Source organism: Gulosibacter sediminis (genome assembly GCF_014904065.1).
In the GTDB taxonomy this organism is placed as follows: Bacteria; Actinomycetota; Actinomycetes; order Actinomycetales; family Microbacteriaceae; genus Gulosibacter; species Gulosibacter sediminis.
This window is the reverse complement of sequence record NZ_JACXJG010000001.1, coordinates 93402-139065: the sequence shown is the minus strand read 5'-3', so window position 1 is coordinate 139065 and position 45664 is coordinate 93402. Positions and strand designations below refer to the sequence as shown.

Genomic DNA, 45664 nt, shown 5'->3' with positions numbered 1-45664 from the left:
CGGCTTCGGCGTCGCCGTGGCACTCGGCTTGGGCGTCGCACTNCGGCTTCGGGGTCGCCGTCGCCGTCGGCTTCGGCGTCGCCGCCGCGGGCTCCTTCACCGTCACGGTCTTCGTCGCGAAGGCGATGTTCTTACCGCCGCCGGCATTCATCGCGTAAACGGTGATCTTGTGTTCGCCCGCCGAGAGCGGCTCCGTCGTGTAGCTAAACCCGACGTTGTCGATGCTCAGTGTCGAGTACGCGTTGTTCACGTCGGGGCGAGCCTTGTCGGCCGCGATCGACGCGTACGGCTTGCCGTCGACGTGGATGTGCACGCGAATCGACGCCTTCGGGGTGTCCGCATCGAACGCCCAGCCGCGCACGAAGACGGTCATGTCCGAGTTCACCTTGATCTCGTCAAGGTTGCCCTGCGGGTTGTTCGAGGCGGGCTTCGGCGTCGCGCTCGGCTCGGTGGCCGGCTTGTCGTTCGACACCGACGCGGTCGGCGAACCGAACCAGTCGGTCCACAGGCGCCAGAAGTTGCGGTTGCCGTACGCCGAGCAACCGTCACCACTGCCGTAGAGGTTGTTCAGCGCCGCCTTGTTGGGCTGGTACGGCGTGTAGATGTACAGCGCCGCGGTGGCCTGGTTCTGGATGTAGACCGGGCCGTAGCCGCACGAGGCGTTCGGGTTGTAATAGATGTTGTTCGTCCGGCCCGCGATGTAGTTCCACGAGTTCGGCGACTGGGCGTAGCGCTGGTACTGCGCCGCCGAGTTGTAGACCTGATTAAAGAACCCACCGTATTCGGGGGCACACCAGCCGGGGCGCGACGGGTCGTCCGGGCAGTAGTAGCCCATGGCGCGGTCATAGCGCCAGCTCGCCGGGTTCGAGATCGTGACGAGCGACGTCTCCTTCTCCAGCAGCACGAGCAGCGTCTTCTGCGAGATGTTGCAGGCCTTCGCGACGTTGTAGATGATCTCCGCCGCGCTCTGGTTCGCCGTGCCCTGGTACGCGTCGCAGCGAGCGTTACCGCTCATCGACGGCGTCGTAACGCGGTAGTCCTTGAGGCAGTTCGTGCTGCAGTTCGCGCCCTTCTGCGTGAGGAACGACTGCACCTGCGCGGCCGTCATCGCGTCATCGTTGTAGAACTGTGCGTCCGACACGATGTAGCCGGGGTTGAAGTCCGCGGCGTTCGCCGCTTCGGCCTGCTGCGCACTGCCGACGCCGAGTTCGAGACCCGTCACCGCGAGCGCGGCGGCCGCCACGGCCGAAAGGATCTTGGTGATGCGCTTCACTAGCCAACCTCCGCGGCCAGCGGCTCAGACTCGCCCCACACGCCGTCACCCGCGAACGACAGCGTGACCTGCCAGTCCGACCCGGTGACCCCAGAGATCGTGATGGGCGCGCAGATCGTGCTCTGCGCATCCGGCGTTGCCGCCGNCGTCGGCGGTGAGCTCGGTGCCGTCGGCAGCGACCGCGGTCACGGTGCACGTGCCGTCGCCGATGTACTCGGCGATCGTGCCCCGCACCTCGATGGTGCCGGCTGCGGTGTCGAGGAAGGCGCTGTTGATCATGACCGGCACCTCGGTGCCCTCGCGGGTCTCAGCCGGCTCGGTCGCATCGGTCGTCGACCTCGGCTCCGCGGTCTCGGCCGGCGTGGTCGCCAGGGCCGTCTCGCTCGGCTCCGGTGCCGCGGTCTCCGCGGCCACGTTACCGGCCGTCGTGCCCGTCGAACATCCCACTAGGAGCAGGCCCGCGGCGACCAGCGCTACGGAACCGGTGACCAGCGGAGCGTGGCGTCGGGGATGCAGCTTCCCATTCAACATTTTGCCCTCCTCGGCGTGTCGTCACGTAAGTTAACGAATTTCACAGTATTCACACCGGTCACGATTGTCACGTGAAACTGGGAGATAAGGCAAAGATTTCACCCGATAGTCGGCGTGTCGCACGCCGTTCAAAAGTTTCGGGGGTAAAATAACGCGGGTCGAGGAGCATCGATGCTCCCCGACCCGCTTCGGTCGCCTCGGCTAGCGCCGCAGCTTGGCTTTGACGGCCCGCAGCCCGCGGAAGGCCCGGCTCAACACCCGCCCAACGCCCGGAACCTTCGCTTCGGCACGCGCCCAAACCAACCGCCGCAGTACCTGGCGAATCGGCCAGGTCTGCCCTCGACCCCGCAGCGTCTGCACCTGCTCGAAGCCATAGGCAGGCAGGTACTCCCCGATCGACGAGAGCTTGTACTCAAGGATCGGCTCACTCACCGACGCGACGCTCGGGCTCGTCACAGTCTTCGCGTAGTAACCGCTGCTGAACACGACGTAGCTGATGAGGCGCTCGAGCACGTGCGCGAGCGAACCGTCGCGGTACGCGCGCGCATCCGGGAACTCAGTGATGCCGAAGTTCGCTTCGAGCAGCGGCGCCAGCGCCTCCCGACGCGCGATGAACATCGAGCCGTACGGCGAGAGCGGGGTATTCGCGTCGAACGGCGTCGTGAGCCCGAGCCGGGGCGCGAGTGCCTCGGCCGGCGCACGGTTGAGTGACCAGGCGTGGCCGAGGGTCGGTAGGCCCATGTGAATCGTGGGCGGAAACACCATTCCGAGCTGCGGCTCGGTCTCGAAGAGCTCGTAGACGTTGCGCAGGTACTGCTCGCTCGCGAACAGGCTCTCGAACAGGTGGCGGCGAAACCAGCCGCTCACCGACGGCGGATCCTGCACCGAGCGCTTCGAGTGCAGCTTCACCACCACGTCGATTTCCGGGTCGCGCAGCACGTCCTCGCAGTCGATGAGGAAGGCGGTGATGTCGCGGCCGAGGTTGCTCGTCACCGCGCGCACCTCGACGGAGGCGAAGCGCGGGTCATCACCGATCTTCGCCTCGAGCGCCGCGCGGCGCGGCTCGTCGGCGGCGGTCGCATACAGCCGCACCTCGCCGGGGATGCGCGCCGCCAGCTCGAGCAGTTCGTCCGCCATGTCGAGGTAGTAGATGTGCGCGATCACCGCCGTCGTGAGCGAGACCGGCGACTCGGGCGCGACGTTCGTCGGCAGCACCTCGGCCATCGAGAGGTTGGTGTACCAGGTGCGCGGCGGCACGGCGGTGAGCAGCTTCGACCAGATGAGCTCGGTCGGGAACCCTCGCGCCGCGATGCGGTCGAAGCTCTCGCGCGGCACGATGCCCCACCGATCGTTGAGCATCGGGTCGATCGTGAAGGTGCGCCAGGGCACAAACTCGAGCCCCTCATCCAGCAGCCGAACGATCGAGTCGCGCAGGAAGTAGTGCTCGTTGTCGGCCACCCGCGGATGCACGGCGCTGAGGTTGAACCCGGCCTCGCGCAGGCCCGTGGTGAAGGCCGCGAACTCGCCCCCGGTCGCGGCGACGACCTGCCAGAAGCGTGCCTCGACGAACACCCGGCCGCGCAGCGCGAGGTACGGCACGTCCGTCGCTTCGATGCCGTCGCCGCGCTCCGGCTCGACGAGCGTCGAGCCGTCCTGATCCTCACCCCGCACCCGGGGGAACCCGGAAGGCGGCCGGATCGGGCCGAACAGCGAGTCGTCGAGCACGAGCACCTCGTCGAACTCCTGCAGCGCCGCCTTGCCGAGGCGCTGCTCCAGGATGCGGAACACCGCGCCGAACGCGTCCGTGTCATCCAGCTGCCACAGCGAGCGGGTCAGGCCCTCGATCTGCTGGCGCTCGGGCGCCGGGGGCCGCTTGCCCTTGCCGTAGAGCACGACGAGCTGGTCGCTCGCGGCCGACGCGGCGCGCAGCAGGTGCAGCGTGGCCGCGCTCGGACGCGCGTCAGGCCCCAGCAACACGACCGCGATGAGGCGTTGCGACACGGTTAGCGCCCCTTCTTCTTCACGACGCGCGTCACCGCGCGCTTCGCGGCGCCAAGTTTCTTCCGCGCCGACTCCTCGCCCTGCAGCACGACCTTGGCGGTCGACGGCGCCTTCGTGCGCAGCCAGTCCCCCACGAGCGGGCGTATGAACGAGTTCGGGTGCTCGAGCGGGCCGAGGAACGGCGCGCGCTGTTCGGGCCCGAAGCGCGCGCTCGCGTCGGCAAACTTGTACTGCAACACCTGTGACGAGCGCACGAAGTCACCGCGGCGCGCGGCCTCGGAGGCCACGAAGCCGTTGGTCTTCGCCACGTCGGCGGCGAGCAGGTCGAGGACGAGNTCGAGCTCGGCCTCGTCGACCTCCGCGAGGCGCACGAGCGAGTCCCAGCCGCCGACCGCCTCGACGCGCGCCGGCAGGTCGGCGAGCGCGGCGGCCCGGTAGGCGGCGACGCCGACGAACGGCGCCAGCGGGGCGTACCGCTCGAGCGGTCCGATGAGCCGCAGCGCCGTCGAGACCCGCTTCGCGGCGGCCTCGAGCCCCCGCCAGCCGTGGCCAAGGCGGGTGCCCGCCCGGTGCTCGGCCAGCGGCACGAGCACGCCGAGGCGCGCATCCTGGTCAAACGCGGCAAGGGTGTCACCGAGGCGGTCGACGATGCCACCGCGAGCGCGGGCGAGCTGGTTGTCGTCGAGGTTCGTGTTCGTGTACTCGGCGGCCGGGCCGTCCCGAAGTTCGTCCTCGGTCACGCCGTCAACGACGAGCACCTCCGCTTCGCCGAAGGGGTCGTGGGCGTCGCGGAGCCAGTCGCGCCAGATGCGGCCGGTGCGGAGCGCGAGGCGAGGCGACTCGGGAGCCGCCGCCGGTGCATCCGCAACGAGGTGGAGCAGGCCGAGCCCGGTCGAAAGCGCGCGCGCCGGGGTGCGGCGGATCACGCCGTCAATGAGCACGTCGCGGGGGAAGCCGAGCGCCAGAGCCTTGGCCGTGACTTCACTCGCCGCGACGTCGCGCGTATCGAGGTCGACGAGGTCGTGAAAGTAGAGGCGCCGCTTGAACATCGGGCAGCCGTCCTCCAGCAGCAGCAGGGGCTGCTCCATCGAGACGTTGTTGACGGAGTAGTTCTCGGCGGGGTAGGCGCTCTCCCACGCGTACCCGAGGTCGCCGAAGTGCCGGGTGAGCGCCGCCTCGAACACCGTGATGACGTCGTGGTACGACATGCCGTTCGGCAGGCTCGACCAGTAGTCCCGGAAGTCCGCGGTGTTGACGAGGCTCTTGCGGAAGGCGATCCAGTAGGACTGCAGGTGCTCGGGCATGATGCCCTTACCGAGCATCGGATGCGGTGAGACGGCCACGTGGTCGGTCAGGCCCCAGAAGTCGATCGGCTTCGGGTCCATGCGAGCGAAGAGCTCGTCGAACGTCGTGATCGGCCCGAAGAAGGTGTAGTTGATGAGGAGCACCTCGTCGTACTCGGCGAGCTTGGCGTAGCCGACGCGGCCGATCGCGCTGCGGTACGCGCCCGAGTCGAAGCCGACGTTCTCGCGCTCGAAGACCTCGTCGATCACCGCATCCAGGCGCTCGCGGGACTCCTGCTGCAGAAACCCGTTTGAGACGACCATGATGTGCTCGACGTGGGGGCGCAGCCCGTTCAGCGTGTGCAGCACCGCGCTGTCAACGTACCCGTCGGGGTCGTAGAGCAGGAAAAACACAAACCGTCGCACGCACATCTCCTTGGTTGACTGCAGCTAAGACTAGCGAGCGGGCCCGCTGCGCTCCCTGAGGTGGCGGGCCCACGACCGAAATCGAGGCCGTATCAGCCGACCGACACTAGACTTTCAGCAGCGTGACCGGCGATCCCCAGGCAACTCCGTCTGTTTCTACCGCAACCCCCGTCGGCTCGCGAACACCTCTATGACGTACTTCAATGAAATGCAGCAGGTTGCCGACGAACGCATGCGCCGGCTGGCCTCGCTTGAGCTCACCACGCGCGAGAAGCCCAAGAATGCCGTTTCGGGCTTCATCACAGCGATCAAGGAGCTGCGCGAGCACCGGGATCTGCTCGGTCTGCTCGTGCGCCGCGAGGTTGTCGGCAGGTATAAGGACTCGGTGCTCGGCTTCGCGTGGAGCCTGATCCGCCCGCTCACCCAGCTGCTGATCTACTACCTCGTCATGGGTCAGTTCCTCGGCGCGGCCCGCTCGATTGAGAACTTCGCGGTCTACATCTTCACCGGCCTCACGCTCTACAGCCTGTTCTCGGAGACGCTGACGGCGATGACCGGGTCGATCATCGCGAACGCGGGGCTCGTGAAGAAGGTGTACCTCCCCCGCGAGATCTTCCCGCTCGCGACGCTCGGCTCGTCGCTGTTCAACTTCGTGCTGCAGATGGTGATCCTCATCGCGGCCGCGGCCTTCACCGGCTCGCTCACCTTCGGTTGGCACCTCATGTACGGCCTCGTCGCCGTCGTCATCATCCTGCTCTATGGGACGGGCCTCGGGCTCATCCTGGCCTCGACGAACGTGTACTTCCGCGACGTCCAGTACCTCGTCGAGGTGCTGATGATGCTGCTGATGTGGTTCAGCCCCATCGTCTACTCCTGGACGTTTGTGCACGACGCCTTCGTCAGCTTCGGAGTGCCCTGGCTCACGGAGGTCTACATCAACAACCCCGTGACCCTCGCGGTGCTCGGGTTCCAGATGGCGTTCTGGTCGCCGAGCTCCCCCACCGCGGAGTTCCCGCCCGAGCTGATGACCCGGATGGGCGTCTCAATCATTTTCGGGCTGCTGCTCGTGTGGATCGGCCAGCGCATCTTTGCGCGGCTGCAGGGCAACTTTGCGCAGGAGCTGTAACGGATGACTACCCAAGACTTTATTGCCGAGGATGCGCGCCCCAACGTCGTGGAAATTCGCGACGTCTCCAAGCGGTTCGTGCTGCACAAGGACAAGTCGCTCAAGGAGCGCGTGCTGCACCCGCGGCGCTCCCGCGAGCACCGCGACGACTTCTGGGCGCTGAAGGACGTCAATCTAGAGATCGAGGCCGGCAGCACGATCGGTCTGATCGGACCGAACGGCTCCGGCAAGTCGACGCTCCTCAAGACGATCGGCGGCATCATCGAACCGACCTCGGGTGCGGTCTATTCGCGCGGCCGCCTCGCGGCGCTACTCGAGCTCGGCGCCGGCTTCCACCCCGACCTCACGGGCCGCGAGAATGTCTACCTCAACGCCGCGATCCTCGGCATGGACCGCGAGGAGACCGAATCGCGCTTCGAGGAGATTGTCGATTTCTCGGGCATCCGCCCCTTCATCGACACCCAGGTGAAGTTCTATTCCTCTGGCATGTACGTGCGCCTCGCGTTCGCGGTGGCGATCAACGTCAACCCCGACGTCCTGCTGGTCGATGAGGTGCTCGCGGTCGGTGACGAGGCCTTCCAGAAGAAGTGCCTCGACAAGATCAAGCAGTTTCAGGAGGAGGGCCGCACGATCGTCATCGTGTCGCACTCCCTCCCCCAGATCGTCGAGCTCTGCACCCGAGCCGTCGTCATGGGGCACGGCCATGTCATCTTCGACGGCCACCCCGAGGATGCGGTGAGCATTTTGCGCGCCGGGTTCGACTCCGCCGACCAGGCCGAGTCCGAGCAGGGCCGGCTTGAGCGCGACCGCGCGCGGATCGAAGAGATCGCCCGCCGTCGCCAGCTGGTGCAGATCACCAACGTCACTTCGACGCCCAGCGAAGGCGAGGACCTGCTCCCCGGCAGCACGCTCGAGGTGGCGGTGACCTTCGAAACCCAGCTCGACTTGACGGCCTGGGACCTCACGGTCGCGCTCGTGAACCAGCTCGGCACGACCGTGCTCGTCACGTCGACGCATGTCTCCGGCCTGAAGAACGCGCCCCTCGGCATCGGCGAGCACACGATCAACTTCACGCTGCCGAACCTGTCGATGGGCGCGGGCGAATACCTCGTGACGACAACGTTCCTGGACGACCAGCGCCACGAGCTCTCCCGCCGTGAAGACCTCGGCGGTTTCCGCGCCGTGACGGGGCCGGAGAGCATCGGCCCGGTGTACGCCGACGCCTCTTCGACCTTTCTCGACTAGGCCTGACAGACTGAGCCGCGAGCGCGCGACCGCGCGCGGAGACAGGAGGAAGCAGTGATTAGCGCACCCGAGCCCGTGCTCGTGCTGACCCTGATGGTTCGCGACGAGATCGACATCATCCGTACCTGGCTCGACTATCACCTCACTCAGGGGTTCGCGCAGATCATCGTCACCGACAACGGCTCGGTCGACGGCACTCGCGAGGTGCTCGGCGAGTACGCGGAGGCGGGGCGCATCGAGCTCCACGATCACCCGGTGCAGGACAAGCGCCAGTACGAGGTCGTCACCGCCATGGCCCGCCGCGCCGCAAGCCAACACGGCGCCACCTGGGTGTTCAACTCCGACGCCGACGAGTTCTGGGTCACCGGCTCGGGCGAGAAGCTGGCGGCAGCGGCCGCCCGTCTCCCTAACCCCACGGTCTCCTACCCCATCCCCGTCGTGAACATGTTCGGCCCCACGCTGGAGAGCGGCTTCGACATCGCGGCGGCGGTGTGGCGCGACGAGCGCGAACCCGAGGCGCTCCACCGCGTCGGCCTGCACGCGCATCCGACCCACAATCTCATCCACCCGGGCTCGCCCGCGGTCGAGGTCGCCCAGGGCAATCACTTCTCGTCGTTCCCCCAGGCCGACGAGCTCCCCGCCGACGTCGACATCGAGGTGCTGCACTTCCCGATGCGCTCGTGGCAGCAGTACCGGGCGCGCGTCCGGATGGCCGGCGAGATCTACGACGCGAGCCCCGACCTGCAGCCAAGCCCCCGTCACCACATCATGCGCGACTATCGCTGGGACGCGGCGGGCGTGCTGAAAATGTTCTTCGCCGCCCGGCACCCGCAGGGCCGCCGGGCCGAGGGCTTCCGCCGCGACGCGCGCCTCGTGGAGCGGCTCCCTGCAAATAGCACGGGCCACTTCCCCGCGGTGCCCCTCGGCCCGACCGAGGCGCGGGAGCTCGCGCAGCGGTTCTCCCACCTGGGTGCCGTGGTCGTGGCCCTCGAGGACGCCCGGGTGGCCGACCTAGCCCTCGCGGACGCGCGGTTTGTGGAGCTCCAGACACACAATACCGCCCAGCACGAGGCCATTCGGGCCTACGGGGCGAAGCTCGCGGAGCTCTCCGACTGGGCCGAGGAGCGCGAGCTGTTCGTCAGCCGCTACGAGCAGATGAAGGAGCGCATCCGGCGGCTCGACCAGGACCTCACGCGCGCCGAGGGCGAGTTAGAGGACTTCCGCAGCCGTCGCATCGTGCGGGTGGCCGAGGCCCTGACGGCCCCGGCGACCCGACTGAAGCAGCGGCTGCGCTAGGCCTGCTGCTCTTGCGCCTTGAGGATGCGCTTCAGGTAGCGGCCGTACCCCGACTTCTCGAGCGGCGCCGCGAGTTCGCGCAGCTGATCGTCGTCGATCCACCCGGCGCGCCAGGCGATCTCCTCGATGCAGCCGAGCTTGAGCCCCTGGCGGTCTTCGATTACCTTGACGTACTCGGAGGCCTGCATCATCGACTCGAACGTCCCGGTGTCGAGCCAGGCCGTGCCGCGGTCGAGCACGTGCACCTGCAGCTCGCCGCGCTCGAGGTACTCCGCGTTGATCGACGAAACCTCGAGCTCGCCGCGGTCGGACGGCTTCACGTTCTTCGCGATCTCCACGACGCGGTTGTCGTAGAAGTAGAGGCCGGGAACCGCGTAGTTCGACTTCGGCTGCTTCGGCTTCTCCTCAATCGACAGCGCCTTCATGTTCTCGTCGAACTCGACGACGCCGTAGGCCTTCGGGTTCGCCACCTGGTAGGCGAAGATGAGGCCACCCTGGATCTCGCCGTGGGCGCGCAGCGACGAGCCAAGGCCGGTGCCGTGGAAGATGTTGTCGCCGAGCACGAGCGCGACTGAGTCGTCGCCGATGAATTCCTCACCGATGATGAACGCCTGCGCGAGCCCGTCGGGCGAGGGCTGCTCGGCGTACTCGATGCTGATGCCGAGGCGCGAGCCGTCACCGAAGAGCGCGCGGAACTGCGAGTTGTACTCGGGCGTCGTGATGATGAGGATCTCGTTGATACCGGCCATCATCAGCGTCGACAGCGGGTAGTAGATCATGGGCTTGTCGTAGATCGGCATCAGCTGCTTCGAGATGCCTTTCGTGATCGGCCACAGCCGCGTGCCCGATCCGCCCGCGAGAATAATTCCCTTCACTACTTTGCCTCCTTGGGCTCAGCGTTGAGCTGCTCGTAGAACTTCAGACACTCCTCGTAGTCGGGCAGCAGGCCCTGATCCTTCGCCTTCAGCAGGCCTGGTGCCTCGGTGTCCTTCGGCGAGAGCAGCAGCTCCGACGCGTCGATTTCGAACTCGAGCCCGACCGTCTTGCAGAGCGGGTTGATGCCGTGCTCGCGCCCTGGCGCGTAGGTCGCCGAGCAGAGGTAGCTCACCGTTGAGTCGTCCTCGAGGGCAACGAAGCAGTGGCCCAGGCCTTCGGGGATGTAGATCGCGCGGCGGTCGACGGTGTCGAGCCGCACGCTGTCCCACTGGCCAAACGTCGGAGAACCCACGCGAATATCGATGACGTAGTCGATGACCGCACCGCCAGTGCACGTGACGTACTTCGCCTGGCTCGGCGGTATGTCAGCGAAGTGGATGCCCCGGACCGTGCCGCGCTTGGACACCGAGGTGTTGCCCTGTTGCAGGTCGAGCGGGTGCCCGACCACCTCTGCCAGCTGGTCGAAGCGGTAGTACTCGTAGAACACTCCCCGCTCGTCAAAGAACTGCTTCGGCGTGACCTCAAAGGAGCCAGCAATGCTGAGTTCGCGGAATTCCATAGGCCCTAGTCTACGAGGCGACTCGACGATATGCCTGCCCCCGAACCGCTCGCCTCGGCTCGGCGCCGGCGCCCCACGACGGCAATCCCGACCCAGACCGCCACCATGGCCGCGAGTGAGGCACCCGTGACGACCGCGCCGGTGACGAACCCGGGCGAGCTGAACTTGAGCTTCAGCTCGTAGCTGCCGGCGGCCGGGACGTAGACGGCCGCACCGGCGTGCTCGGCCGGGAGCAACTCCGCCGGTTCGCCATTCAGGGTCGCGGTCCAGCCAGACCGTCGCATCGAATCCGCGATCACGACCCAGCCCGGCCCGTCGGCTTCGATCTTGACGTTTGTGATGTCCAGATCGTCCGACTGCTCGACGGTGACCGTGGCGTCGCCGCCGCCCGCCTCCGCCGTCGGCGACTCGAGCACGACCTCGTCGGGCTCGGCGTCGTCCGCGAGGTAGTCAAGCCGGTCCTGTGGGTCCTCCTTCACGACCTCCGAGCTCGCCCACCGGATGCGGTCAAGCGCGGTGTCGCGCTCTAGGATCGTCACGTCGCCGGCCAGCACGACGTTGAGCCCATCATCGATCGGCCGGAGCACATCGACCTCCGGCTCCGCGTCGTCGTCCGCCGCGCTCGTCAGCTCGATCGAAGCATCCGGGGTGTCGGTCGACAGGCGAAGCTCCCATGCCTGGTCGTCGTCGAGTTCATCCGCGTCGAATGCCAGGAAGATGTCCTCGTCGATTTCGCGCAGTTGTTGGGTGTTGCTGGCGAGGACCTCGCCGTTCGGCGCCACGATCTCGGCGAGCAGGGTGACGCCCTGCGGCGGAATGTTTTCGGCGGCAACACTGTGCACCATGACACCCCGCAGGGGGCCGCTGCCGCTGGCGGTGACCTGACCCGCGTCGCTCCCGAGGTCGATCGGTAGCGCGGCGTTTCCGCCCTCGTCCTCGACCTCGCCGGGGAGGGCAACGTTCGACGGTACGAGCGCATACGCGACGCCATACCGGTCGAGGATCTGATCGTGGACCGTCTGGCTGAAGCCGGCCGCGTCGAAGCTCGCGTAGGTCGGCGTCAGCAGCGCCGACGGTTGCACCTCGGTGATGAGGTCGCGCCACTGCGAGGTCATGAACCCGCGGCCACCGAACATGCGAATCTCATACACGCTGGACGTGCCCATGTAGATCGCGTTCCCGTACGAGATCACGCGATTCTCTCCGATCGCGTCCTCGAGGTAGGTCGTGGCCTGGGTGTCCGGGTAGAACGTGTCGGCATCATTCACGGTCCACCAGGTCTTCATGACGTGGGCCGCCGGCACCGCGACAATCACGAGGACGGCCGTGCCCGCCACCACCTTGAGCCAGGCGACCGGGTACATCCGGAGCAACGCGACGAAGAGTGCAATCGCCACGACGCAGATGAACGATGCCACGATCCACCGCTCCGCAAACACCGGGGAGGGCGAGTTCACGACAGCGGCGACGGTGGTTCGGAAGAGCATGTAGGCCACGAAGACCGCCGTTGCCCAGCCGAGCAGGTCAAGAATCCGCGCTCGCCGTGACGTCACTGGCATGACCCGCGCCGGGCGCAGCAGCACCTGCAGCCCGAACGCGGCCATCACGGCGATCAAGAACCCCGAGACGCTGCGCATCCGCCCGAAGAGGCTCGTGCCGAGGGCGGGGAGGTCCTGGATCAGGGCGAGCAGCGGGCCACCCCAGAACATGGCGGCGGTCACGAGAATCGTTACGATCGGGAAGAACCAGAAGATGCCGGCGCGCTGCCCGACGCGACGCCAGAGCAGCAGCGCGAGGCACGCGAGCGCCAGCGCGCCCGCCCCGGCGTAGTTGAAGAGTTCGACGACGTTGACGTCGATCCACACACCCGTGGCATCGGGGAGCCCCATGACATATGGCAGCACGGTGCTCGAGAGGGAGACCGGCTGCAGGATCGCGCCCACCTGGGTCTGCCTGGCGGCAAAATCCACGACGTCGCTCGCGTTCAGCGCAAACGGGAGCAGGTGGATCGCCGCGAGCGCGAGGCTCCCGACCACGCCGGCGCCGTACCGCAGGGCCTGCATGCCGAGGTCGATCACACGCTCCCGGGTGCTGCCGTGCCAGAGCGTGAGCGCGCGCACGACCGCATAAGCCGTCACCACGTACATCGCGTTGACCGTGACGCCGGGGAAACCGCCGAGCCACATGCAGGCGAGCACGACGCTCAAGATCGGCACCGCGGTCCATTTTCGGCTGGCGATGAGCTTCTCCACCGCCCAAAACAGCAGCGGGATGAACGCGGCCACGCGGGTCTGCGGCCAGCCCGTCCACGCCACCATGAACCCCGAGCTCGCATAAATAATCGACGCGAGGGGCCACGCGGCCCGCGTGATGCCGAGCCGGCGCAGGAAGAGCGACGAGCCGAGCGCGATGACCGCGATCTCGAGCAGCTTGACCACTGCCGGGGCCAGCTCCATCGGCAGCACAAAGTACGGCAGGCTCAGGGGCGACAGATACGCGCCATTCGGCAGCCCCGCCAGCTCGCCGCCGCCGAGCTGATACGGATCCCAGAACGCCAGGTCACCGCGAGACATTGCCTCGTGCATCAGGATGGTGCGCGGCAGCACCGAGTCGACGGTGTCGGACACCAACACGTTGCCGGGCACCAGCATGGTGTCGGTGACCGACCAGTACGTCGGCGACTGCGTGAGGATGTTCGTGCTCGCGAACACGTTGCCGGGGAGCAGACCCGGCAGCACCGTCAACACCACGATTAGGGCGAGAGCACACCAGCCCGCAGTGGCCACGAGGTTTTCGACCGTCGCGAACCGCCCTGCTGCCGACCACAGCCGAGCACCTCGTGATGTCGCGGGTTGCTGCACTAACTGCCCTTCGCCGGGGGAACGCGCCGATGGATGTGAACTGAACGAGCATATCGCCACTCCAATGCCCCAATGAAGCGCTGCTCCCCGTCTCCCGCCCGGCGCTTCGCCGCGCCTGGGGTGACCACGGTGGGATAAATTGACGGATGACCTTTGACGCTCACGAGCGCGCAACTACGCCCCGGTCAGCGTCCTTCCCCGAGCCCCGAGAAAAGCGAGTTTTCGTGTCGTCAGTCGTCGTTCCCCCCGCCACCAGCGAGACCGCAGGCGGCGAGCCGGCACCGCCGAGCCACGGCGCACGGCGCACGTTGACGACCGACGCCTGGTATCGCCTCGGGATCGCCGGGATCGGCGTCGTGTTCTTCGTCATGTCGCTGCTCTCGGCACTGAACACCCCCTACTTCGATGGCCCGGATGAGCACGAGCACGTGAACTCGGTGTCGCGGCTCGTCGACGGCGGGGGCTGGCCGCTCCCCTACGAGGCGCCGATGCAGGGAACGATTATCCAGGCCCAGCGGGACAACGGGGTGAAGATCCAACCCGTTGACACGGCCGCGCCGCAGGTGTCGCCCGAGGACCGCGGGAACTTCGCTGGCCCCGCAAGATACGCCAACCGGGGCGTCGACGCGATGGTCCAGCATCCCCCGGCCTATTACCTGGCGGCCGCCGGGGCCGTCTGGCTCGCGGGCGGCGAGGATCTCCGCTGGGACCACGCGTACATGGTGATTCGCGGCACCTCGGCGCTGTTCATGGCCGGCGCGATCCCGTTCATCATCGGCGGCGTGCGGTGGGCCACGGGCCGCCGCACGGCGGGCCTGCTCGGCGGTGCTGCCCTGCTCCTCGTGCCGTTCTTTAGCGTGATCGGCGGGTATGCCTCGAACGACACCCTCCTCACGCTGAGCGCGAGCGCGACCATGTATTTCCTGCTGCGCTACTGGCGCGACCCCGAGCCATCGCGGTGGCTGCTGCCCCTTGCGGGTGTGGCCTACGGCGTGGCCTTGCTCACCAAGGGCTTCGCGCTCTTCCTGGGGCCGACCGTCGTCTTCCTTGCGCTGCTCGGCGTTTGGCGGCACCGCAACGGCCTGCTCCGCGGCATCCTGCGGCTTGCCGTGCCCGCGGTCATCGCCGTCGCGCTGGGCGGCTGGTGGTGGGTTCGTAACTACCTGGTCCTCGGCACGGTACAGCCGAGCCGAGCCGGGCAGCGCGAGCACCTCACGGAGGCGCTCCCCGGTTACGACTTCGGCTTCTTCGTGAGCAACTTCTTCGAACGCCTCAACAACACGTTCTGGGCGCGCGGCGCGCTGCCCGAAGAGATTCCGCAAATTGCCGCGGTCGGGGTGATCATCGCGTTGGTGGTGGCGCTCTGGCTCCGCAGGACTCGCGTGCCGCTGCTCGTGACCGCCCTCTACCTGGTCATCACGATGTCGACGATCTTCGTAAACGCCCACGCGATCTACTTCGACCTCGGCGACCCTGATCGCGGGGTCCAGGGGCGTTACCTGTTTTCGGGCTTGATCACGCTCGCCATTGCGGTCGGTGCCGTCTGGCTCCTGCTGCTACGCATCCGGAAGCCGGTCGCGCGCGCCGTGGTCGCCGTACTCGGCGTCCTCGTGCCGCTCGGGGTGAATTTCGTGACGGTGTTCTGGCTGGCCGACCGTCGGTGGCTGCTGTTCTGGCAGTCGCGCGGCGCGCTCTGGGAGCGCTCCAACTGGCGGGCAGACTCGGAGTGGTATGGGGCTGTGCCGCACTGGCTCGACGTCACGCTCATGGGCGTTGGCGCTGTCGCGTGCGTACTGGCCTGCGTCGCCGTGACGAAACTCGCGCTGGCCGCGCCGCGGGTGGGCGCGGACGCCGAGACTGAAGAACGTTAGCGCTGCGCGCGCAGGATGCGGACGATCTCTTCGACCTGCACGCGCGACTTCGCCTTCACCTCGGGCAGGGACTCGCTGAGCTTCGCGCGCACCTCGTCCTCGTTCGCCGCGAGGCGGTCGAACTCGCCGCGCAGGTGGGCCTGCGAGAACTTGTCCTTGCCGAACGCCCACTCGGCGAGGCCGAACATGTCGAGCACTTCCTGGTACTTGTGGCTCCAGCCGATGACGAGCGTCGGCACCGCCATCGCGAGTGACGACACCATCGCGTGGAAGCGTGACGCGACGAAGAGGTCGCAGAGGCCGATGACGTGGCGCAGGCCCTGTGACGACATCTCGGTGTCGATGAACAGGAGGTCCTCGCTCGCGTCGATGCGCTCGGCGAGGTCGCGCACCATCGGGAGGTCATTGTTATGCGTCTTGTCGGTGCCCGTCCGAACGCTGTGCGGGATGAGCGCGACGCGGTAGCCGCGTTCGGAGATGAGGTACTGGGCGAACGAGGCGAGTTCGCCGACGTAGTCGCCGCCGTCGCCGTCGATCTTCTTCTGCATCACGACACTCGGCGAGATGCCGACGACGGGCTTGCCGCCGAAGAACTCGACGTCGAACTGCGTCTCAGCCTCGCGCTTCTCGTCGTCGGTGAGTTCGAGTAGGAACGCGTAGTCGGCGCCCGGCACGGTGTTGGTCAGGCCGAGTCCGTCAAGGTGCTCCTGGGTGATTGCACCCCGCGAGATGATCTTGGCCATCTTCGGCAGGAACACCTTGGCGGCAGCCTTGTTCGCGGGGTTCTCGAACGGGCCGAGCGCCTGCGCGCACTTGAAGACGGGCACACCCTCGTTGAGCGCGGGCAGGATGCTCGCGACGTTGTAGACGAGGAACTTCTCGCGGCCGTCCACGAAGGTGATCCCGCCCTGGTCGAGCAGGATGTCGGCCTTGGCGAGGGCTCGCGCGGCCGGCGAGTTCGTACGCAGGGTGCGGCGCAGCGGCGGCAGCAGGCGGTACGCGAGCGCCGCAGAGTTGATCTTCACGCCGAGCGTGAGCGGATCGGCGGCCACGATGTCGAGGTTCGGGTAGGTGTTGAGCTTGCGGTCCTCATCCGGGTACATGCTGAGGAGGGTGAAGCGCACGTCGCCGAGCTCCTCGGTCAGGGTCTGCATTGCGCTCTCGAGCATGGCGGCGGCACCCTTGTTCCCCGACAGGGCCGAACCGATGATCACGATGTTGTAGGTCACTGCTGCTTGAGCCTTCCCTTGTTGAGGACGAAGTAGATGAGCGCGACGAGGGCGTCGGAGACGGTGGCGCACAGGCGTGCCACCAACGTTACGACGATCGCCTGCGCGACCGGAATGTAGGCGCTCAACAGTGCGACGGCCACCGCCTCGCGCACGCCAAGCCCGCCCGGCACGAAGATCGCGAGCATGCCGATGATGCTCGCGAGGATGTAGGTCGCGGCCACGCCGAAGACCCACTCCGGGCGCATCCCCACCATCGACTCGACGATGAAGACGAAGCCGATGCCGTTGAGGATGCGCGGGATCAGGTAGCCGAGCTGGAAGCCGACGAGGGGCAGCGGGCGGATCACGTCGCTCGCGGCGAAGGGCTTGCGCTTGACGAGCGCGAGCGCCTTGTTGAGCAGCCAGTAAAACGCCTTCGGGAAGAAGATAATGAGCATCGGCACGACTACGAGCAGCGGCAGGAACAGGCTCGCGTTCGAGGAGAGCTCCTCGCTGAACATGAAGACGACGGGGATCGAGAGCAGCACGCTCGCGATCACCATGAGCACGTTCTCGTAGATGACCGAGTTCGTAACCGTCTTCTTGCTCAGGCCAACCTTGTTGCCCCAGGCAATCTTGTTCAGCACCGAGCCGACCTGGCCCGGGATGTACTTGAGCACCCATGACGCGGCATGGATGCGCACCGCATCCGAGATTGACACCTTGGTGCCCGACATGTAGGCGAGCAGGCGACCCCAGAGCAGCCCCGACACGACGACCGCCAGGGTGAACAGCACGGTGCCGCCGACCAGCCACCAGTCGAGGTGGAGGTCGACGTCGCGCAGTGCCTCGATGTTGTTCGAGAGGGCGCGCCAGAACAGCAGCGCGATCGCGATGATGATGACCCAGGGCAGGATCTTCGACGCGAGCTTGAGCGCCTTCTTCAAGGGCTACTTCTTCGCGTTGATCGACCGGATGGAGTCGATCGACTTCTTCTGCGAGAACGGCACGCCGCCGTCTGGATCGGCGTAGCCGAACGCGATCAACATGATCACGCGCTCGCTCGCATCGAGGCCGAGCGCCTTCTGCATCTGGATCTCGAGCGGCTCGAAGTCGGGCCAGTTGATGATCGTGCTGCTCAGGCCGAGCGTCTCAAGGCCATAGATAAACGACATCGCGGCGAGCGAGGAGTCCACGTAGATCGCGTGGCGGTCGCGCGGGCTGAAGTAATTCTCGAGCTTGCCAACGACGACCGCAATGGCCGGCACCTGCTCGGAGTAGCCACCGGTGCCGAAGGGGATGCCCGCGACCTCGCGCGCCATGGCCGGGTCGGTAAAGACCTTGAACTCGTAGGGCTCGCGGTTGCACGCGGTCGGCGACTGGCGGGCGACGGCGAGGGCCTTGTCGACGAGCTCGGTCGGCACCTCGCGCTGCTCGAACCAGCGCACGCTGCGGCGGTGGGTGGCGAGGTTGAGCATCTGGTCATAGGTTACGCCCGGCTCGGTGCGCTGGCCCGCGAGGAACGGCGAGCGCGAGACGACGTCGGTCACGGCGCGGTCAGTCGGCTGCTCGTCGATGCCCTCGACCGGGTCGAGCGTGCCGATGACGTTCTCGAAGCGTTCCTTCGCCTCGGCGATGACCGGGTTGCTGAGGTCGACCATGCCGAAGTACGCGGTGAGCACATCCTTCGCCCAGGCGATCTCGTTCGGGTCGACGCGCACGGCGCCGCTGCGGCGGCTCAGCGCGCCCTCGAGAAACTCGATGGTCTCGCCGAGGTAGTCGAGCGCGAACACGTCGCGGCGCGGCTGCATCACCATGCCCTTTTCGAGGCGGTGGATGTTGCGGCGCAGGCCCACGTTGTTGCGCTGCGGGCGGTTGATGTCGCGGTAGTAGTGGCTGCGGCCGCGGAGAACGGCGTACTGCTCGCGGTTGAAGGTCGCAAAACCGACCGTCGAGTACAGCGTCGCAGTGAGGCGGTTGGATGCCGCCACGGCCAGCACGGCCCGATTGGTGCCGTTGTAGACGGCACGGACCTGTGGGTTCGCGAGCACGTTCTTGACGGTCGATTTCAGCTTCTTGAGCATTACTTCGAGGCACTCCTTTTTACTCTGTCCTCGAGACAGACGTTCAAGCGTACGTCAGGCCCGTCAGGCGTGACAAGGGAAGGTCGGGGGCTACCGGCCCATGCCGAGGTAGGTGAATCCCGCCGACTCCCAGTTCGTGCGGTCGAGGCAGTTGCGCCCGTCGAGGACGACGCGGCCTGCCGCGAGCTTCGCGACGTCCGCCGCGTCCAGCTCGCGGAACTGCGTCCACTCGGTGAGCACCGCGATCGCATCGACGCCGGTGACGGCCTCGTCGATCGAGTCGATGAAGTTCAGGTCGTCAGCGAAACGCGCGACCGTCGGGCCCGCCTTCGGGTCGGTCACGCGCACATCCGCGCCGGCCGCCGCGAGCTGGCGGGCCACGTCCACGGCCGGCGAGTCGCGAATGTCGTCGCTGTCGGGCTTGAACGCCGCGCCGAGCACCGCGATGGTCTTGCCCTCGACGCTGCCGCCGAGCGCATCCGCGAGCTTCGCCACCACGCGCGAGCGCTGGCGCACGTTCACGGCGTCAATGTCGCCGAGGAAGTCGAGCGTGTCGTCGAGACCGAGCTCGTCGACGCGCGCCTGGAACGCACGGATGTCCTTCGGCAGGCAGCCGCCGCCGAAGCCGACACCGGCGCGGAGGAACTTCTTGCCAATGCGGTCGTCATAGCCGATCGCCTCCGCTAGCGTCGTCACGTTGCCACCGGTCGCGTCGCAGATCTCCGCCATCGAGTTGATGAACGAGATCTTCGTCGCGAGGAAGGAGTTCGCCGCCACCTTCACGAGCTCGGCCGTCGCATAGTCGGTGACGACCTTCGGCGTCTCCGTCCAGTCGCGACCCGCGTAGGTCTCACCCGAGAGGATCTTCGCGTAGGCGCCGTCGAGCAGCGCCTCGGCGCGCTCCGCCTGGGCCGGGTCCACCGGCAGGCCGTAGACGAGGCGGTCGGGGCGCAGCGTGTCGTCGACCGCGAAGCCCTCGCGGAGGAACTCGGGGTTCCACGCGACGATCGCGCCCTTGGCCGCGAACTTTTTCGCGAGCGTGGCCGCGGTGCCCACGGGCACGGTCGACTTGCCCGCAACCAGCGATGGGTTTTCGGGGTGGTCCGGCAANGACCGCGAGCAGCGCATCCGTCGCCGCGTGCACGTACGTGAGGTCGGCGCCCTGGCCGTCCTTGCGCTGCGGGGTGCCGACGCCAATGAAGTGGATCTCGGCATCCGCCGCGTCTGCGAAGTCGGTCGAGAACGTCAGGCGGCCCGCCTCGACGTTTCGACGCAGGAGCTCGTCGAAACCAGGCTCATAGAACGGGGCCTTGCCCGCCGAAAGCAGCGCGACCTTGTCCGCATCCGTGTCGATACCGACTACCTGGTGCCCGACCTCCGCCATGCTGGCGGCATGCACCGCGCCGAGATACCCGCAACCGATTACAGAAAGCTTCGTCATGCCGACAATGTTACCGGCGAGCGGACGCGAGCCCGCTGCAGACAGGCGGCGGCGTTATCGAAGCAGGCCGGTAATGGATGCGCTGTAGAGCAGCGCGAGACCGCCCGCGCTGAACAGGGCGGGCTTGTCCCAGCCCCGCTCCTGCACCACCAACGCCACCACGAGGTAGGCGAGCGGCAAGTACGCAATGCCGTAGCGCGTGGTCATGCTCGGGAAGTACATGCCCTGGTCGGTGAGCGCCTCGAGCTGCACAAAGAACGGGGTGATGATGAGGCCGGCGAGCAAGACGAGGTTCGCGATGCTCGCAGACGAGCGGCGACGGAAGACCACGAGGGCGAGGAAAGGAATCACCACCATGAGGATGCCGAGCACCTTCGCGGAGAACTGCGCGCCCCAGCCGTTGAGCTGCGGGTGGATCCAGTAGCCCTGGCCGATACCGAAGAACGCGAGCGGCGTCGAGACGAGCAACTCGCCGATCGGCAGACCGGTGAATGGCGCCGTCGAAAGCCCCTGCATCGGGGTGATCCAGTTGGGGTCGCCCCGGCCGGAATGAACGAGGTTCCAACCCACGTACACGCAGATCAGGGCGACCGCAGAAACCACCGCGAGGAGCATCTGCTTGGTGCCTCGAGGCCGGTCTGACTTCACGAACTTGATGAGGCCGTTGATGCCGACGTACGCGGCGACGATGACCAACGGCAGCGAGATGATTACCTTCGATCCGGCGGCCAGCAGCATGCTCACGCCCGCGAAGATGATCGGCACCTTGCCCCCGTTCACCACCCGGCCAAGGATGAACACGCTCGCGGCTCCCGTCAGCGTGGCCACCGCATCCGGGTTCACGGTCGCCCCGGAGTGCATCACCATGGGCGTCGCGATGAGCGCGAGGGCAGCGGTTGTCGCCGGGGCGACGCGCACCCGCCAGGTACGGATCGCGAGATAGCTCGCGGCGATGCCCAGTGCGACGATGCCCGCGCTGACGAAACGCGCCGCGGTCACGAAGTTGATGTCGACAACCGAGGAGATTGCATTCGCGGTGACACCGGCAACCGCGTAGTACACGGGCGGGTGGAAGAAGTTGTACTGGTAGGCCGAGTACATGAAGTTGTTAGGGTCTTCGGCCTCTGGGCTGCCGCAGGGCGGCACACCAAATTTCGCGTCGCCGCGGCAGGACCAGTCTTCGAGGATCTCCGGGGACGCCTGGTCGCCGGCCGCCGGAATCTGACCGTGCGAGATCTTGAAGGCATAGTCGGCATGCGTGTACTCGTCGTATCGCGAGTACTCGGGGGCCCGCACGATTGCCACCAGCGAGATCAGGAGCACCGCGAGCGCAAGCAAGGCGGCAATGATCACATCGCGGCGCCCCAGCGGATGCGAGTTCGTCGCGGCCGAGATCGGCTGGGGGTCGTGGCGTTGAGCAGTTGCGGCGGAAGACATTATTCCTGGCTGGCGATGATGCGGTGCAAAATATCGGTGTATCGGCGCCCGATGGCTGCCTTACTGTACACACTCTGGGCGCGCTCGGCAGCCGACGAGCCGAGGCGGGCGCGAAGTTCGGGATCTGCCGCCAGCTCTTTGAGCGCCGCGACGATTGCCTCGGGGCTGCCAGGCTCGACAAGCGCACCCGTTTCGCCCGGAATCACCGCCTCCGAGATGCCGGGGAGGTCGGAGGCGATGATGGCGCAGCCTGCGCCCATGGCCTCAAGCAGCGCCACCGGCAGGCCGTCCTGGTCACCGCTCGAGGACGGCACCGAGGGGAAGACCGCGACGTCCGCCTTGGCGTACTCCTCGCGCAGCGTCTCGCGCCCCTGCTTGCCGAGGAACTCGACGCCGGGCCCGGCCTCGGCCTCGAGCTCGGCACGGAGCGGGCCGTCCCCGATCACCCGCAGGCGCCAGGTGCCCGGCTCGAGCATCCGCACCGCGCGCAGCAGGTGGGTGAGGCCCTTCTTTTCGACCATGCGGCCGACAAACACGATGGAAAGCGCGTCGTCGTCGCGCTCGACTCGGGGGCGCACCGTGTCAAGGTCGGCGCCCATGGGGACGACCTCGACCCGATCGGCGGGCATCCCGAGGGCGCGGACCTGTTCGGCCATCTCCTCGTTCATCACCGTGACGTAGCTCGCGCCGCGGAGCACCCAGCGCTTCAGCGCTCGCAAGGGCGCCGCGTTCAGGGCGTAGAGGTCGCCGCCGAGCGTGGTGATCAGCAGGGGCGTGCCCGGCGCGACGAGGCGCGCGACAACGCCCTGGGGGATGATCCAGTGCGCGTGGATCGCCGCTGGATTGCCGTTGCGCACCGCCCGACGCGCGGCCAGCGCCTCCGAGATCACGAACGGAACAACCTGCAGCCACCGGCTCTTGCGTTCCCGCAGGTTCTCGATGATCGCGCCCTCGGCGAGGTCCTCCCACCGGCGCGGAAAATAGCGGAAGCGGCGGACGCGGAAGCCGTTGCGTTCTTCAGTTGCCTTGGACCCGGGGACTGACGGCACGACGAGCGCGGTGTCGAATTCCTTGGCGACCTCGCCAGCAAGGTCGGAGACAAACTCAGGGGTGCCATCGCCAGCCTCTGCGGGGAACGTTGACGCGAGCACCAGTAGCCGGGTTCGCGCCACGGGCCACTCCCTCCAGTAAACTCAAGAACGATGTCGCAAGTATTCCACACGCAAGGCTCGCCAGAGATCGCCGTTGTCGGCGCGGGTGGCTTCATCGGTTCCCGCACGCGGTGGCTCGCCGAGCAGCAAAATGTACCCACGGCTGCGTTCACGCGCGCCAATCCGCTGGTGCTGGACGGCGAGCTGAATCCGGGCGCCCGAGGCGTCAAGACCGTTGTGTGGTCCGCGTCCATGATCACGCCTTCGGTGGCCGAGTCTTCGCCCGAGGCAGTGCTCGAGGAGCGCGAGCAGTTCAGCGAAGCTGTGCGAGTCTTGAGTCAGCAGGAACAGCGGCCGCGTTTCATCGTGCTGTCCTCGGGCGGCACCGTCTATGGCGGCACGAGCGCCCCCTACTCGGAGGACGACACGCCGCATCCGGTCAACCGCTATGGCGCCGCTCGGCTCGGCCTCGAGCAGGTCGCGTTTGAGTCGGCCCTGAACGCGATCGTGCTTCGCGTGGCAAACGCCTACGGCCCCGGGCAGAAAGCGGTTCGTGGCCAGGGCGTGATCGGCCACTGGTTCAACGCGATCCTCGAGGGGAAGCCGATCACCGTGTACGGCGACGGCACCACGGTGCGCGACTATGTGTATGTCGACGACATCGCACGCGCGATCCTGCTCGCCCACGCGTCAACGACGCTCAACGCGAATCACATTCTCAACATCGGCTCGGGCGAACCGACCACGCTCACGAAGCTCGCGCGCCTGTGCCTGCGCACCGCGGACAGCAACTGCGAGATTCGCTACGAGGAGCACCGCGGCTTTGACGCGCCGACGAACTGGCTCGACGTCAACGCGGCCGCCGCGCAGCTTGGCTGGAGCCCCAGCATCACCCTTCGAGAGGGTCTCAAGCACACCTGGGACTCGATGCAGGCGGGCCGCTAGTTCGCCTCGTCCTTGGCGGGGCGGTCGCGCAGCGCAAAGCTGCCCAAGCCGAGCACGACGTCGGCGACGGTCGAGAGCACGCGGGCGAGGAGCACCACGACGATGAGTTCGCCTGGGCCCAGGAAGCCGGCGAGCATGGCCGCGAGCACCACCTCGCGCACGCCCAGTCCGGCGGGCATGAAGAACACGATGAAGCCGATCGCCCACGAGAGCGAGTAGCCGCCCGCGGCGAGCAGGAACGACGGCACGCTCGCCGGCATGCCGAGCTGCACGGCAATGAGCCACACCACGGTGCCCGAGATCAGCCAGCCAAGCAGTGCGTAGAGGGTCGACTTCAGGATGCCCGCGCCGCTGAGCGGGTGCTCGAGCGGTGGGCGCCGCGCCAGCCGCAGCGCGAACGCGATGACGCGGTTGAGCACCGGCGGGATCAGGAAGACGATGACCACGGGCAGCAGCGCAAACAGCCAGACCGACTGCGAGAGCGGCACATGCCCGGTAAACGCCAGCCCCGGCACGGCGAGGATGCCCGCGCTCACGATCGACACCAAGACCGACACGACCATGGCGGAGAGCGAACGGCGACGGGGAATCTCGCGCTGCGCCCCCATTTCGACCACCGCGAGGTAGTTCCACACGCCGCCGGGCACATACTTACCCAACTGCGAGATGAAGAACAGCTTGCTCGCGTTGCGCACCGAGATGTCGGTGCCGAGGTCCACGAGAATCTCGCGCCAAGAGAGCATGGTCACGAACACGTAGACGATGGCGAGCACCGTGGTGATCGCGAGGATGCCGCCATCGAGGCGCGTGAGCGCGTCGCGAATGTTGTCCCACTGGCTGATGACGGCCCACACCGCGAATGCGAGCGCGATGACGAGGAAGAGGACCTTCACCACCGGCGAGCGCAGCGCTGAGAGCACCTTCGAGAGGGCGCCCTTGGGCGCCTGCTCGGGAGAAGTTTCAGTCACGGTCGGCGGCTAGCGGGCCTGGTGATCGCGGCGATCCTGCTGCGCGCTCTCCCGGTCCAGGTGCTCGCGGTTCAGGTGCGGCTGCACGATCTGCTGGATCGCGTCGGTGCGCGGGAAGCGCTGCACCTCGTCGACACCAGCGATGTCGTCGGGAAGGTCAATAACGGTGTACTGCGTGCCCGCGACGTGCGGTCCGCCGAGCTGCACGCGCTTGACGCGCTCGAGGACGTCCTCGAGGAGCACACGGTTCGTGCGCTGGAGGTCGGCGATCACCAGCAACACGTATGACATGAACGCGGCGAGCAGCATCACGGCGCCGAAGAGCAGCGACTGAATGTGGTCGCCGTGGGTGCCCAAGATGAAGAGGACAAGGAATCGCACGAACGGGATCAGGCCGAGCACGAGCATGATCGTGCCGATCGTGCCGAGCACGACGTGCGGCTTGAACATGAGGAACGAGCGCGTGATCGCGGTGCCCGACTTGAACATGTGCTGCCAGATGTTCTTGAAGAGGCGCGACTCGCGGGTCTTCGCGTTCGTCTCCACCGGCACCGAGGCGATGCGCAGTCGCTTGTTGCCGGCCTGGATGATCGTCTCCATGCAGTAGCTGAACTGCGTCACGACGTTGAGACGGAACAGCGAGTTGCGCGAGTAGGCGCGGAAGCCCGACGCCGCATCCGGCAGCTGCGTGCCCGCGGCCATGTTCACTACGTCCGAGCCGACCTTCTGCATCGTCTTCTTGAACGGCGAGAAGTGCGCGATCTTCGCGGTCTGACGGTCGGCGATGGCGATGTCGGCCTCGCCGGCGATGACCGGCGCGAGGAGGTCGGGGATGCGGTCCTGCGGGTACTGGTTGTCGCCGTCGGTGTTCACGACGATGTCGGCACCGTGCGAGAGCGCGTAGTCGACGCCGTCGCTGAACGAGCGCGCGAGGCCCATGTTGCGGGCGTGGAGCACAAAGTGCTCGACGCCGAGTTCGCGCGCGACTTCGACCGTGCGGTCGGTCGAGCCATCGTCGATGACGAGTATGACGACCTCGTCGACCCCCGGGATCTCGCGCGGGATCGAGTTGATCACGAGCGGGAGGGTCTCTTCCTCATTGAGGCAGGGAATCTGAACAAAGACGCGCATATGAAGGGTTCCTGACACAGGCCAAGCGAACAAGTACCTATAAATGGTAGCGGCCAGGCGGGAAAACGCCCGGTTGCCACAGCGCGGAGTGGACTCTGGGTCCTTCAAGGCCGCTCGCCTACCATCGTCAGCGTTGACCTACTCCCCAAGGCCATCAGAGAGCTACATGACCCATTCGACCCCGCCGCGCATCCTCGTGCTGCTGACGACGCACAACGGTGCGGCGTTTCTCGAGGAGCAGCTCGACTCCGTGCTTTCGCAGCGCGGTGTCGACGTCGACGTGCTGGTCTCGGACGACAACTCGACCGACGGCACCACGGGGTTGCTCGAGCGTTACGTCGCGGACTTTGGCCACCGCATCCGGCTGCTCGAACCGGGCGTGTTCGGCTCGGCCACGGCGAACTTCTTCCGGATCATGCGCGAAGCTGACTCGACGGGCTACGACGCGATCTCGTTCTGCGATCAGGACGACGTGTGGGTGCAGGGCAAGCTCGAGCGGCACTTCAACGTCCTCTCGCTGCCGAACGGCCTCGACGGGCTCGGGCCATACTCGGGCGTGTCTTCCAACGTGACCGCCTTCACCTCAACCGGAGAGCGGCAGCTCGTCGTCAAGAACCAGCTGCAGCGCAGCGCCGACTACATGTTCGAGTCGGCGGGCCCGGGGTCGACGTTTCTGCTGCGGCCCGCGGCGTTCGACCTCGTGCAGCGGCAGCTCCGCTCCCCCGGCAGCGTGGCTGACGCAACGGCGGCGCACGACTGGCTGGCCTACGCGCTCGTGCGGGCATCGAGCGGCCGGTGGTTCATCGATGGCGAGTCCACGGTCGAATATCGGCAGCACGGCAAGAACGCCCTCGGGGCGAACGAGGGCCTGAGCCAGTACGTGCGCCGTTTCCGATCGATCGCCAACGGCAAGTTCCACAGCAATGCGATGCACATGGTCGACGCCTGTCTCGAGGTCGCATCGCCAGACGAGCGACGCCGGCTCGAATGGACCAAGCGTCGCCTCGACCGGCTGTCCTATCTCGACCGGCTACGCCTCGCCCGCCGCGTCTCGGAGTTCCGCCGGCGCCGCCGCGACCAGCTCGCCCTGGCCGGGACCATCGCGTTCGGCCTCTTCTAGCCCAGCCCCGCGGATCCCCCGGGAGGCAGCCCGGCCCCCTACTCGGTAGCCTGGAAGCTTATGGCCGCGAAATGGATACCCGAGGTGCAGGGCGTGCGCACGCTCGCGCTTGCCCTCGTCGCGGCGTACCACGTCTGGTTCGGCAAGGTCTCCGGCGGCGTCGACGTCTTCCTCTTTATCTCGGCGTTTCTGCTCACGAGGTCGATGATCACCTCGGTCGAGCGGGGCGCGACACCGCGGCCCTTCCAGACCATCCTGCGCCGCTTCGCGCGGCTGCTCCCGCTGACGCTGACGGCGNTGCTGCTCATCGTCGCCGCGTCGCTGCTGTGGCTGCCGACCTCCGAGACACCGATGATCCTCACCCAGGGGTTCGCCTCGGCGACGTACTGGGAGAACGTCTATCTCCAGCTGCAGCAGATCGACTACTTCGCGGTTGACCGGAGCACCGCATCCCCCTTCCAGCACTACTGGTCGCTCGCGGTGCAGGGTCAGGTGTTCGTCGCCTGGCCGGTGCTGTTTGCGCTGCTCTACCTGTTCGCGCGGTCGCTGCGGCTCAACGTGCGCAAGGTCGCGCTGTTCGGGTTCGGGGCCGTGCTGGTGCTCGGCTTTGCGTACTCGGTGTACGCGACCGACGTCAACCAGCAGGCGGCCTACTTCAGCGTGTTCGCGCGAGTGTGGGAGTTCGCGGCCGGCTCGGTGCTCGCGCTGGCGCTGCCGTGGCTGCGGGTGCCGGGGCCCGCGAAGGCGGTGTTCGGCTGGGCGGGCGTGCTCGGCATCGTGCTGTGTGGCTGGGTGCTGCCGGTCGAGGCATCGTTCCCGGGGTGGGCGGCGCTGTGGCCGGTGCTGTCGGCGGTGCTCGTCGTGCTCTCGGCCGGCGCGCCGCGGTACGGCGCGGGCGTGCTGCTGAACCACCCGCTCATCCAGCGGGCCGCGAACTACAGCTTCGCGCTGTACTTGACGCACTGGCCGGTGCTCGTGATCTACCTCTTCGTGGCGCGTGTGGATTCGGTGTCGTTCCTCGAGGGCGCGGGGCTGCTCGGCATCTCCGCGGGGCTCGCGTGGCTGCTCACGAAGCTCGTCGAGGAGCCCGTGGCTGAGTTCCTGGCCGGCCGGCAGACGCCGGAGCGGATGCGCGGGCTCGGGTCGCTCGCGCGCGCCGGCATCGTCGTGGTCGCGCTGCCGGCGGTCACGCTCGCGACGCTGGGGGTCGGCCAGGGCATCGCGTCGGCGCGGATGCACGAGGCGCGCGCCGAGGCCGATGCGATGCCGGTCGCCGAGTACGGCGCGAACGCCCTCGACCTCGACTCGGGCCCGCTGTGGCCGAGCGAACTCATCGTGCGCGATGATCTCGCCCCGCTGCCGCCGTGCGATCAGGCGACGCTCGCCAGCATCAATGCGGAGCTCGACAAGTACTGCATGGGCGACGGCAATGCCGACACCTGGGTCGTTGGTAATTCGCAGGCGCAGCAGGCGATTCCGCTCGTGACCGGTCCGGTGCGGGCCTACGTGCTGTTCGAGTGCCAGTTCGGCGGCGAGGGTGTGCGGCCGGAGATCGAGGACGAGTGTGACGCGTTCTGGGGGAACATCACCGAACAGATCCTCGAGGACAAGCCCGCGACCGTGGTGGTGCTCGCGACCCGCTCGTACGAGGACGACTCCGAGGCCGAGCTGCCCGGCATCGTCGACTGGATCGACCGGATTACGGACGCGGGCATTCACGTTGTCGCCCTGCGCGATGCGCCGCGCACGACATTCAACCCGTTCATGTGCACCGAGCAGTGGGGCGTCGACGCCGACCGCTGCGGCTTCACGACGAGCCTGTCGACGCCGAACATCGACCTGCAGGAGCGCATCGAAGCGGCGGGCGGCGAGTACGTCGACCGCAATCCGCTGATCTGCCCCGACGGCGAGTGCACGCCGGTGCGCGGCGGCGTCTACGTCTTCATGGACTCGAGCCACGTCACCGCGACCTACATGCGCACCGTCACCGCCGCCCTTGCCCGCGAGTAGTAACGGCGCGGCTCACTAGACGCATCGCCTCACCGGTCGGGGCTGCCGACGCGATTTCCCGCTGGCACGGGTGTTGCGGCATGGAGCCCGCGGCATGAGCCCGCGGCATAGGGCCTGCGGCAGGGACGCGGGGCGAAGCGTTGGGTGATGGAGGGCCCCGAAGTGCCGAGCGCTAGGCGCGGCGGAGGGCCCCGAGGTGGAGGGCAGCGCAGCGGCGCCACGTGAACGTGGCCGCACGAGCTTCGCCAGCGGCCGCGAGCGCGGCGCGGGCCGGGGCGTCAACGAGGAGGTCGCCAAGGGCGTTCGCGATCGAGTCGGCCCGCGGCTCGCAATACTTCACCGCGTCGCCGCCGACTTCGGGCAGGGCCGAGAGCTTCGTCGTGATCACGGGCGCGCCGGATGCCATCGCCTCGAGCACCGGCAGTCCGAAGCCCTCGGCGATCGACGCATACACGAAGGCGTCCGCACCGCCGAGGAGCGCTCGCAGTTGCTCGAGCGGCAGGTAACCGAGCTCGCGGACGCGCGAATTCGGGTCGGCCCTCGCGGCGNTCGAGCTTCGCGGCGGCGTCGGCGTCCCAGCCGCGCTGCCCGGAGATGAGCAGCGGCGGCGCGTCGGGCAGCGACGCGTGGGCGTCGATGAGTTCGCCGACGCGTTTGCGGGGCTCGATCGTGCCGAGGAACGCGACCCAGCGGTCGACGCTGTACTCGGCGCGGAACTGCGCGAGTTCGGCCTGGCTCGGGCGGTGAAACACCTCGCGGTTGACGCCGTGGTGGGCGACGGCGATCGGGCGCCGCGGCGTGCCAGCATAGCGCTCGACCTCGGCGGCCGTCGCGGCGCTCGGGGCGATGAGCTGCACGTCGGCGGCGACGCCGCGGCGGATCCACGTCGTGAAAAACCGCCGTTTCAGTGGCGAGTGCGCCTCGGGGTCGGAGAAGAAGGTCGCGTCGTGCACCGTGACGAGTCGACGAATGCCACGCGCCTGCAGCGGGAACGAGTAGTGCGGCGACAGCAGCGCGGTGCCGCCGAGCGCGCGGACGGTGCGTGGAAGGTGGGTCTGCTCCCAGACGAACCGGAGGCCGCGCTTGCCGACCCACTCGGGCACGGTCTCGATGCGTGCGGCCGGGTCGAGCACGCCGAAGTGGTCGACGTGCTCGGGCTTGACGAGGTAGGTGCGGGCGATGCCATCGCCGGATGCTGCGAGCTCAGCGAGTCCGGTCGCGAGACCCTCAAGGTAGCGGCCCACTCCCCCGAGCTGCGACGGGAGGGAGGTGAAGTCGAGGACGAGGTGTTCCGCGGTCGCTCCCTGCCCTTCGCCAAGCGGTTCCTGAGCTTGTCGAAGGGGCGAGCCGCGGCGCAGGGCGGACTTCGCCGCGGCGCCCGCGCTGCGCACGAGGGCGCGCACCTTCATGTCGAACGGGCCGTTGCGCAGCGCGCAGCGCAGGCGGTTGCGCCGATTCCAACGCACGAACTGCGCCGACTCCGTGCCCGACGAACCGGCGTGCGCATGCACCGAAACGGCGCCGGCAGCGTAGGCCACGAGCCACCCGGCCTTGCGCAGGCGCCAGGAAAGATCGGTGTCCTCGTAGTACATGAAGTAGCCCTCGTCGAAGCCACCGAGGGGTTCGACCGCCGCCGCCCGCAACATCGCGGCGCCGCCGTGCAGGCCGAACACCGCGGCCGGAAACTCGGTGCCGACCGGCTGCAGCCAGCCACGGTCGAGCCCATTGCCCGACTTCGTCACTTGGTTGCCCGTCGAGTTGAGCAACTCCACGCCCGCCTCGCCGTCGCGGGCATCCCGCCACTGCTCGCCATCGTGGCCGACGAGCACGCGCTCGCCGTCAAGCGCATTCGTCCCTGCGACCCGCACGAACCGCCCCGCGAGCCGCACCTGCGCGGTCGCCGCGCCGACGCGCGGGTCGGCGTCGAGCGCATCCGCGAGCGCCGCGACGAAGCCGGGCTGGTACACCGCATCCTGGTTACAAATCACGTAGGCGTCGGCCGGGTACGCCGCCATCGCGCGGTTCGCCGCCGGCCCGTAGCCGAGGTTGTCGCCGAGCTCGAGCACGGCGGCGCCGGGCACGGCGGCCAGGATGCGCGCGACCGTGTCATCGCTCGAGTGGTTGTCGGCCACGACCACCTGCAGCTGCCGGGCCTCGCCGCTCGGCGTGCGCCCCGCATCCTGGCCCGCGAGCGAGGCGACGGCGCGGGCCGCCTCGTCGCCGCCGTTCCAAGTGACGACGATGGCGACGATGTTGCGCACGTATTCGGCAGAGTTCACGCCTCCACGCTACCGATTCAGCGGGGTTTCCGGGCGCGGTGCCGGTAGGCTATGTGCTGTTTCTGCGCGCTGCGCGGAGTGCGGCGGGCACGCTGCCGCACGCTCACAGGGAGGACTGCATTGAAACTGCTCGTCACCGGCGGTGCCGGATTCATCGGCTCGAACTTCGTTCGTCGCGCGCTCAATGACGAACTGCCCGGCGTCGAGGGCGCCGAGATCGTGGTGCTCGACTCGCTCACCTACTCGGGCGTGCGCGAGAACCTCGACCCGATCGCCGACTCACCGCGCTTCACCTTTATTGAGGGCGACATCCGCGACGCTGCGCTGCTCGACGAGATCTTCCCGACCATCGACGGCGTCGTGCACTTCGCCGCCGAGTCGCACGTCGACCGCTCGGTGCGCGACGCCGCGATCTTCGTCGAGACGAACGTGCTCGGCACGCAGCGCCTGCTCGACGCCGCGCTGAAGCACGGCACGAAGCGCTTCGTACACGTGTCGACCGACGAGGTCTACGGCTCGATCGAAGAGGGCGAGTGGACCGAGGAGTTCCCGCTCGAGCCGAACTCGCCGTACTCGGCATCGAAGGCCGGCAGCGACCTGCTCGTGCGCGCCTACCACCGCACCCACGGCCTCAACGCGTCGATCACCCGCTGCTCGAACAACTACGGCCCGTACCACTTCCCCGAGAAGCTGATCCCGCTTTTCGTCACGAACCTCATGGACGACCAGCACGTGCCGCTCTACGGCACCGGCGAGAACGTACGCGACTGGCTGCACGTCGACGACCACTGCCGCGGCATCGCGCTCGTGTTCGCGAACGGCCGCGCGGGCGAGGTCTACAACATCGGCGGCGGCACGCAGCTGACCAACGTCGAGATCACCGAGAAAATCCTCGAGCTCATGGGCAAGGACGACTCGTACGTCGACCACGTCGAGGACCGCAAGGGGCACGACCTGCGCTACTGCGTCGACATCTCGAAGATTGAGAACGAGCTCGGCTACGAGCCGCAGGTGCCGTTCGAGCAGGGCCTCGCCGAGGTTGTGCAGTGGTACCGCGACAACCGCGCCTGGTGGGAGCCGCTGAAGGAGCGCGCCGCCTTGGAGGCGCAGAAGTGACTCGGTACCTCATCACCGGCGCGGCGGGGATGCTCGGGCAAGACCTGCAGCGCGCGCTCGCTGGCCGCGAGGTCACGGCGCTGACACGGCAAGATCTCGACGTCACCGACGCCGACGCCGTGCGCAGCGCGGTCGCCGGCCACGACGTCGTCATCAACGCCGCCGCGTACACCGCGGTCGACAACGCCGAGACCGATGAGGACGCCGCGTACGCGATCAACGCGACCGCCGTCGAGCACCTCGCGAAGGCAGCGGCCGAGACCGGCGCGAAGCTCGTGCACTACTCGACCGACTACGTGTTTCAGGGCAACGCCCAGGCGCCATACGCCGAGAACGAGCAGCGCGACCCACTCAACGCCTATGGCCGCACCAAGGCCGCGGGCGAGGAGCTCGCGCTCGCCGCGCATCCGGAGGGCACGTTCATCGTGCGCACCGCCTGGCTCTACGGTGCCGGCGGCCCGAACTTCGCGAAGACCATGGTGAAGCTCGCCGAGAACAACCCCGAGATCACGGTCGTCAACGACCAACTCGGGCAGCCGACCTACACGCGCGACCTCGCCGAGCAGACGGTGAAGCTGCTCGACGCGCAGGCGCCGGCCGGCATCTACCACGGCACGAACTCGGGCGAGACGACCTGGTTCGGCTTCGCCCGCGAGATCTTCCACCTCGCCGGGCACGACTCCGAGCGCGTCAAGCCGACCGACTCGGCCGCCTTCGTGCTCCCCGCCGCGCGACCCGCCTACTCGGTGCTCGGCCACGACGCCTGGCGCGCCGCCGGCATCGAACCCATGCGCAACTGGCGCGACGCCCTCGAGGCGGCCGCTGAGGATGGAGTGCTCACGTCCACATGGTGACGCTGAAGTTTCTGCTCGACCAACTCGTCGCGCCCGTGCCCGGAGGCATCGGGCGGTACGCCGAGAACCTCGCCCGCGAGGTGATTTCGCGCGCCCCCGCGGGCTGCGAGGTTGAGGGCATCATCACCCCGCCGAAGGGCGAGGGTGCGCCCACGGTCGAGCAGATCGAAGAGCGCTTCNCCCGGCCTCGCGCACCTCGGGGTCACCAAGCTGAGCCGCGCAACGCTCGCGCAGTCGTGGTCGCGCGGCCTGCTCACGGGCGCGATCGGCGGCGGGCTCATCCACGCGCCGAGCCTGTTCGCGCCGCTGCAGCCGCTCGGTAGCGACGGCGGCGTGCAGACCGTCGTGACGGTGCACGACACCGTGCCGTGGACGCATCCCGAGACCCTCACATCGAACGGCGTGCGCTGGCACAAGCGCCAGCTCAAGCGCGCCTGGCAGCACGCGGCCGCGGTCGTCACGCCGACCCACGCGGTCGCCGAGCAGGTCGCCGAGCTCTACAACTTTGGTGACCGCCTGCGGGTGATTCCGGGCGCGCCGTCGCGCGACGTGCACCTGCCCGAGAACCCCGACGAGGTCGCCGAGCGACTCGGCCTGCCCGACACGTACATCCTCGCCGTCGGCACGCTCGAACCCCGCAAGGGCCTGAACAAGCTCGTCGAGGCGCTCGCGAAGATTCCCGACGCCCAACTCGTGCACGCTGGCCCCGACGGCTGGGGCGACGTGAACTGGGACTCCCTCTGCGCCGAGGCCGGCGTCGAGCGTTCGCGCGTGAAGACGCTCGGCTTTATCTCGAACACCGACCTCGCCGTGGCCTACGACCGTGCGACGGTGTTCTGCATGCCCTCGATCGACGAGGGCTTCGGTCTGCCGATCCTTGAGGCGTTCCGCGCCGGCACGGCGGTGGTGCACACCGACGTTCCGGCGCTCATGGAGGTCGCCGGCGGCGCCGGCATCCACGTGCCCCTCGTCGAGGAATCGACCTTCGTCGAGCGCCTCGCGGTCGCGCTGAAAAACGTGCTCGGCGACGAGGAGCTCCGCCAGAGCCTCGTCACCGCGGGCCACGACCGCGTCCCGATCTACTCGTGGAGCTACTCGGCCGACCTCGTCTGGCGGTTGCACGCCGACCTCTAGGGTCGGCGCACTTCCCTACTCGGTGACACGGGCGATCGGAGCGTCGACGATGACCGTCGCGCCCTCCTCGACGAGCCAGGCGATCGTGCCGGTGCGCTCGGCGAGCACCTTCGTCTCCATCTTCATCGCCTCGCACACCGCGACGGCGTCGCCCTCGGCCACCCAGGCGCCCTCGGCGACGAGGCGGCGCACGAGCGTGCCCGAGACCGGCGCGAGCAGCGCATCCTCGTGCTGGTCGGGTGCCGCGGATGCTGCGACAGGGCCGGATGCGCCGGCGTCAGCCGCGCGCAGGCTGCCGAGCAGTTCGTCAGGCAGGCCCAGCTCGACGCGGCGGCCGTCGACCTCGATAGCGACGCGGCGCAAGGCCGGCGCGGGCGCGGCTTTCGCGCGCGGCTGCGTCTCGAGTTCGGGCAGAAGTTCGGTCTCGATCCACTGCGTGTAGACGCCGAGCCGCTCCCCTACGAAGGCCGGATGCTCGACGACGGTGCGGTGGAACGGCAGCACGGTTGCGACGCCATCGATCACCGTCTCGCGCAGGGCCCGCCGCGAGCGCGCGAGGGCTGCGGCGCGGTCGTCGCCAACCNCTTCGCGATCATCGAGTCGAACGCGCCCTCGACGCGGTCGCCGGCCTCGACACCGCCGTCCCAGCGCACGCCGGGGCCGCCCGGCTGGTGCAGGTGCTCGACGGCACCGGGCGAGGGCAGGAAGCCCCTACCCGGGTCCTCGGCGTTGATGCGAAACTCGATCGCGTGGCCCACTGGCTCGGGGGTGTCGGTGCGCGAGAGGCCGCGGCCCTCAGCGACGCGGAACTGCTCGAGCACGAGGTCGATGCCGCTCGTGAGCTCGGTCACCGGGTGCTCGACCTGGAGGCGCGTGTTCACCTCGAGGAACGACACGGTGCCGTCCTCGCCAAGGAGGAACTCGACGGTGCCCGCGCCGCGGTAGTTCACGGCGCCGCAGATCTCGCGGGCGGCGGTATGGATGCGCTCGCGTGCGTCGGCGGGCAGGTCGGGCGCCGGCGACTCCNCGCTGCAGCGAGCAGTCGCGGTCGCCGACGACGAGCACGTTGCCCGCGCCGTCCCCGACGACCTGCACCTCGACGTGGCGCGGGCGGTCGAGGAACCGCTCGATGTAGCACTCGCCGCGACCGAAGGCGGTGACGGCCTCGCGCGTCGCCGACTCGAAGGCGTCGCCGACCTCGTCGAGGCGGCGCACGACCTTGAGCCCGCGCCCACCGCCGCCGTACGCGGCCTTGATGGCCACCGGCAGGCCGGCCTCGCGCGCGAAGGCGATCGCCTCATCCGCGCTCTCGAGCGGCTTGTCGGTGCCGGGCACGAGCGGTGCGCCAACCGAAGTGGCGATCTGGCGGGCCGTCACCTTGTCGCCGAGCTGGTCGATCGACTCGGGGGTCGGGCCGATGAACGTAAGTCCCGCATCCTCGACCGCGCGGGCAAACGCGGCGTTCTCGCTGAGGAAGCCGTAGCCCGGGTGCACGGCATCGGCGTCGGCGGCGCGCGCGACCTGGAGGATGCGCGCGATGTTGAGGTAGCTGTCGGCTGGGGTCGTGCCGCCGAGCGCGTAGGCCTCGTCGGCGAGGCGCACGTGCATCGCGTCCGCGTCCTGGTCGGCGTAGACGGCGATCGAGGTGTAGCCGGCGTCGGCGCAGGCGCGGGCGACGCGCACGGCGATTTCGCCGCGGTTGGCTATGAGAATGCGCTTCATGATTGGTCCTCCGTCGCTGAGAGTTCGGTGAATCGGTGCACGACGCGAAAGCGCACGCGCATGCCGGGCGCGAGCTGCCCGGCGCGGTCGAGGTCGGCGTCGATGACGGCGCCGATGACGGGGTAGCCGCCCGTGAGCGGATGGTCGGGCAAGAAGAGCACGGGCTGGCCGTTCGCCGGCACCTGGATCGCGCCCGTGACGGCGCCCTCGCTCGGCAGCTCGGCGGTGACGGCGCGCTCGAGCGGGGTGTCGCCCTCGAGGCGCACGCCGACGCGGTCGGACTGCGCGGTCACGCGCCACTCCTGGCCCGTGAGCGTCTCGAGCGCCGCGGCGCTGAACCAGTCGGTGCGCGGGCCGAGCACAATGTCGATCTCGACGAGCTCGTCGTGCGCGGGCAGCTCGGGGCGCGCCGCGTCGTTCGGCTCGACGGCGCGCGCGGCCCGGTCGTCGCCGAGCGGGAGCACGTCGCCCGCCGCAAGCGGCTGCGGGCCGACGCCAGAAAGCGTGTCGGTCGTGAGGCTGCCGAGCACGTCGTCGACCGCGAAGCCGCCGCGCACCGCGAGGTAGCCGCGCAGCCCGCGCGTGAAGCCCGAGAGGTGGATGCGGTCGCCCGCCGACACCGCGGTCGGCACGCCACGCTCGAACGGGTACTCGTCGCCCTCGGCGCTGACGATCGTTCGACGCCCGCTCGCGCCGGTCCACGCGATGACGCCCTCTGCGCAGGCGAGCAGCTCGGCGCCGCCGCCCGCGAGTTCGAGCACCGCGGTGTCGCTGTCGTTGCCGACGATGCGGTTCGCGGCCCGCAGCGCGCGCCGGTCGGCCGCGCCCGACGCCGCGACGCCCATCCCGAGCATCCCGGCCCGGCCGAGATCCTGCAGCAGCAGTTGGGCGCCCGGGCGCACGATCTCGAGCGCGCGCGCATCCCCCGGCACCGGCGGCAGCTCGGTCGTGCGGGGCGCGGCGCCGCTGAGGTCGACCTCGTCGCGCACGGCGCGGTAGCGCACCTCCTGCCCTGGTTGGATGAACGCGGGCGGCGTGCGCTCCAAGTCCCACATCCGCTCGGGGGTGCGGCCGATGAGCTGCCAGCCGCCGGGCGACTCGCGCGGGTACACCGCCGAGAAGTTGCCGGCGAGCGCGACCGAGCCGGCCGGGATGCGCGTGCGCGGCGATGGCCGGCGCGGCACCTCGAAGAACGGGTCGTCGCCGACGCAGTAGACGAAGCCGGGCGCGAAGCCAGCGAAGGCGCCACGCCACGTCGCCTCGGTGTGGCGGCGCACGAGCTCCTCGCTCGAGACGCCAAGGCTTTCGGCGAGCGCGGCGAGATCCTCGCCCGAGTAGACGACGTCGACGGTTACGGCGTCGTGGTCGGATGCGGCGTGCTCGGCCGCGGGCACCTCGCGGATGCGCCGGGCCAGGCTCCGCGCGTCGGTGAGGGTCGGGTCGAAGCGCACCATCGTCGTGCTCGCGGCGGGGATGAGCTCCTCGACGCCCGCGAGCGCGGCCGACTCGAGCGGCGCGAAGTGCGCGAGCACCGCATCCAGGTCGGTGTACTCGACGAGGATCGCGCGGTCGCTCATCGGCAGGATTCGGGTGATGCCGGGCTGGGTCATACGGTGTAGCTCTCGTTGCGCACGTCGGTCACGAACATGCGGCCCGGGGCGTGGGTGATCGCGAAGGGCACGCGGGATTCCATGATCGCCGCCTGCGGGGTCACGCCGCACGCCCAGAACACTGGCACCTCGCCGGGGCGAAGCGCAACTGGCGCATCGCCGAACTCGGGCGCGAAGAGGTCTCCGATGCCGAGCGCCGCCGGGTCTCCCACGTGCACGGGCGCGCCGTGCACCGCCGGGGTGCGGCCCGAGATCTGCACCGCATCGGCGACCCGATCGGCCGGAATCGGTCGCATCGACACGACGAGTTTGCCGCGCATCCGGCCCGCCGGGGCACAGTCGATTGCGGTGCGATACATCGGCACGTTGCGGCCCACGGTCTGGTGGCGAATCTCGATATTTGCGCTGGTGAGGCCTGCCTCGAACGTGAAGCTGCATCCGATAATAAAGGTCACGAGGTCGGGATGCTCGGCCCACTCGTCCCGCACGTCGGTCGGCTCTGCCGCGAGCGCGCCGTCACGCCAGATTCGGTACCGCGGCACGTCGGTACGCAGGTCGCTGCCGGGGGCAAGGGTCGACTCGAAGCCGCCGTCCTCGATCACTTCGAGCACGGGGCAGGGCTTCGGGTTGCGTTGTGCATAGAGCAGCACGTCGTAGGCCCACTCGCGCGGCACGGAGATAAAGTTGGTCTGCACAACGCCGGGGGCGACACCGCTGGTCGGTGCGTCGTCGCCGCTGCGGGCCGCAAGTCGCGCGGTTCTGGCCGAGGCGAGTTCCTCGGATTCAGCAAAGAGCAGCATGATTTGGCCCCCGCTACTTCGCGAAGGGCGCGAGGTCAATGCCCTGCGTGGTGAGCACCCGCCGCACCGCCGCCGCCATCGAGATCGCGCCGGCGCTGTCGCCGTGCACGCAAATCGAGTCGGCGCCGAGGTGCACCTCGGAGCCGTCAGCGGCGGGGATCGTGCCGTCGGTGACGAGGCGAAGCATTCGTGCTGCCACGAGCTCGGCGTCATGCAGCACTGCCCCATCCTTCGTTCGAGACATGAGCGAGCCATCAGCTTCGTACGCGCGGTCGGCAAAGGCCTCGCGGGCGACGGTGAGCCCTGCCCGCTCGGCGACGTCGACGCTCACTCCGCCGGCGAGCCCAAGGAACACGAGGTCCGGGTCGACTGCGCGCACCGCAGCCGCGACGATTTTTGCCTGCCGCGCATCCTTGGCAATGGTGTTGTAGAGCGCGCCGTGTGGCTTCACATACTTCACCTCGGTGCCAGCGCTCTTCGCGAGGGCCTGGAGCGCGCCGAGCTGGTACTCGACGTCGGCCTGCAGGGTGGCGTCGTCGATGTCAACGGCGACGCGGCCGAAGTTCGCGTAGTCGCGGTAGCCGGGATGCGCGCCGACGACGACGCCGTGGTCGCGCGCCTTCGTGAGCGTGTCGCGGATGCCCACCGGGTCTCCGGCGTGGAAGGCCACAGCGACGTTGGCGCTCGTGACGATTTCGAGCATCGCCGCGTCGTCGGCCACCTGACGGTCGGGCGTGTTTTCGCCGAGGTCGGAATTGAGGTCGATGGTTGCCATCTGCTTTCCTTTCGCGGACGCTTAGGCGCCCGTGATCATCTCGAAAATCGGCCCGACCGAGACGGCACCCATGTACCAGGTAAGCGCGGTCGCCAGCGTACCGAACACGAGGAGCCACACCGGGTACTTGTACCCCTGCAGGAGATCTTTCTGCCGGAACCAGCCGATGTACATGAAGATCGTGAGGCCAATCGGAAGGATCAGGCCGTTGAAGCCGCCGACGAACACGAGGATCGACGCGGGCGCGGCACCCCAGAGCATGTAGAGCACGAGCGAGACCGCGATGAACGCGACGGTCGCGATGCGCAGCGGCCACCCGTCGTTGAGCTTCTTGCTGAAGACTGAGAGGAACGTCGCCGACGTGTACGCGGCACCGATGACCGAGCTGATCGCGGCCGCCCAGAAGATGACGCCGAAGACGCGGAGGCCGGCCTCGCCCATCGCGTACTGGAACGCGGCGCCCGCCGGGTTGAGGTTCGGGTCGGCCATGTCGAGGGTGAAGCCCGAGGCCGCGACGCCGAGGATCGCGAGGAACAGCACGTAGCGCATGATGCCGGTGACGAGGATGCCGTTCATCGACGCGCCCGAGACGGCCTTGACGTGCTCGGGGCCGGTGAGGCCCGAGTCGAGGTAGCGGTGCGCGCCCGCGTAGGTGATGTAGCCGCCGACGGTGCCGCCGACGATCGTCGTGATCGTCGCGAAGTTGATGTCGTCGGGCAGCACGGTCTGGCGCAGGGCATCGCCGACCGGCGGGTTCGAGACGATCGCCATGACGATCGTGAGCACGATCATGCCGACGCCGAGGATCATCACGACGATGTCGACGATGCGGCCGGCGCGCTTCCAGAGGAAGATGCAGATGGCCAGGAGGCCGGTGATTATGCCGCCGAGCTTCGCGTCGATGCCGAGCATCGCGTTGAGGCCCAGGCCACCGCCCGCGATGTTGCCGATGTTGAAGGCGAGGCCGCCGATGACGATGAGGATGCCGAGGACGTAGCCGAAGCCCGGCACGGCCTCGTTCGCGAGCTGGCCGGCGCGCTTGCTTGCGACGGTGATGATGCGCCAGATGTTCATCTGCACCGCGAAGTCGACGAGGATCGACACGAGGATCGCGAACGCGAATGCCGCGCCCATCTGGAACGTGAACGTGGCGGTCTGGGTGATGAAACCCGGGCCGATGGCGCTCGTCGCCATGAGGAAGATCGCGCCGAGGATGGGGCCTCTGCGGGACTTGGCGAATTCCTTCGCCTTCTGCTTGGACGGGGTGTCGGTGGAGATGGTGCGATCGTCAGCCATGACGAACTCCTCGGCGTCGTTGACGGGGGTGCGCGTTCTGCGTACGAGCGACCCTACGTCTTGCTGAACATTCCCGCAAGGATTGTTCAACAACTTGGTGTGGATATGGGGACAGAGTACGCAGAAGTTTTCTTTACGCGCAATGTTCAATAATCTTTCTTTACGTTGCGGGCCCTCGTCGACGTTCGACTACGCTCGCGAATATGACGACGCTCCCGCCCGACCGCACCGCGATGCCCAAGGTCGCGCACGAACTGCGCGAGGCCATCACGGCCGGTCAGTATGCGCCGGGCGAGCGACTCTCGGAGATCGCGGTGGCCGAGTCGTTCGGGGTCTCGCGGAACACGCTGCGCGAGTCATTCCAAGCGCTGGCCGAGCAGCGACTCATCACGCGCATCCCCAACCGCGGCGTTTCGGTGGCCTCCCCCGAGATGGCCGACGTCATCGACATCTACCGGATGCGTCGCATCCTCGAGCTCGGCGCCCTCGCGAGCGGCTCACGCCTGCATCCCGCGTACGCCGACATGACGGCGGCGGTGAAGGATGCGCGGGCCGCCGAAGAGGCTGGCGACCGGCCCGCGGTCGGTACTGAGAATATGCACTTCCACTCAGCCCTCGTGCGCTTCAGCGACAGCCCGCGGGTGGTCAGCGCATTCGAGAACGTCGCCGCCGAGATGCGCCTCGCGTTCCTGCGACTGAACGACCCGGAGCGACTCCACCAGCCGTTCATGGGCCGCAACGAGGTGATCCTCGCGGCCATCGAAGCCGATGACTTGGCCGCCGCATCCGCCGCCCTCACCGACTACCTCGCCGACTCCGAACGCCTGCTGCTCTCGACCTACTCGCGCCTCGGCCTCAGCTAGCCCGCACGCGCGAACCCTGGGCTTGTCGAGGGGTCGAAAGATCGCCGCCCACCGCCCCACTTAAGTGCGCCCGANAACAAAGTGATGGCAAGTTACTGCGGATTTCGAGAATCCGATGTAACTTGCCGTCACTTTGTCGACAGGTGCCCTAGCTCTCGAACTTGCTGAGGAACCGCTTCGTACGTTGGTGGTCGGGGTTCGTGAAGACCTTGTCGGACGGCCCTTCTTCGACGACCTGCCCCTGATCCATCAGTACAACCCAGTCCGCAACCTCGTGCGCGAACCTCATCTCGTGCGTGACCACAACCATCGTGAGGCCCTCGGCCGCCAGCTCAGTCATGACCTGCAGCACCTCGTCGACCAACTCAGGGTCGAGCGCGCTTGTCGGCTCGTCGAAGAGCAGCACCTCCGGGTCCATAGCCAATGCGCGCGCGATCGCGACTCGCTGTTGCTGGCCACCCGAAAGCTGATGCGGGTACTTATTCGCATGGTCATCCATCCCAACCTTTGCGAGTAACTGGTGCGCACGGTCTTCGAGTCGCCGCTTGTCATCCCGGTTGAGATACTCCGGCGCAAAGATGACGTTCTCGAGCACAGTCTTGTGCGGGAATAGGTTGAACTGTTGGAACACCATTCCCACCTTGGCGCGCACCTTCGCAACATCGCGGTCCACCGCGACACTGTACTTGCCATCGGTGGTCTTGTGATACCCGACTGGCTCACCATGGAAGAGAACGTCGCCACCATTGATGGTTTCCATGGCATTGAGGGTTCGAATCAGTGTCGTCTTACCCGAGCCGGACGGACCGATGATGGCCACAACTTCTCCGCGGTGCACGTCAAGGTCGACACCCTTAATGACCTCCGTGTCGCCGTAGGACTTGCGGAGCTCCTGGACTTGGATCACTGGCTCGCCCACGTGAGGGACCCCGACACGACCATTGATTGGGGCAACCACGTCAACCACTCCAGTCGACAGCGTTACCTTCGCCGTTGCAGACCTGCGATTCACGTCCAAGCGGCGCTCGAGCAGCTTCAGGAGCTGGTCGAAAATGGTGACGATCATCACATAGAAGATCGCTACCACGAGCAGCGTCTCGAGCACCTTGAAGTTCTGGGTGTAGAGGCGCTGACCCACCAGCAGGATCTCCGTGAGCGAGATCGCGGACACCAGCGACGTCAGTTTGATGATGGTGACGAACTCGTTACCCAACGCCGGCAGCGCAACGCGGAACGCCTGTGGGATGACGATCCGCCGCTGAACGCCGCCCCACGGAATACCGAGCGCCCGCCCCGCTTCACCCTGGCCGCCAGCAACTGACTTGAGGCCGCCGCGGTGGATCTCAGAGATATAGGCAGTTTCCGACAGCACCATTGCCAAGAGGCCGGCCGCGAAGGGAGAGCCAATGATTCCGCGAAGTTCAGGGATAACCTGCGGTGCGTTGTAGACGAAGATCAGCAGCACCAGTAGCGGCAATGACCGGAAGAACCAGACGTACACGTTGAGTATTCCGCGCAGCCACGCCTGCTTTGACTGCCGGCCAAGGGCGACAAACATACCGAGCACCGTCGAAATGACCCACGCGAGCACCGACAGCGCGATCACAACGAGCGACGCCAGCCAGAACTGCGAATTGCCGAATTGCGCGAACGTGTAGCCCCAGTCAAACGCGAAACCACCGGTGCCGGTCGAATCCGACTCCGAACCGAGTGCCTCACGCACGGCAGCCTCATCAGGCTCCTGCAGGTTGTACTTGTCCAGGAGCGCCTGGTAGCTACCGTCGGCGCGCATCTGGTCGAGGGCACCACGCAGCTGTTCCGCCAGCTGAGTGTTTGACTTGCTTACCGCAATGCCAACCGGCACCGGCCAAAGCAGGTCATTGCTCGTAATGACGAGGCGACCGTTCGACGTGTCCACTGCCGTCTTGGCGACAGCCGCGTCGCTGACCTGAGCGTCCACCTGCCCCGACATCAGCGCCTGTGCCCCTTCAGAGTCGGTGGTGAAGTCGCGCACATCGACAGCACCTTCGCCCGCTTCGGCACAAGCGTCGCTGGCCTCGCCGCGGAGCTGGGTCGCCACTTCCCCACCCTTGATGACCGCGACGGTGAGGCCACAGAGATCCGCGGCTGACTGAAGCGGCGACGAGGACGTCTGCGTGACGATCGAGTTTCCGGTCATGAAGTAGGGAATGAAGGTGACCGACTTGGCCCGTTCTTCCGTGATGTAGAGCGCGGAGGCCACCACATCGAAGTGGTCGGACTGCAGGCTCGTAATGAGTTGCTCGAACCGGGTGTCAATGAATTCCGGCTCGCGGCCGAGTTTGCTTGCAATCTCAGTCATGAATTCAGGGTCGAAGCCAGCGGGGGTGCTGCCTTCGAAGTAGGCATACGGCGGATAGGTTAGGTCTGACCCGATCCTCAGCGGCCCTTTGTCTGCCGAGGCCGCGGCCGATTGCTCGCCGCGGAGGCCAAACGGCGCCACGAGCGTGAGGACAAGGATGAAGACGGCCGCGATGCCGCCCAGGAGTCGATGTTTTCTGCGCGCTTCCATTCTCGGAGCGTAGAACTGTTGAACAGTTCTGTCAACGGAGAGCGAAAAGAACGAGCAAGGACCCGCACTCGCTGATAAATACGGCGAAGTAGAGCACTTTCACTGTTCAACAGTAGATATTTCCTTGTTACGCTCATCACCGTGACCAGATCCACCACTGCAACCGATGCACCCGGTAAGGGTGGGCGCCGCCAGTCGGCCTCCGATGCAGTTTTCGGCGCCCTCCGGTTGCAAATCCTGCGAGGCGAACTGAAGCCTGGAACTCGTTTGATCGACGCGACCGTTGCCGTGGAGCAGAAGGTTTCGCGCAATACGGCGCGGGAGGCCTTGCGACTTCTCGTGGCGGATGAACTCGCCACCTGGACTCGCAACCTTGGCTACATGGTGCGCTCGTTGAGCCCTAATGACGTCCGAAACCTCTACCAAGCACGCCGCGTTATCGAAATCGGCGCTGTTCGCCAGAGCGCGAACGCACCTGACGAACACTTCGTTGCGTTAGAGAAAGTGACGGAGCACGCCGAAGCTGTCCTCGCCGCAGGCGCCTGGTCAGGTGTGGGCACTGCAAGCCTCAATTTCCATCAGGCGATCGTGAGATTGGCCAGCTCAGCAACGCTTGACGCATTCTTCGAGAAGATTGCAGCCCAGTTGCGACTCGCATTCGCTGTCATGAATAACGAGGCCAAGTTCCAGGCCCGGTGGATACCCCGCGATCGGGAAATCGCGAATCTCATTCTTTCCGGTAACCGCGCAGAAGCAATCACCGAACTCGAGCGATACCTCGTCGACTCAGAAACCAGCGTGGTTGATGCGATTCGCGCAGCTGAGCGCGAATCTGCATGACCAATTTTTCCCATTGATCAGTACATAGGAGCATGACATTGGAAGAACAGCAGCGCACAGCTGCGCTTACTGAAGCGGCGTACAAGGGCCCGGCACTCGAAGTCGACAAGGAGTTCTACGGAGCGATTGCGACTGAAACTGACTCGCGAACCCACGTCGGATCCTTCGAAATCCCGATTCGAAGCGGCGTTGCTTGGGAAGTGCCCGCGGGACACGTCTGTCGTCTTGTGACAGTTGAGGGCGGCCAGGTCGGCGACCTCAACATCTGGAATCGACACAACCCCCGCGAACGATTCTGGGCAGCGCGCACCCGACAGTTGCAGGCCGCGCACGTGACGACGTTCGACCGACTTTGGTCGACGCTTCCCTATCTCCGCCCGCTCGTCACGATCACCGCAGACACCCTCGAGGATTACGGCGTCGACAACGAAGGCGGCCGAGTGCATGACACTCTCGGTACGCGGTGCGACCCGTACGTCAATCGGATGCTCACCGGTGAAGATTTCGACTACCACTGCCACTCCAACCTGACGCGGGCGGTTCGTCCATTCGGGCTCACTGAGTTTGACGTCCACGATGTGCTGAATGTCTTTCAGTGCACCGGGCTGAACGACCAGGACCAGTACTTCATGAAGACGTGCCCGGCCAAGGTCGGGGACTACTTCGAAATGTTTGCCGAGCAGGATGTGCTGATGGCACTATCGACCTGCCCAGGCGGCGATCTGTCAGTACCAATGTGGGGCGACGAAGCCCATGACCCCGTCGAGGTCTGCCATCCTATCGGCGTTGAGATTTGGAAGGTCGACGACTCACTTCTCGCGGGCTGGTCCGAGCCGGAATTTGTTGCGTACGCGGGAGGCCATGGCCTCCGTGAGCGGACGTGGCCCGAGGTGGCAGCCAGCGGGGAGTAAGACGCTC

The 45664-nt window shown here is 67.4% G+C and carries 31 protein-coding genes and 3 pseudogenes; 13 read left to right on the top strand and 21 right to left on the bottom strand.

All coding sequences use genetic code 11. The features are described 5' to 3' along the window. Positions 1-2005: 2005 nt before the first annotated feature. Together ID132_RS00585 and ID132_RS00580 are read right to left on the bottom strand one after the other, a co-directional pair. Positions 2006-3805: a rhamnan synthesis F family protein gene (locus ID132_RS00585; protein WP_193127591.1), complete on the bottom strand. Its 1800-nt coding sequence runs from the start codon at positions 3803-3805 to the stop codon at positions 2006-2008. A 2-nt stretch (positions 3806-3807) separates the two neighbouring features. Further along, a complete protein-coding gene (locus ID132_RS00580; protein WP_235988172.1) occupies positions 3808-5412 on the bottom strand; it encodes a rhamnan synthesis F family protein in 1605 nt (534 codons plus the stop codon). A 292-nt stretch (positions 5413-5704) separates the two neighbouring features. On the opposite strand from ID132_RS00580, the gene ID132_RS00575 reads away from it, so the two are divergent. The 3 genes from ID132_RS00575 to ID132_RS00565 are packed head-to-tail and all read left to right on the top strand — an operon-like array spanning position 5705 to position 9181. Continuing rightward, positions 5705-6640 carry an ABC transporter permease gene (locus ID132_RS00575; RefSeq protein WP_193127589.1) on the top strand — a complete coding sequence of 312 codons (936 nt, stop codon included), beginning with the start codon at positions 5705-5707 and terminating at the stop codon, positions 6638-6640. 3 nt (positions 6641-6643) lie between these two features. Then, a complete protein-coding gene (locus ID132_RS00570) occupies positions 6644-7885 on the top strand; it encodes an ABC transporter ATP-binding protein (protein ID WP_193127588.1) in 1242 nt (413 codons plus the stop codon). 54 nt (positions 7886-7939) lie between these two features. Further along, positions 7940-9181: a glycosyltransferase family 2 protein gene (locus ID132_RS00565; RefSeq protein WP_125106924.1), complete on the top strand. Its 1242-nt coding sequence runs from the start codon at positions 7940-7942 to the stop codon at positions 9179-9181. Here ID132_RS00565 and rfbA read toward each other — a convergent pair. The 3 genes from rfbA to ID132_RS00550 are packed head-to-tail and all read right to left on the bottom strand — an operon-like array spanning position 9178 to position 13426. Beyond that, positions 9178-10056: a glucose-1-phosphate thymidylyltransferase RfbA gene (gene rfbA, locus ID132_RS00560; protein ID WP_125106923.1), complete on the bottom strand. Its 879-nt coding sequence runs from the start codon at positions 10054-10056 to the stop codon at positions 9178-9180. The genes ID132_RS00565 and rfbA overlap by 4 nt on opposite strands. After that, a complete protein-coding gene (locus ID132_RS00555) occupies positions 10056-10676 on the bottom strand; it encodes a dTDP-4-dehydrorhamnose 3,5-epimerase family protein (RefSeq protein ID WP_125106922.1) in 621 nt (206 codons plus the stop codon). Before ID132_RS00555 ends, rfbA begins: the two co-directional genes overlap by 1 nt. 5 nt (positions 10677-10681) lie before the next feature. Further along, positions 10682-13426, bottom strand: coding sequence for a glycosyltransferase family protein (locus tag ID132_RS00550; RefSeq protein WP_193127587.1), 2745 nt, complete (start codon positions 13424-13426; stop codon positions 10682-10684). Positions 13427-13761: 335 nt separating this feature from the next. On the opposite strand from ID132_RS00550, the gene ID132_RS00545 reads away from it, so the two are divergent. Beyond that, on the top strand, positions 13762-15408 hold the full coding sequence (locus ID132_RS00545; RefSeq protein ID WP_193127586.1) for an ArnT family glycosyltransferase: 1647 nt from the start codon (positions 13762-13764) through the stop codon (positions 15406-15408). Here the strand turns inward: ID132_RS00545 and ID132_RS00540 are convergent. The 6 genes and pseudogenes from ID132_RS00540 to ID132_RS00515 all read right to left on the bottom strand — a co-directional run bounded on the left by ID132_RS00540 (position 15405) and on the right by ID132_RS00515 (position 22753). Then, positions 15405-16637, bottom strand: coding sequence for a polysaccharide pyruvyl transferase family protein (locus ID132_RS00540; RefSeq protein ID WP_125106919.1), 1233 nt, complete (start codon positions 16635-16637; stop codon positions 15405-15407). The two genes, ID132_RS00545 and ID132_RS00540, sit on opposite strands and share 4 nt — an antisense overlap. Further along, positions 16634-17566 (bottom strand): lysylphosphatidylglycerol synthase domain-containing protein, encoded by a 933-nt coding sequence (locus tag ID132_RS00535; RefSeq protein WP_125106918.1) that lies wholly within the window; start codon positions 17564-17566, stop codon positions 16634-16636. Before ID132_RS00535 ends, ID132_RS00540 begins: the two co-directional genes overlap by 4 nt. 3 nt (positions 17567-17569) lie before the next feature. Then, a complete protein-coding gene (locus ID132_RS00530; protein WP_193127585.1) occupies positions 17570-18703 on the bottom strand; it encodes a nitroreductase family protein in 1134 nt (377 codons plus the stop codon). Positions 18704-18793: 90 nt separating this feature from the next. Next, positions 18794-20144, bottom strand: a pseudogene (locus ID132_RS00525) (UDP-glucose dehydrogenase family protein). 54 nt (positions 20145-20198) lie between these two features. After that, complete coding sequence (locus ID132_RS00520; RefSeq protein ID WP_125106915.1) at positions 20199-21581, bottom strand: glycosyltransferase family protein; 1383 nt, start codon at positions 21579-21581, stop codon at positions 20199-20201. Continuing rightward, entirely contained in the window at positions 21581-22753 is a 1173-nt protein-coding gene (locus ID132_RS00515) for a glycosyltransferase family 4 protein (RefSeq protein WP_125106914.1), read from the bottom strand. The genes ID132_RS00520 and ID132_RS00515 overlap by 1 nt, the downstream gene beginning before the upstream one ends. Before the next feature lie 30 nt (positions 22754-22783). Here ID132_RS00515 and ID132_RS00510 point away from each other — a divergent pair, with 30 nt between their 5' ends. After that, positions 22784-23677 carry an NAD-dependent epimerase/dehydratase family protein gene (locus ID132_RS00510; RefSeq protein WP_125106913.1) on the top strand — a complete coding sequence of 298 codons (894 nt, stop codon included), beginning with the start codon at positions 22784-22786 and terminating at the stop codon, positions 23675-23677. Here the strand turns inward: ID132_RS00510 and ID132_RS00505 are convergent. Then, positions 23674-24645, bottom strand: coding sequence for a lysylphosphatidylglycerol synthase domain-containing protein (locus ID132_RS00505; RefSeq protein WP_125106912.1), 972 nt, complete (start codon positions 24643-24645; stop codon positions 23674-23676). The genes ID132_RS00510 and ID132_RS00505 overlap by 4 nt on opposite strands. A gap of 9 nt (positions 24646-24654) precedes the next feature. Continuing rightward, complete coding sequence (locus ID132_RS00500; RefSeq protein ID WP_193127584.1) at positions 24655-25776, bottom strand: glycosyltransferase family 2 protein; 1122 nt, start codon at positions 25774-25776, stop codon at positions 24655-24657. A gap of 166 nt (positions 25777-25942) precedes the next feature. Here ID132_RS00500 and ID132_RS00495 point away from each other — a divergent pair, with 166 nt between their 5' ends. Both ID132_RS00495 and ID132_RS00490 read left to right on the top strand, forming a co-directional pair. Then, on the top strand, positions 25943-26896 hold the full coding sequence (locus ID132_RS00495; protein WP_164509746.1) for a glycosyltransferase: 954 nt from the start codon (positions 25943-25945) through the stop codon (positions 26894-26896). Between the two features lie 60 nt (positions 26897-26956). Then, positions 26957-28906, top strand: a complete 1950-nt coding sequence (locus ID132_RS00490) for an acyltransferase family protein (protein ID WP_193127583.1) — start codon at positions 26957-26959, stop codon at positions 28904-28906. A 172-nt stretch (positions 28907-29078) separates the two neighbouring features. On the opposite strand, the gene ID132_RS15055 is transcribed toward ID132_RS00490, so the two are convergent. Together ID132_RS15055 and ID132_RS14535 are read right to left on the bottom strand one after the other, a co-directional pair. Further along, on the bottom strand, positions 29079-29714 hold the full coding sequence (locus tag ID132_RS15055) for a glycosyltransferase (protein ID WP_413229330.1): 636 nt from the start codon (positions 29712-29714) through the stop codon (positions 29079-29081). Continuing rightward, positions 29671-31167, bottom strand: a pseudogene (locus ID132_RS14535) (glycosyltransferase); the annotation flags it as partial. The gene ID132_RS15055 and the pseudogene ID132_RS14535, both read right to left, overlap by 44 nt. A 138-nt stretch (positions 31168-31305) precedes the next feature. On the opposite strand from ID132_RS14535, the gene rfbB reads away from it, so the two are divergent. From rfbB to ID132_RS00470, 3 genes are all read left to right on the top strand, one after another. After that, positions 31306-32301, top strand: a complete 996-nt coding sequence (rfbB, locus tag ID132_RS00480) for a dTDP-glucose 4,6-dehydratase (RefSeq protein ID WP_193127581.1) — start codon at positions 31306-31308, stop codon at positions 32299-32301. After that, positions 32298-33155: a dTDP-4-dehydrorhamnose reductase gene (rfbD, locus tag ID132_RS00475; RefSeq protein WP_125106906.1), complete on the top strand. Its 858-nt coding sequence runs from the start codon at positions 32298-32300 to the stop codon at positions 33153-33155. Before rfbB ends, rfbD begins: the two co-directional genes overlap by 4 nt. 144 nt (positions 33156-33299) lie before the next feature. Next, positions 33300-34289, top strand: coding sequence for a glycosyltransferase family 4 protein (locus ID132_RS00470; protein ID WP_193127580.1), 990 nt, complete (start codon positions 33300-33302; stop codon positions 34287-34289). Positions 34290-34304: 15 nt separating this feature from the next. Here the strand turns inward: ID132_RS00470 and ID132_RS00465 are convergent. The 5 genes and pseudogenes from ID132_RS00465 to ID132_RS00445 all read right to left on the bottom strand — a co-directional run bounded on the left by ID132_RS00465 (position 34305) and on the right by ID132_RS00445 (position 40492). After that, positions 34305-36011 (bottom strand): annotated as a pseudogene (locus tag ID132_RS00465) (acetyl/propionyl/methylcrotonyl-CoA carboxylase subunit alpha). Continuing rightward, positions 36008-37621: a 5-oxoprolinase subunit B/C family protein gene (locus ID132_RS00460; RefSeq protein ID WP_193127579.1), complete on the bottom strand. Its 1614-nt coding sequence runs from the start codon at positions 37619-37621 to the stop codon at positions 36008-36010. Before ID132_RS00460 ends, ID132_RS00465 begins: the two are co-directional and overlap by 4 nt. After that, positions 37618-38421 carry a putative hydro-lyase gene (locus ID132_RS00455; RefSeq protein WP_125106902.1) on the bottom strand — a complete coding sequence of 268 codons (804 nt, stop codon included), beginning with the start codon at positions 38419-38421 and terminating at the stop codon, positions 37618-37620. The genes ID132_RS00460 and ID132_RS00455 overlap by 4 nt, the downstream gene beginning before the upstream one ends. A gap of 13 nt (positions 38422-38434) precedes the next feature. Further along, positions 38435-39196 carry a LamB/YcsF family protein gene (locus tag ID132_RS00450; RefSeq protein WP_125106901.1) on the bottom strand — a complete coding sequence of 254 codons (762 nt, stop codon included), beginning with the start codon at positions 39194-39196 and terminating at the stop codon, positions 38435-38437. Between the two features lie 21 nt (positions 39197-39217). Beyond that, a complete protein-coding gene (locus ID132_RS00445) occupies positions 39218-40492 on the bottom strand; it encodes an NRAMP family divalent metal transporter (protein WP_193127578.1) in 1275 nt (424 codons plus the stop codon). A 203-nt stretch (positions 40493-40695) separates the two neighbouring features. Between ID132_RS00445 and ID132_RS00440 the strand changes: the two genes are divergently transcribed. Continuing rightward, entirely contained in the window at positions 40696-41355 is a 660-nt protein-coding gene (locus tag ID132_RS00440) for a GntR family transcriptional regulator (protein ID WP_193127577.1), read from the top strand. 148 nt (positions 41356-41503) lie between these two features. On the opposite strand, the gene ID132_RS14530 is transcribed toward ID132_RS00440, so the two are convergent. Then, the gene (locus tag ID132_RS14530; RefSeq protein ID WP_125106898.1) at positions 41504-43906 is read right to left on the bottom strand and encodes an ABC transporter permease subunit; all 2403 of its coding nucleotides are present in this window, start codon (positions 43904-43906) and stop codon (positions 41504-41506) included. A gap of 141 nt (positions 43907-44047) precedes the next feature. Here ID132_RS14530 and ID132_RS00430 point away from each other — a divergent pair, with 141 nt between their 5' ends. Both ID132_RS00430 and ID132_RS00425 read left to right on the top strand, forming a co-directional pair. Next, positions 44048-44746, top strand: a complete 699-nt coding sequence (locus ID132_RS00430; protein WP_125106897.1) for a GntR family transcriptional regulator — start codon at positions 44048-44050, stop codon at positions 44744-44746. Positions 44747-44784: 38 nt separating this feature from the next. Then, complete coding sequence (locus ID132_RS00425; RefSeq protein ID WP_235988149.1) at positions 44785-45657, top strand: urea carboxylase-associated family protein; 873 nt, start codon at positions 44785-44787, stop codon at positions 45655-45657. The last annotated feature ends 7 nt before the right edge of the window (positions 45658-45664 follow it).

Excerpts from the sequence above, each read along its gene's own strand:
- ID132_RS00450 (WP_125106901.1), bottom strand. The coding sequence starts at position 39,196 with ATGGCAACCATCGACCTCAATTCCGACCTCGGCGAAAACACGCCCGAC.
- ID132_RS00445 (WP_193127578.1), bottom strand. The coding sequence starts at position 40,492 with ATGGCTGACGATCGCACCATCTCCACCGACACCCCGTCCAAGCAGAAG.
- ID132_RS14530 (WP_125106898.1), bottom strand. The coding sequence starts at position 43,906 with ATGGAAGCGCGCAGAAAACATCGACTCCTGGGCGGCATCGCGGCCGTC.
- ID132_RS00455 (WP_125106902.1), bottom strand. The coding sequence starts at position 38,421 with ATGCTGCTCTTTGCTGAATCCGAGGAACTCGCCTCGGCCAGAACCGCG.
- ID132_RS00510 (WP_125106913.1), top strand. The coding sequence starts at position 22,784 with ATGTCGCAAGTATTCCACACGCAAGGCTCGCCAGAGATCGCCGTTGTC.
- ID132_RS00520 (WP_125106915.1), bottom strand. The coding sequence starts at position 21,581 with ATGTCTTCCGCCGCAACTGCTCAACGCCACGACCCCCAGCCGATCTCG.
- ID132_RS00495 (WP_164509746.1), top strand. The coding sequence starts at position 25,943 with ATGACCCATTCGACCCCGCCGCGCATCCTCGTGCTGCTGACGACGCAC.
- ID132_RS00440 (WP_193127577.1), top strand. The coding sequence starts at position 40,696 with ATGACGACGCTCCCGCCCGACCGCACCGCGATGCCCAAGGTCGCGCAC.
- ID132_RS00570 (WP_193127588.1), top strand. The coding sequence starts at position 6,644 with ATGACTACCCAAGACTTTATTGCCGAGGATGCGCGCCCCAACGTCGTG.
- ID132_RS00530 (WP_193127585.1), bottom strand. The coding sequence starts at position 18,703 with ATGCTCAAGAAGCTGAAATCGACCGTCAAGAACGTGCTCGCGAACCCA.
- ID132_RS00500 (WP_193127584.1), bottom strand. The coding sequence starts at position 25,776 with ATGCGCGTCTTTGTTCAGATTCCCTGCCTCAATGAGGAAGAGACCCTC.
- ID132_RS00575 (WP_193127589.1), top strand. The coding sequence starts at position 5,705 with ATGACGTACTTCAATGAAATGCAGCAGGTTGCCGACGAACGCATGCGC.
- ID132_RS00555 (WP_125106922.1), bottom strand. The coding sequence starts at position 10,676 with ATGGAATTCCGCGAACTCAGCATTGCTGGCTCCTTTGAGGTCACGCCG.
- ID132_RS00460 (WP_193127579.1), bottom strand. The coding sequence starts at position 37,621 with ATGACCCAGCCCGGCATCACCCGAATCCTGCCGATGAGCGACCGCGCG.